General features: G+C 34.7%; 58 protein-coding genes, 2 tRNA genes and 2 rRNA genes (1 of these 62 running past the window's edge). 47 read left to right on the top strand and 15 right to left on the bottom strand.

Annotated features, from left to right (window positions below; all coding sequences use genetic code 11):
• On the top strand, positions 1 to 205 hold the 3' portion of the coding sequence (locus I583_RS11120) for an iron-sulfur cluster biosynthesis family protein (RefSeq protein ID WP_010760381.1). It extends 158 nt beyond the left edge of the window; 205 of the gene's 363 nt are visible here — the last part of the coding sequence; the start codon falls outside the window, past its left edge; its stop codon occupies positions 203 to 205.
• Between the two features lie 81 nt (positions 206 to 286).
• Here the strand turns inward: I583_RS11120 and I583_RS11115 are convergent, their stop codons facing one another.
• On the bottom strand, positions 287 to 907 hold the full coding sequence (locus I583_RS11115) for a flavin reductase family protein (protein WP_010760382.1): 621 nt from the start codon (positions 905 to 907) through the stop codon (positions 287 to 289).
• Positions 908 to 926: 19 nt separating this feature from the next.
• Positions 927 to 1,901, bottom strand: coding sequence for a ring-cleaving dioxygenase (locus I583_RS11110; RefSeq protein WP_010760383.1), 975 nt, complete (start codon positions 1,899 to 1,901; stop codon positions 927 to 929).
• Between the two features lie 167 nt (positions 1,902 to 2,068).
• Between I583_RS11110 and I583_RS11105 the strand changes: the two genes are divergently transcribed.
• Positions 2,069 to 2,938, top strand: coding sequence for an SPFH domain-containing protein (locus tag I583_RS11105; protein ID WP_010760384.1), 870 nt, complete (start codon positions 2,069 to 2,071; stop codon positions 2,936 to 2,938).
• Between the two features lie 18 nt (positions 2,939 to 2,956).
• Entirely contained in the window at positions 2,957 to 3,610 is a 654-nt protein-coding gene (locus I583_RS11100; protein ID WP_010760385.1) for an HAD family hydrolase, read from the top strand.
• 97 nt (positions 3,611 to 3,707) lie between these two features.
• On the opposite strand, the gene I583_RS11095 is transcribed toward I583_RS11100, so the two are convergent.
• On the bottom strand, positions 3,708 to 4,211 hold the full coding sequence (locus I583_RS11095; protein WP_010760386.1) for a cupin domain-containing protein: 504 nt from the start codon (positions 4,209 to 4,211) through the stop codon (positions 3,708 to 3,710).
• A gap of 309 nt (positions 4,212 to 4,520) precedes the next feature.
• Here I583_RS11095 and nox point away from each other — a divergent pair, with 309 nt between their 5' ends.
• From nox to I583_RS11055, 8 genes are all read left to right on the top strand, one after another.
• Positions 4,521 to 5,858 (top strand): H2O-forming NADH oxidase, encoded by a 1,338-nt coding sequence (gene nox, locus I583_RS11090; RefSeq protein ID WP_010760387.1) that lies wholly within the window; start codon positions 4,521 to 4,523, stop codon positions 5,856 to 5,858.
• Between the two features lie 547 nt (positions 5,859 to 6,405).
• On the top strand, positions 6,406 to 7,548 hold the full coding sequence (mltG, locus tag I583_RS11085) for an endolytic transglycosylase MltG (protein WP_425268406.1): 1,143 nt from the start codon (positions 6,406 to 6,408) through the stop codon (positions 7,546 to 7,548).
• Positions 7,549 to 7,811: 263 nt separating this feature from the next.
• Positions 7,812 to 8,285, top strand: a complete 474-nt coding sequence (gene greA / locus I583_RS11080; protein WP_010760389.1) for a transcription elongation factor GreA — start codon at positions 7,812 to 7,814, stop codon at positions 8,283 to 8,285.
• A 198-nt stretch (positions 8,286 to 8,483) separates the two neighbouring features.
• Positions 8,484 to 9,215 (top strand): cell wall-active antibiotics response protein LiaF, encoded by a 732-nt coding sequence (gene liaF, locus I583_RS11075; protein WP_010760390.1) that lies wholly within the window; start codon positions 8,484 to 8,486, stop codon positions 9,213 to 9,215.
• Positions 9,212 to 10,315 carry a sensor histidine kinase gene (locus tag I583_RS11070; RefSeq protein ID WP_010760391.1) on the top strand — a complete coding sequence of 368 codons (1,104 nt, stop codon included), beginning with the start codon at positions 9,212 to 9,214 and terminating at the stop codon, positions 10,313 to 10,315. The genes liaF and I583_RS11070 overlap by 4 nt, the downstream gene beginning before the upstream one ends.
• Positions 10,290 to 10,922, top strand: a complete 633-nt coding sequence (locus I583_RS11065; RefSeq protein WP_010760392.1) for a response regulator — start codon at positions 10,290 to 10,292, stop codon at positions 10,920 to 10,922. The genes I583_RS11070 and I583_RS11065 overlap by 26 nt, the downstream gene beginning before the upstream one ends.
• A gap of 176 nt (positions 10,923 to 11,098) precedes the next feature.
• On the top strand, positions 11,099 to 11,764 hold the full coding sequence (locus tag I583_RS11060; RefSeq protein ID WP_010760393.1) for a potassium channel family protein: 666 nt from the start codon (positions 11,099 to 11,101) through the stop codon (positions 11,762 to 11,764).
• 84 nt (positions 11,765 to 11,848) lie between these two features.
• The gene (locus I583_RS11055; protein ID WP_010760394.1) at positions 11,849 to 12,160 is read left to right on the top strand and encodes a HesB/YadR/YfhF family protein; all 312 of its coding nucleotides are present in this window, start codon (positions 11,849 to 11,851) and stop codon (positions 12,158 to 12,160) included.
• A 105-nt stretch (positions 12,161 to 12,265) separates the two neighbouring features.
• Here I583_RS11055 and I583_RS11050 read toward each other — a convergent pair whose 3' ends face one another.
• Positions 12,266 to 13,753, bottom strand: a complete 1,488-nt coding sequence (locus I583_RS11050; RefSeq protein WP_010760395.1) for a helix-turn-helix domain-containing protein — start codon at positions 13,751 to 13,753, stop codon at positions 12,266 to 12,268.
• A gap of 420 nt (positions 13,754 to 14,173) precedes the next feature.
• On the opposite strand from I583_RS11050, the gene I583_RS11045 reads away from it, so the two are divergent.
• Positions 14,174 to 15,109, top strand: a complete 936-nt coding sequence (locus I583_RS11045; protein ID WP_010760396.1) for a glycosyltransferase family 2 protein — start codon at positions 14,174 to 14,176, stop codon at positions 15,107 to 15,109.
• Between the two features lie 54 nt (positions 15,110 to 15,163).
• On the opposite strand, the gene I583_RS11040 is transcribed toward I583_RS11045, so the two are convergent.
• The 3 genes from I583_RS11040 to I583_RS11030 all read right to left on the bottom strand — a co-directional run bounded on the left by I583_RS11040 (position 15,164) and on the right by I583_RS11030 (position 18,271).
• The gene (locus I583_RS11040) at positions 15,164 to 16,126 is read right to left on the bottom strand and encodes a phosphoglycerate dehydrogenase (protein ID WP_010760397.1); all 963 of its coding nucleotides are present in this window, start codon (positions 16,124 to 16,126) and stop codon (positions 15,164 to 15,166) included.
• Positions 16,127 to 16,226: 100 nt separating this feature from the next.
• Complete coding sequence (ispG, locus tag I583_RS11035) at positions 16,227 to 17,318, bottom strand: flavodoxin-dependent (E)-4-hydroxy-3-methylbut-2-enyl-diphosphate synthase (RefSeq protein ID WP_010760398.1); 1,092 nt, start codon at positions 17,316 to 17,318, stop codon at positions 16,227 to 16,229.
• A 140-nt stretch (positions 17,319 to 17,458) separates the two neighbouring features.
• Positions 17,459 to 18,271, bottom strand: a complete 813-nt coding sequence (locus tag I583_RS11030) for a DUF1189 domain-containing protein (protein ID WP_010760399.1) — start codon at positions 18,269 to 18,271, stop codon at positions 17,459 to 17,461.
• Between the two features lie 167 nt (positions 18,272 to 18,438).
• Between I583_RS11030 and I583_RS11025 the strand changes: the two genes are divergently transcribed.
• The 19 genes from I583_RS11025 (at position 18,439) to I583_RS10935 (ending at position 35,839) form a co-directional block, all read left to right on the top strand.
• The gene (locus I583_RS11025; protein ID WP_010760400.1) at positions 18,439 to 19,047 is read left to right on the top strand and encodes a superoxide dismutase; all 609 of its coding nucleotides are present in this window, start codon (positions 18,439 to 18,441) and stop codon (positions 19,045 to 19,047) included.
• 133 nt (positions 19,048 to 19,180) lie between these two features.
• A complete protein-coding gene (dapF, locus tag I583_RS11020; RefSeq protein ID WP_010760401.1) occupies positions 19,181 to 20,155 on the top strand; it encodes a diaminopimelate epimerase in 975 nt (324 codons plus the stop codon).
• An 86-nt stretch (positions 20,156 to 20,241) separates the two neighbouring features.
• Positions 20,242 to 21,081: a hypothetical protein gene (locus tag I583_RS11015; RefSeq protein WP_010760402.1), complete on the top strand. Its 840-nt coding sequence runs from the start codon at positions 20,242 to 20,244 to the stop codon at positions 21,079 to 21,081.
• Between the two features lie 154 nt (positions 21,082 to 21,235).
• Positions 21,236 to 22,063, top strand: coding sequence for a YveK family protein (locus I583_RS11010; RefSeq protein ID WP_010760403.1), 828 nt, complete (start codon positions 21,236 to 21,238; stop codon positions 22,061 to 22,063).
• Positions 22,064 to 22,074: 11 nt separating this feature from the next.
• Positions 22,075 to 22,776, top strand: a complete 702-nt coding sequence (locus I583_RS11005) for a CpsD/CapB family tyrosine-protein kinase (protein WP_010760404.1) — start codon at positions 22,075 to 22,077, stop codon at positions 22,774 to 22,776.
• A gap of 21 nt (positions 22,777 to 22,797) precedes the next feature.
• Positions 22,798 to 23,562 carry a tyrosine-protein phosphatase gene (locus I583_RS11000; RefSeq protein ID WP_010760405.1) on the top strand — a complete coding sequence of 255 codons (765 nt, stop codon included), beginning with the start codon at positions 22,798 to 22,800 and terminating at the stop codon, positions 23,560 to 23,562.
• A 127-nt stretch (positions 23,563 to 23,689) separates the two neighbouring features.
• Positions 23,690 to 24,409 carry a sugar transferase gene (locus I583_RS10995; protein ID WP_010760406.1) on the top strand — a complete coding sequence of 240 codons (720 nt, stop codon included), beginning with the start codon at positions 23,690 to 23,692 and terminating at the stop codon, positions 24,407 to 24,409.
• A 6-nt stretch (positions 24,410 to 24,415) separates the two neighbouring features.
• Positions 24,416 to 24,889, top strand: coding sequence for a PssD/Cps14F family polysaccharide biosynthesis glycosyltransferase (gene pssD / locus I583_RS10990; protein ID WP_010760407.1), 474 nt, complete (start codon positions 24,416 to 24,418; stop codon positions 24,887 to 24,889).
• Between the two features lie 15 nt (positions 24,890 to 24,904).
• Entirely contained in the window at positions 24,905 to 25,393 is a 489-nt protein-coding gene (gene pssE, locus I583_RS10985) for a PssE/Cps14G family polysaccharide biosynthesis glycosyltransferase (RefSeq protein ID WP_010760408.1), read from the top strand.
• 4 nt (positions 25,394 to 25,397) lie between these two features.
• Positions 25,398 to 26,300, top strand: coding sequence for a glycosyltransferase family 8 protein (locus tag I583_RS10980; RefSeq protein WP_010760409.1), 903 nt, complete (start codon positions 25,398 to 25,400; stop codon positions 26,298 to 26,300).
• 10 nt (positions 26,301 to 26,310) lie between these two features.
• Positions 26,311 to 26,613 (top strand): hypothetical protein, encoded by a 303-nt coding sequence (locus I583_RS10975; RefSeq protein WP_010760410.1) that lies wholly within the window; start codon positions 26,311 to 26,313, stop codon positions 26,611 to 26,613.
• A 163-nt stretch (positions 26,614 to 26,776) separates the two neighbouring features.
• Positions 26,777 to 27,934 carry a hypothetical protein gene (locus I583_RS10970; RefSeq protein ID WP_010760411.1) on the top strand — a complete coding sequence of 386 codons (1,158 nt, stop codon included), beginning with the start codon at positions 26,777 to 26,779 and terminating at the stop codon, positions 27,932 to 27,934.
• A gap of 15 nt (positions 27,935 to 27,949) precedes the next feature.
• Positions 27,950 to 29,095: a glycosyltransferase gene (locus tag I583_RS10965; protein ID WP_010760412.1), complete on the top strand. Its 1,146-nt coding sequence runs from the start codon at positions 27,950 to 27,952 to the stop codon at positions 29,093 to 29,095.
• A gap of 2 nt (positions 29,096 to 29,097) precedes the next feature.
• Positions 29,098 to 30,510, top strand: coding sequence for a lipopolysaccharide biosynthesis protein (locus tag I583_RS10960; protein WP_010760413.1), 1,413 nt, complete (start codon positions 29,098 to 29,100; stop codon positions 30,508 to 30,510).
• 175 nt (positions 30,511 to 30,685) lie between these two features.
• Positions 30,686 to 31,750 carry an acyltransferase family protein gene (locus tag I583_RS10955; RefSeq protein ID WP_034683498.1) on the top strand — a complete coding sequence of 355 codons (1,065 nt, stop codon included), beginning with the start codon at positions 30,686 to 30,688 and terminating at the stop codon, positions 31,748 to 31,750.
• Between the two features lies 1 nt (position 31,751).
• Complete coding sequence (locus I583_RS10950; protein WP_010760415.1) at positions 31,752 to 32,918, top strand: nucleotide sugar dehydrogenase; 1,167 nt, start codon at positions 31,752 to 31,754, stop codon at positions 32,916 to 32,918.
• 138 nt (positions 32,919 to 33,056) lie between these two features.
• Positions 33,057 to 34,169, top strand: coding sequence for an LCP family glycopolymer transferase (locus I583_RS10945; protein ID WP_010760416.1), 1,113 nt, complete (start codon positions 33,057 to 33,059; stop codon positions 34,167 to 34,169).
• Between the two features lie 142 nt (positions 34,170 to 34,311).
• A complete protein-coding gene (gene nagB, locus I583_RS10940; protein WP_010760417.1) occupies positions 34,312 to 35,013 on the top strand; it encodes a glucosamine-6-phosphate deaminase in 702 nt (233 codons plus the stop codon).
• Positions 35,014 to 35,134: 121 nt separating this feature from the next.
• Positions 35,135 to 35,839 carry an MgtC/SapB family protein gene (locus I583_RS10935; RefSeq protein WP_010760418.1) on the top strand — a complete coding sequence of 235 codons (705 nt, stop codon included), beginning with the start codon at positions 35,135 to 35,137 and terminating at the stop codon, positions 35,837 to 35,839.
• Between the two features lie 69 nt (positions 35,840 to 35,908).
• On the opposite strand, the gene I583_RS10930 is transcribed toward I583_RS10935, so the two are convergent.
• The 5 genes from I583_RS10930 to nrdH all read right to left on the bottom strand — a co-directional run bounded on the left by I583_RS10930 (position 35,909) and on the right by nrdH (position 40,651).
• Complete coding sequence (locus I583_RS10930; protein ID WP_010760419.1) at positions 35,909 to 36,733, bottom strand: DUF92 domain-containing protein; 825 nt, start codon at positions 36,731 to 36,733, stop codon at positions 35,909 to 35,911.
• A gap of 116 nt (positions 36,734 to 36,849) precedes the next feature.
• The gene (gene nrdF, locus I583_RS10925; protein ID WP_010760420.1) at positions 36,850 to 37,812 is read right to left on the bottom strand and encodes a class 1b ribonucleoside-diphosphate reductase subunit beta; all 963 of its coding nucleotides are present in this window, start codon (positions 37,810 to 37,812) and stop codon (positions 36,850 to 36,852) included.
• Positions 37,813 to 37,907: 95 nt separating this feature from the next.
• The gene (gene nrdE / locus I583_RS10920; protein WP_010760421.1) at positions 37,908 to 40,067 is read right to left on the bottom strand and encodes a class 1b ribonucleoside-diphosphate reductase subunit alpha; all 2,160 of its coding nucleotides are present in this window, start codon (positions 40,065 to 40,067) and stop codon (positions 37,908 to 37,910) included.
• Positions 40,048 to 40,425, bottom strand: a complete 378-nt coding sequence (nrdI, locus tag I583_RS10915; RefSeq protein ID WP_010760422.1) for a class Ib ribonucleoside-diphosphate reductase assembly flavoprotein NrdI — start codon at positions 40,423 to 40,425, stop codon at positions 40,048 to 40,050. The genes nrdE and nrdI overlap by 20 nt, the downstream gene beginning before the upstream one ends.
• A gap of 1 nt (position 40,426) precedes the next feature.
• Positions 40,427 to 40,651 carry a glutaredoxin-like protein NrdH gene (nrdH, locus tag I583_RS10910; RefSeq protein WP_010760423.1) on the bottom strand — a complete coding sequence of 75 codons (225 nt, stop codon included), beginning with the start codon at positions 40,649 to 40,651 and terminating at the stop codon, positions 40,427 to 40,429.
• 554 nt (positions 40,652 to 41,205) lie between these two features.
• Here nrdH and I583_RS10905 point away from each other — a divergent pair.
• The 8 genes from I583_RS10905 (at position 41,206) to I583_RS10880 (ending at position 47,903) form a co-directional block, all read left to right on the top strand.
• On the top strand, positions 41,206 to 41,673 hold the full coding sequence (locus I583_RS10905; RefSeq protein ID WP_010760424.1) for a FeoA family protein: 468 nt from the start codon (positions 41,206 to 41,208) through the stop codon (positions 41,671 to 41,673).
• A gap of 3 nt (positions 41,674 to 41,676) precedes the next feature.
• Complete coding sequence (gene feoB / locus I583_RS10900; RefSeq protein WP_010760425.1) at positions 41,677 to 43,830, top strand: ferrous iron transport protein B; 2,154 nt, start codon at positions 41,677 to 41,679, stop codon at positions 43,828 to 43,830.
• Between the two features lie 4 nt (positions 43,831 to 43,834).
• On the top strand, positions 43,835 to 43,966 hold the full coding sequence (locus tag I583_RS16535) for a FeoB-associated Cys-rich membrane protein (RefSeq protein WP_010760426.1): 132 nt from the start codon (positions 43,835 to 43,837) through the stop codon (positions 43,964 to 43,966).
• Between the two features lie 111 nt (positions 43,967 to 44,077).
• Positions 44,078 to 44,150: transfer RNA gene (locus I583_RS10895), tRNA-Lys, on the top strand.
• Positions 44,151 to 44,709: 559 nt separating this feature from the next.
• Positions 44,710 to 45,888: a C47 family peptidase gene (locus I583_RS10890; RefSeq protein ID WP_010760427.1), complete on the top strand. Its 1,179-nt coding sequence runs from the start codon at positions 44,710 to 44,712 to the stop codon at positions 45,886 to 45,888.
• Entirely contained in the window at positions 45,858 to 46,274 is a 417-nt protein-coding gene (locus I583_RS10885; RefSeq protein WP_010760428.1) for a hypothetical protein, read from the top strand. The genes I583_RS10890 and I583_RS10885 overlap by 31 nt, the downstream gene beginning before the upstream one ends.
• Before the next feature lie 293 nt (positions 46,275 to 46,567).
• A complete protein-coding gene (locus I583_RS16765) occupies positions 46,568 to 46,711 on the top strand; it encodes a hypothetical protein (protein ID WP_010760429.1) in 144 nt (47 codons plus the stop codon).
• A 319-nt stretch (positions 46,712 to 47,030) separates the two neighbouring features.
• Entirely contained in the window at positions 47,031 to 47,903 is an 873-nt protein-coding gene (locus tag I583_RS10880; RefSeq protein WP_010760430.1) for a hypothetical protein, read from the top strand.
• Between the two features lie 818 nt (positions 47,904 to 48,721).
• Here the strand turns inward: I583_RS10880 and I583_RS10875 are convergent.
• Entirely contained in the window at positions 48,722 to 49,228 is a 507-nt protein-coding gene (locus I583_RS10875) for a phosphatidylglycerophosphatase A family protein (RefSeq protein ID WP_010760431.1), read from the bottom strand.
• Positions 49,229 to 49,313: 85 nt separating this feature from the next.
• On the opposite strand from I583_RS10875, the gene I583_RS10870 reads away from it, so the two are divergent.
• Entirely contained in the window at positions 49,314 to 49,556 is a 243-nt protein-coding gene (locus I583_RS10870) for a DUF1450 domain-containing protein (protein ID WP_010760432.1), read from the top strand.
• A 179-nt stretch (positions 49,557 to 49,735) separates the two neighbouring features.
• Here I583_RS10870 and I583_RS10865 read toward each other — a convergent pair whose 3' ends face one another.
• The gene (locus I583_RS10865) at positions 49,736 to 50,749 is read right to left on the bottom strand and encodes an NAD(P)/FAD-dependent oxidoreductase (protein WP_010760433.1); all 1,014 of its coding nucleotides are present in this window, start codon (positions 50,747 to 50,749) and stop codon (positions 49,736 to 49,738) included.
• A 225-nt stretch (positions 50,750 to 50,974) separates the two neighbouring features.
• On the opposite strand from I583_RS10865, the gene I583_RS10860 reads away from it, so the two are divergent.
• A complete protein-coding gene (locus tag I583_RS10860; RefSeq protein WP_010760434.1) occupies positions 50,975 to 51,562 on the top strand; it encodes a peptidylprolyl isomerase in 588 nt (195 codons plus the stop codon).
• Positions 51,563 to 51,629: 67 nt separating this feature from the next.
• On the opposite strand, the gene I583_RS10855 is transcribed toward I583_RS10860, so the two are convergent.
• The gene (locus I583_RS10855) at positions 51,630 to 52,796 is read right to left on the bottom strand and encodes a MalY/PatB family protein (protein WP_010760435.1); all 1,167 of its coding nucleotides are present in this window, start codon (positions 52,794 to 52,796) and stop codon (positions 51,630 to 51,632) included.
• A gap of 196 nt (positions 52,797 to 52,992) precedes the next feature.
• Here I583_RS10855 and I583_RS10850 point away from each other — a divergent pair, with 196 nt between their 5' ends.
• The 6 genes from I583_RS10850 to I583_RS10825 form a co-directional block, all read left to right on the top strand.
• The gene (locus I583_RS10850) at positions 52,993 to 53,361 is read left to right on the top strand and encodes a CvfD/Ygs/GSP13 family RNA-binding post-transcriptional regulator (protein ID WP_010760436.1); all 369 of its coding nucleotides are present in this window, start codon (positions 52,993 to 52,995) and stop codon (positions 53,359 to 53,361) included.
• 64 nt (positions 53,362 to 53,425) lie between these two features.
• Positions 53,426 to 53,797, top strand: a complete 372-nt coding sequence (locus I583_RS10845; protein ID WP_174270342.1) for a hypothetical protein — start codon at positions 53,426 to 53,428, stop codon at positions 53,795 to 53,797.
• Between the two features lie 165 nt (positions 53,798 to 53,962).
• Positions 53,963 to 54,427 carry a GNAT family N-acetyltransferase gene (locus tag I583_RS10840; protein WP_010760438.1) on the top strand — a complete coding sequence of 155 codons (465 nt, stop codon included), beginning with the start codon at positions 53,963 to 53,965 and terminating at the stop codon, positions 54,425 to 54,427.
• A 677-nt stretch (positions 54,428 to 55,104) separates the two neighbouring features.
• A 16S ribosomal RNA gene (locus tag I583_RS10835) occupies positions 55,105 to 56,665 on the top strand.
• Positions 56,666 to 56,747: 82 nt separating this feature from the next.
• Positions 56,748 to 56,820 (top strand) — tRNA-Ala (locus tag I583_RS10830).
• 187 nt (positions 56,821 to 57,007) lie between these two features.
• Positions 57,008 to 57,671 (top strand): 23S ribosomal RNA (locus tag I583_RS10825); the annotation flags it as partial.

Raw genomic sequence — 57,671 nt, 5'->3', positions numbered from 1 at the left:
GCTCCAGGATAAATCTGATTTTAATTTGACAGTAGATTCAGATATTGGGGGTATTTACATCAAGGATTACTCTAAACGATATTTGGATGAAGAGATGACGTTAGAAGTTGATCCTCGTTTACAAGTATTTAAGTTGAAAAGTCCTAGTGGTATTTTGGACGGAAATGTACCAATTGTAGACTTGCGGCCGGAACGAACAATATAATGACAAAAAAACGAGAAGGAAAATTGTAGTGACCCTAAAAAGTCTAACTTTTTGGGGTCACTACAAATCCCTCTCGTTTTTTTAATCGGGTCTTTTTAAATCAAACAAGTCACGAATATGAGCATACGTATTACCAGCTAAACGTGCAATCGGATTGAATGTTTCAGGTAAAATGTATTCATTTTTCTGATCAAATATGGCTTCATCAAAATAAAAATCGGTTATTTCAACAATAAATAAATCTGTAATGATCTGATCTTCATGATTTTTTACTGGAACATATTGATGTAGTCGCCCTTCCATCCGAATAGGCGCAGCCTTAATTCCAGGAACAGTCACAGATTTACTAACGGTTGTTTCAATTTTATTGAGGATGATTTCACTTTGGTCTGATTTTAAAGAGGCCGCTGTTTGATTCATCGATTCAACGACTTGGTCATTGACTAAATGGATCACGAGTTCATTTGTTTCTATAATGTTTCGAGCAGTATCTTTTATTTCTCCATTTCGTCTGAGTATCGATAAGGTGACTAATGGAATTTCAGAGGCCGCCGCATTAAAAAAGCTGAACGGTGCAGCATTTATAGTTTCGTGTTCTTGATTCAGCGTTGTCACCCACGCAATAGGGCGTGGGATGATACTGCCAGATAGAAATTTATAGGCTTGTTTTGACGATAGATATTTAGTCGGATAATGCAGCATATGTGTCTCCATTTCTTTGTTATGAACGTGCTTTATTTGCATCTGACGTGTCAAAAGGACGAACAAATTCTTCGATTTCTTTTCTTTTTCCTTCTAAAAATGGTGGTAAAGACAATTTTTCTCCTGCAGCTTCATATGTTTCATCTTCCAAGAAACCAGGTCCGTCAGTGGCCAATTCAAACAAAATATGAGGAGCAGCTCTGAAATAATCAGATTTGAAATAAAAACGTTCAACAAAACCAGAGTTAGGGAATTGAAGTTGATTGATTTTATCAATCCAAAAACGCAACGATTCTTGATCTGCTATGCGAAGGGCTAAATGATGAACATTTCCAAAACCTTCTTGTGCATCTGGAAGGTCAGTTCGGTGTTCAACAATAATACTTGCACCATTACCACCTTCACCTACTTCAAATAAGTGGAAACTTCCTTCAGCATCGACTAGCTTAAAGCCTAACACTCCAACTAAAACTCGTTGCATATGTTCAAAATCTGCTACAGTGACAAAGACTGGACCTAGTCCAATCAAAGCATGTTCTGCTGGAACGTCTGTTTTTTTCCAGGGAGTTCCACTAGCTACACCTTGATTCTTTTCATCTGATATCAATTGATATTGCTGTTTGTCAAAATCTTCAAATTCGATATATTTTTTGCCAAAACGTTCTTTAATTTCTCCGTGATTGATTTTATGTTCGTTAAAACGATCAACCCAATAAGCTAAAGAAGCATCGTTTTTAACACGAAAAGAGGTACGAGAAATAGCATTTGTCCCTTTGCTTCCTTTAGGAATCCCAGGGAAATCGAAAAAGGTCATATCAGTACCAGCAGATCCAAGATCGTCAGCAAAAAATAGGTGATAAGTTTGGATATCATCTTGATTGACTGTCTTTTTGATCAAACGTAATCCTAAAGTATCTGTAAAAAAACGATAGATTTTTTCTGCACTTGATGTCATTGCTGTGACATGATGAATTCCGCGAATTTGTGTATCCATAATATAAAACCTCCAAATTGATTAATAATATTATTCACTTACTAAAAGTAAGTTTACATCTAAACTAAGAATTAAGCAACTCTTTTCTCTTTTCCTAACTATTGATGGAAAGAACAAAGAGGAGTACTATAGGGGTACTAAAAGTAAAAAGAAAGTAGGGGGAAATCTTGGAAGAGAAAAAAACGTTTCATGTTAATGGGTATATTGCGTTGGTTGTATTGATTATCTTAATCGTAATTGGAGGATATTGCTTTTATGTTGGTGTTACAAATGAAACGTTTGGGATGATTACGATTGGTTTAGTATTGTGGACAATTTCAGCTTTATTTTTAAGCTCATTAACAATCGTTAGTCCAAATCAAGCAAAAGCCATCTTATTTTTTGGGCAATACTTAGGTACAATCAAAGAGAATGGCTTGTTTGTGACAACACCTTTAACTCAAAAAATCAACGTTTCATTAAAAGTGCGTAACTTTAATAGCTCGTTGTTAAAAGTAAATGATTCAGATGGAAATCCTGTTGAAATTTCTGCAGTTGTTGTATTTAAAGTCGTCGATACAGCTAAAGCCTTGTTCGATGTGGATCGCTATCAAGATTTTATAGAAATCCAAAGTGAAACGGCCATTCGCCACATTGCGACACAATATCCCTATGATACGTTCAATGATGACGATTTGACCTTACGTGGAAATACAACTGAAGTTTCAGAAGAAATGGCAAAAGAATTACAAGAACGTTTAGCTGTTGCTGGAGTTGAAGTCATTGAAACACGCTTAAACCATTTAGCATATGCGACAGAAATCGCTAGTGCTATGCTACAAAGACAACAAGCCAAAGCAATCTTATCTGCACGACAAATCATTGTTGAAGGTGCGGTATCCATGACACAAATGGCTCTGGAACAAATTGAAGACGGACAAGAAATCAACTTTACTGATGATCGCAAAGTTCAGTTGATCAACAATCTTCTAGTATCGATCATTACAGATAAAGGAACCCAACCAGTTATCAATACTGGAGATGTTCACGAAAGATAGAATGAAAGTGAGTCTCTTATGCAATATAAAACAATTTTATTTGACTTAGATGGAACGATTACAGATTCTGGTGAAGGAATCATTAATTCTGTACGTTATGCTCTAAAGAAAATGAATTTAGAAGAGTTAAATCAAACAGAGCTTTATTCATTTATTGGCCCACCTTTAGACGATAGTTTTAAAAAATTAGTTCAGTTGTCTGACCATTCAACTGAACTTGCAGTAAGCTATTATCGTGAATATTATCAAACAAAAGGGATGTATGAAAACCAGGTATATAAAGGGATCGTAGAAGTACTGACCGCCTTAAAACAGGCTGGCTGTAACCTTTATATCGCAACATCTAAACCAGAAATTTATGCGAAACAAATTTTGGCTCATTTTGATCTAGAGAGCTATTTTGTTGGGATATATGGCGCTAGTTTAGATGGTGCTCGTTCGAAAAAAGCGGATGTTATAAGATATGCACTGAAATCAGCCAAAATCACCGATTTAAACGAGTCACTGATGATTGGTGACCGTAGTCATGATATAGTCGGTGCAAAAGAAAATGGCCTGTCTTGTATGGGAGTTCTATACGGATTCGGTGATCGAGCAGAGTTAGAAAGTGCTGGAGCTGATTATATTGCTGTCACTCCTGAAGAGATAGAAGAAATAATTTTAAAAGAATAGTGTGAGATACCCAAAAAAATTGTAAGTTAAAAATACAATTTTTTGGGGTCTTTTCATGTCTTGAGCAGCTATATTTAAACCACATTTAATCTATTAATCACTCCGGTAGCTGATCGTAAGCTAATTGATCAATAATATCCTGGTGATCTGGATAGAGTGTATGCAATTGTTGCTTAGTAAATAATTCAAAATCTTGATAATCAAATCCAGGAGAAACCATACAACTTACTAAAGAAAACTCTCCGTTCTCCTCAACACTTGAACCAAAAATCACATTTTTAGGTACAACTGCCTGTAAGACCTCTCCTTTTACTATATCTGTTCCTAATTGAATCTTTTCATACTGACCATTTGGGTGTAACAAATGAATACTTAAAGCGGAACCAGAATGGTAATACCAGACTTCGTCAGAAGCTAAACGATGAAAATGAGAAGGATTCCCCTGTGTTAATAGAAAATAGATACTTGTATAGTAGGGACGAACTTTCTCGGAAGTTACGTTCAAATAGTGTTCAGATTTTAATACTTGCTTAAAATAACCACCCTCTGGATGTGGCACTAATTTAAGGTGTTTAATCCAGTAATTCTGATTTTTTTTCATAATCATTCCTCCAAAATAATAATAGTTTACAACGCTTAATATTGAAGCAAATGGATAATACTCTTTCGTTACACTATCCAATTTCTTCTATGCATACTTATAAAATGTTTCACATTGCTCAGTACATTCATTTTAACTAAGATTCTATATAGAATGAACCTTTATCATTTAAAAAGAAAATAATTATGGTGATTTAATGAAGAAAATGAGAGTTTCTCAAATATTTTAATGGAAAACTGATAAATTGATAAAAGAAAGCCCTTTCTTGCGTTATAATTAAGTTCAATAAATCACATGAAGGAGAGTCTTATGAGCAAAACAAAAACAGTTATTGTAGGTGCTAATCATGCAGGAATCGCTGCAGCAAACACATTGTTGGATACTTATCCAGATCAAGAAGTTGTAATGATCGATCGAAATACGAACCTTAGTTATTTAGGTTGCGGGACAGCGCTGTGGGTAGGACGTCAAATAGAATCTTACGAAAATTTATTTTATACGAACAAAGAAGCCTTTGAAGCAAAAGGGGCTAAAATTTATATGGAAACAGCGGCGGAAAGTATCGATTTTGCAGAAAAAATCGTTCATTGCAAAAAACATAATGGCGAAGAATTCACGGAAAGTTATGACAAGTTGATTTTAGCTACAGGATCAGCACCGATCAATCCAAATATTCCTGGAAGAGACTTAAAAAATGTTGAATTCTTAAAACTTTTCCAAGATGGTCAAACAGTAGATGCTGCTATGGCAAAAGAAGAAGTAGAGACAGTTGCGGTAATTGGAGCAGGGTATATCGGTGTTGAAATTGCGGAAGCTGCTAAACGCCGTGGTAAGAATGTTCTATTATTCGATGCAGAACAAAGATGTTTACCAAATTATTATGATCAATGGTTTACTGATGATATGGATAAAGTCTTAGCTGATAATGGGATTGAATTACATTACAATGAATTAGCGAAAGAATACAAAGGCACTGAAAAAGTTGAATCTATCGTGACAGATAAAGGTGAATATGCAGTAGACTTAGTTATCAATGCAATTGGATTTAGACCAAATAATAGCCTAGGCAAAGAGCATTTGACGTTATTTGATAATGGTGCTTATCTTGTTAATCTGCACCAACAAACAGGCGATCCGGATGTTTACGCGGTAGGAGATTGCGCAACGATTTTCTCAAATGCCGTACAGCAAACAACGTATATTGCTTTAGCAACAAACGCGGTTCGCTCAGGAATTGTCGCAGCGCATAACGTTGGCGGTACACCTTTGGAATCAATAGGTGTTCAAGGTTCAAACGGAATTTCAATTTTTGGTTATCATATGGTATCTACAGGACTTACCGTTCAAGAATCAGAAAAATTAGGATTGAAAATAAAATATACGGAATTTGAGGACTTACAAAAACCTGGATTCATGAAAGAGAATAATAAAGTAAAAATCAGAATTGTTTATGAAGAAGATTCCCGCCGTATCGTCGGAGCGCAGATGGCTTCTTATGAAGATATTTCCATGGGAATCCATATGTTCTCATTAGCAATCGAAGAAAAAGTGACGATTGACAAATTAAAATTACTCGACATCTTTTTCTTACCACACTTTAATCAACCCTATAATTATATTACGATGGCGGCACTTAGCGCTGAATAATTTGAATAAATGAGGTTGGGATAAGTGTTAAGCTTCATTAAAAAGCGTAGCGTAGCCAGCGCTTTTCCCGCATTTATACGGATTTCATGTGATTGGGATATGACTCGAAGAGTTATGACCCAATCACATTTATTTTAAACGGATAAACAAAACAAATCTTACAAGTTAGTGACGTTTCTCTAAAAAAGTTTAAATTTAAAAAGCTTTCATGTATAATGGTTAAAGTTAAAGAAGATACATAAGAAAGTAAGGAGGATTTGTTTTGGCAGAAGATAACCAAAATAATCAAGATCATTCCAATTCTTCATTCAAAGATCAGGTGTTGCGTTCTTTGCGAGGAGAAGAAATTCAGAATGATGAGTCAGCTTCTTCTGAACACAATGCTCAGAACATATCACAGCATAATGAAGCAGAAAATAATCGGACATACCGTTCTCAGCCTAATAATGAAGATGAAACAGCAAAGCTAGATGAGATGGAATCAGTTGGCTCTCGCAGTGCAGACCATCGTACAAAGCAACCGAGCGAGCAGTTGGATGCTGTTAACATGGAAAGCTATAAAAAAGATGATCCTGATAAACGCTCTAGAAAGAAAGAAGATCGTATCGTTAGTCGAATCGTGTTAATTGTTGCCTCAGTTTTGATACTGGTAATTGCAATTTTTAGTTTTACCTTTTATAAGTACGTCAATGCAGGTTTACAGCCTTTAGATAAAAAGGATACCAAACTGGTACAAGTCCACATTCCAGAGGACTCGTCTAATAAAAAGATTGCGAATATTCTAGAAGACAGCAAAGTAATCAAAAGCGGAATGGTCTTCAATTATTATGCAAAGTTTAAAAATCTGACTGATTTTCAGGCCGGCTACTATCAAATGTCACCTGATATGACACTAGATGAGATTGGAGCACTTTTAAGAGAAGGTGGAACAGCAGAACCAACACAATTAGCTGATGGTAAAGTAACGATACCAGAAGGTTTCGATATTGATAAGATCGGAGATGCAATTGAAAAAAATACCGATTTTAAGAAGGATCAATTTATTGAGTTGATGAAGAATCAAGCATTCTTTGACTCCATGAAGGAAAAATACCCAGAGTTGTTAGGAAGTGCGGCTGAAGCAAGTAATGTTCGTTACCGCTTTGAAGGGTATTTATTCCCTGCAACATATGATTATTACAAAGAGGCAAAATTAGAAGATTTTGTTGATCAAATGATTGCAAAAACCAATAGTGTGGTTGAACCGTTTATTCCAATGGTACACGCTAAAGGCATGACGATCCAACAAGTACTAACACTTGCTTCCTTGGTTGAAAAAGAAGGTGTGAAGGAAGAAGACCGCAAGAAGATTTCTCAAGTTTTCTTTAATCGAATTGCGGCTAATATGCCATTACAATCTGATATTTCTATTCTGTACGCATTAGGCGAACATAAAGAATTAGTGACGTATAAAGATTTAGAAGTGGATTCGCCGTATAATCTTTATAAAAATACTGGTTATGGACCCGGACCTTTTGATAGTCCTAGTGAACAATCAATTAATGCTGTTTTAAATCCAATCCAAAATAACTATCTTTATTTTGTTGCAGACATCTCCACTGGAAATGTTTATTTCGCTGAGACCTATGAACAACATCAAGAATTTGTGGATAAATATGTAAATAATTCAGAAACTGAAAATAGTGAATAACTTTTGAGTTTGCGTATCTTATTACGAGCCAACCTATAATTTAGGCGGCTCGTTTCGCTTTACTCAGAATTCGCGTGGTCAAGCATAAAAGAAATACTGAAAGAGCCGTCTATTAGAAAAAAATTCTAGCAGATTTATAAAAATTAAGTGAATATTATTTACAATTTGCTTAAAGCGTGGTACTCTTTTGTGGATTGAAAGCGGAATTTTTCAACGAAAATAAAAATAAAAACATTGTAGTAAGTTAAGAAGGAGAAATTAACATGGTAGAAAAAGTATTTCCTATGACACTTGAAGGCAAAGAAAAATTGGAACAAGAACTTGAAGAATTAAAAACAGTTAAACGAAAAGAAATCGTTGAACGTATAAAAATCGCAAGAAGCTTTGGTGATTTATCAGAGAACTCAGAGTATGAGTCTGCCAAAGATGAACAAGCTTTTGTAGAAGGAAAAATCACTACTTTAGAAAATATGATTCGTTTTGCACAAATTATTGATAATAATGGCGTTGATACCGATGAAGTTTCAATTGGAAAAACAGTAACATTTATTGAGTTACCAGATGGTGATGAAGAAGAATACACTATTGTAGGTAGTGCTGAAGCAGATCCTTTTTCAGGTAAAATTTCAAATGATTCACCGATTGCACAAGCATTGATCGGTAAAAAATTAAACGATCAAGTTGCTATTGCAACTCCTGGTGGAGACATGCAAGTAAGAATCACAAAAGTTGGTTAACAAAACAGTTAATAAGAACAAAGGGCGGGCCAAAGCTAGTAGTAGCTTTGACTTGCCCTTTAAACCTGATTAATAGCGACTTGACTCATGTTAGCAACAAAAAAATTAGGGCTAAAGTCCTATAGTAAAATGGGGCTTTAGCAACTAACATTAATATGAGAATCAAGGTATACTAATTTCATAGAAAGGGGGATTATAATGAATAACCCATGGCGTTTTTTTATCGTAGTAGAAGCATTACTTTTTATATTAGCCTTATGGCAAATTATACATAACCCAGGCTTAGCAGTCGTATTAGTATTGGGTATCTTGAGTGCTGTTTATGCACTAAAAAAAGTTCATCGTAGCAATTTTAATAATTTTCAATTAGTGCTAGGCGTTATTCTGATTTTGATTGGGGTAATGAATAGTCCAGCATTTTGGTTAATGTTAGTATTTGGCGTTTTATTTATTGGCCTAAAAGGTGTAGAAATCGCAGGCGTTGATATTACTCAGCGCGCACCTTGGAGGAAGAAACAAATGATTATGGTGGAGACGACGAATGTTGAATCCAAAAGCGGACGTCGTTTTAAACGTCCATGGTTTGCTAATGAACGGATTGGTAGTAATGTTTATGAATGGGATGACATCAATATAGATGTTCTATCAGGTGACACGATCGTTGATTTAGGGAATACGTTATTGCCTAAAGATGATAGCATTATTATTATTCGTAAAGGCTTTGGCCGTACAAGAATTCTAGTTCCACTAGGCGTTGCCGTAACCCTAGAACATTCGACTTTTTACGGAAATGTCAATTTTGAAGAAGAGAAATATCATCTGAAAAACGAATCATTAAAAGTCTATAGCAACGACTTTGATACAAACAATCGCCGCTTAAAAATCATTACAAATACATTAGTCGGGGATCTCGAGGTGATTCGTGTATGATGGGTAAGATTTCTCGACAGATGCTTTCTTTATATGCTGCTTGCAGCACGTTTATTGTTGTTTTACTTACACTATTTTCATATTTTCATTCGATTAAACAGAAAAATTGGATGTTGGAATTACTTCAAAGGAAAGTATTTTATATTCCTTTGATTTTCCATATGCTGTTGATTTCCCTTTTAGTGGGCTTATCAACGTTTTTACTCGTATCTATTGTACAAAAAGCACAATATGGTAGAATTGAAGAAAAACTACGGTTATTAGCCAGAGGTAGCTACGAAAATCCAGTCTTGGCTAAGAGTGTAGCACATGCTAGTAATGATCAGTATATTGGAGAAGTCGACCAAGATATTTCAAAAATCAGAACAAAATTATTAGAAATGTCGAAAGAATTGCAATTATTGAATAGTCGTCCGCAACTGATGGACGGAGAAACCAAAGAAGAGATTTTAGAAGAAGAACGTCATAGACTTGCCAGAGAGCTTCATGATTCAGTCAGCCAACAACTATTTGCTGCAATGATGATGTTATCGGCATTAAATGAGCAAGCACAACGAAGTGAGACGCCAGAAATGTTTCGCAAACAATTGGTGACAGTAACAGACATCATCAATGCATCTCAATCTGAGATGCGTGCGTTGTTACTGCATCTACGTCCAGTAAGTTTGGAAGGTAAAAGTTTACGTAAAGGAATCGAGCAGTTGTTAAAAGAACTGCAAACAAAAATAAAAATCGAGTTAACTTGGGATGTTGAAGATGTACATTTAAATAACAGTATTGAAGATCATCTTTTTAGGATCGTCCAAGAGCTACTCTCCAACACGCTGCGGCATGCCAAAGCACAAGAACTAGAGGTTTATCTGCATCAAGTAGATAAAAATGTATTATTGCGTTTGGTGGACGACGGTGTTGGTTTTGATATGAGTGAAAATGATAATAAAGCCGGTAGTTATGGCTTAAAAAATATCCGTGAACGCGTAGCGGGCATGGGCGGTATTGTTAAGATAATCAGCTTTAAAGGACAAGGAACAAGCGTAGAGATCAAAGTGCCTGTGATAAAGGAGGAAATAACAAGTGATCAAAGTAATGTTAGTGGATGACCATGAAATGGTACGATTAGGTGTATCCTCTTATCTATCTATTCAAGAAGATATAGAAGTAGTTGGAGAAGCAGAGAACGGTCAAATAGGTTATGAAAAAGCTTTAGAATTACGACCTGATGTGATTTTAATGGACCTCGTTATGGATGTGATGGATGGAATCGAGTCAACGAAGGCTATTTTAAAAGATTGGCCACAAGCACGAATCATAATTGTTACTAGTTTTATTGACGATGAAAAAGTGTATCCTGCAATTGAAGCTGGAGCTGCTGGTTATCTATTGAAAACGTCGACTGCTCATGAAATTGCGAATGCTATTCGAGCAATATCGAGAGGAGAACGTGTCTTAGAACCAGAAGTAACGACTAAAATGATGGAACGTTTGACGAAAAAACAAGAACCAGTACTACATGAGGATTTAACGAATCGCGAACATGAAATTTTGATGTTGATAGCCAAAGGTCGTAGTAATCAGGAAATTGCAGATGAACTATTTATCACCCTTAAAACGGTTAAAACACATGTCTCAAATATCTTAGCAAAATTAGATGTCGAAGACCGCACACAAGCAGCTATTTATGCGTTTCAACATGGATTGGCAAAATAACAAGAGCTGTAATTTGCTCTATTGTGAATAAGATGAACTGTCATAGTTTGTCTTGTTCACTTTTTTTTAATGATAAGATAGAGATAAGAATTGCAGTGAAATACAATCACTGTTTCTGTTCAATTGCCTGTCCGTTTGTTATACTTAATTTAAAATTAATACTAGGAGAAGTAACTATGAAGCAAAATTTTGCAATTATCGGTCTAGGGAGATTCGGTGGAAGCATTTGTCAGACATTGATAGAATCTGGTCAAGAAGTTTTAGCTATTGATAGTAACGAAGATCGAGTGAATGAATACATGAATATAGCAACACATGCAGTTGTAGCGAATGCACAAGATGAGGCAACTTTGCGTTCATTAGGTATTCGTAACTTTGACCATGTCGTTGTTGCTATCGGTGAGGATATTCAAGCAAGTATTTTGGTCACTTTGATGGTTAAAGAAATGGGTGTGCCAAATGTTTTAGCTAAAGCTGTAAATGAATATCATGCAAGAGTTTTAGAAAAGATTGGTGCTGACCTAGTTGTCCATCCAGAACGAGATATGGGGATCAGGGTTGCACATAAATTAGTCTCTAGAAATATTTTAGATTACATTGAACTATCTAGTGAAGTATCTTTAGCAGAAATTCGTGTCTCTAATCCAAAATTTTATGGAAAAACATTAGGGGAGCTAAATTTTCGTCAACGCTTTGGATTAACGGTTGTTGCTATACGCCGTTCAAAATCTGAAGTAATCGCATCTCCAGCAGCCGAAGAGATGGTTAGAGAAAATGACAACTTGTTAGTTGTTGGTGAAACAGATGATGTCGATTTGTTGGATGAAAAAATGAACGAGTAAACTCAAGCACTTTATTCTCTGAAAATTAGACTCTATGCTAAAATGACAAGTGTGCTATGCTTTTATGTTAGGAGGAAACTAAAAATGAAATTAACAATTACGCCGCGCGCGCAACAATGGTTCAAAGATGAGATAGGGGTTACTTCTGATAGTGGTATTCGCTTTTATGGCAAAATTTACGGCAAAACAGATGTCCATGAAGGTTTTTCTATCGCAATGTCTGTTGAAGCACCGGATCAGCCATTGGTCAAAGAAGAGATTGATGGAATTACTTATTTCATTGAAGAAACGGACGATTGGTTTTTTAAAGGGTACGATTTATTTGTAGATTATGATGAAGAAACAGACGAACCAAAATATAAATTCGCTGAAAATAAAGAAGACTTACAACAGTAGCTTGATCAGTTTTTCAACTAGATTACAAGGTAAAAAGAAGTGAGGCAAAACTAAAAAATAGTTTTGTCTCACTTCTTAAATAAGAGGATACATTTAGTAGGTGAATCAATCAGCTAAAGAAAAAGATTTTGCTGTATATTGTTTATGTAACGTATCAATCAACCCCACTTGATAATCTAATGCAGGAGATAATGGGATGACTTGGAAATTCCCATTATGTATTATTCTATCAGGTATTAAAAGTTTTGACGTTGCTATGTAAAAATCGTAGTCTTCCTCAGAAGTTGAAGAAACAAACGAGACAGTGAGAAATGAAATTTGTTCTAAAAAATCGAAAAGAGACTGCAGAAAAATAGCATTTGGTGATAAGATAATGCCCACATTCAATTGATATTTAGGATTGCTCCGTTCATAAAAAGGGAGTAGTAAAAATGAACAAATGTAGACTAGGTCTTCTAAACAGTTTTTTATCCAAATAAATTCAGGTTTTAAAATAATCTCTTTCAAGAAAGCTCTAACTTTTTCAGAAAGAGGGGTATATAAAGGATTTTGTTCTTTTATACAAGTCTCCATAAAGTTGATAGTAAGCGGTAGTGAGTCTTCTAATACAGAGTGATTTAAGCATGTCGTAAAAATATTAGTATTCAGTAACTCTCTCTCATCATTAGATAGTTTTTTTTCTGAGAACAATGGTAGATAAAATTCTTCAAATCGCTCAATTAAATCACCTAAAGGCTGTTGCTCACTATTCATATACTCTTTTACATAGACAATTCTTGGATCATCTGCATAAAAATAAATATTCCAATAAAACATCATAAAAGAAAGAAAAGTAGATTCTCGTTCTATGAATTCTTGAGGCAAATTTAATTTTTTTAGTTTTTTAATAAAGGATATATTTACAGTAGGAAAAGCCAATTGTTTAAATGGCGGTTCAATGATAACATGTTTCTTCTGAATCCGTAATTGAGAGATTGTCGTCAGCAAATACCACTCTCTAGGTTCTGTATAGGTCATCCATTGATGGTCGGCTTCATCGAATAAATCAAAGCCTCTTTTTGTTTCATCTAACGCTAAAAAAAGATCTTCTCCATAAGATGCAATCCAAAAGAAGTTTAAATAAACAATGCGAATCAAATTTTCTTTTCCAGTAAGCTGAAGTTTGGAACAGTTTAATTGGATATCAAAATCCTTTAAATAATTAATTAGAGGTTGAAGTCTTCTAATAACAGAAGCTCGACTAATGAAATGGTCCCTACAAAAATCTTCTATTGTGTAATTGTTCTCTAAAATTGTTGCAAGTAAAAATTTATAAGGTAAACTTTTTCGAAATAAAAATTGCGAATATGGAATGTCACGTAGCTTTGATACATCGATATGTACTTTTCCTTGGTCATTCAGTAACTCAAGTCCTTGCTTTTCTTTGAGGTCATCATGTATTTCAGAAAATAAAGAGTTTAATCGAGCGTATGAAAAATCTGTGAATTGCTCAAAATAATGAATGCTATATGTACCGTTTGTGCTGCCTAATAATTGGTTAAAAACGCTGAGTTTGCGTTGGGCAACATCGTCAAGCAAAATGTTTTCAAGCATATTTAGTCTCCCTTTTATAAATAATTATGATTTTTATATCAATTGAAAAGTTATATATTTCACAAAAGTAAATATATTATAGATAATAAAATCATTTACTCTATCTATAATAACCATTTATCGAATAGATTTCAATTAGAAATTAAACATAAAATAAAAATGTAATGATTATTTAAAGTTGCGTTAATATAATTTTAGAGTTTTTAAAGTCTTTATTTATCAAGGTTTTTTCATGTTTCGTTTAGGTTTAATTAAAAAATATCTGTTATTTATATTTTGTAAATTTGTTTTTCGAAGCAACTCCGTTTTTTGATTTGCTGTCTGTACATGAGAAAGTAAGATGAGTCATAATCTTTTTGTTAGTTTGTTATAGGATATATGCTATAATCGACAAAGAATACTTTTTTTGGAGGAAATTTCATGCTATCAATTATCGTTCCTTGTTACAATGAAGAGGAATCTATCCCGTTGTTTTTTGAAGAAGTGGAGAAAGTGAGTTCACAAATTCAACATGACATAGAATATATATTTATTAATGACGGATCTAAAGATCAAACGTTAAATACGCTTAGAAAGTTATACAAAGAACATCCTGAAAAAGTACGTTTTATTTCTTTTTCCAGAAATTTTGGGAAAGAAGCTGGGCTATATGCAGGCCTTAAAGAAGCAAGAGGAAGTCTAGTGACCGTGATGGATGTGGACTTACAAGATCCTCCGGAATTATTGCCTAAAATGATTCAAATGCTAGAGGGAAATAAAGAACTCGATTGCATCGGTACAAGGCGAGGCGATCGTGAGGGAGAACCGCCTATTCGTAGTTTTTTTGCTAAGATGTTTTATCGTCTAGTCAATAAGATTGGTGAGACAGAAATGGTCGATGGTGCTAGAGACTTTCGCCTGATGACACGTCAGATGGTGGATGCTATTTTAGAACTGACTGAGTATAACCGTTTTTCAAAAGGTATTTTCAGTTGGGTAGGTTTTAATACGGAGTATCTTTCTTACGAGAATCGTGAAAGAGTTGCTGGCTCTACTTCTTGGTCGTTTTGGAGTTTGTTGAGTTATTCAATTGATGGGATCGTTAATTTTTCGGAAGCACCATTAAACTTAGCTTCTTATGTAGGGGCCTTTTCGTGTGTGGGTTCAGTTCTTGCGATGTTTGTTATTTTCTTTAGAACGATTATCAAAGGGGACCCTACAAGTGGTTGGCCGTCTATGGTATGTATTATTTTGTTTGTTGGCGGTTTGCAGTTGCTTTGTCTAGGCATTATCGGTAAATATATTGGGAAAATCTTTTTGGAAACAAAAAAACGGCCAATTTACCTTGTTAAAGAAACTGAAAAAGATCAAAAATAATAAAAATGGTGGCTCGAAGGTTTGCGCTTCGAACCACCATTTTTATAGATTTCATTAATAGCCTTGGTGTAAGGCTATTTCATTTTTAGCTAAAGACTTATCTTTCAAGAATTGTCTAAGGTTCGGAATGAATATATTCAACAATTTTTCCTTGAATTGAGGAGTTAAACCAGAAATATGTGGCGTAATCAAAACGTTCTCCATTGACCATAATGGGCTATTTTCAGGCAAAGGTTCCTCTTCAAAAACATCCAAAGCAGCAAAACTCAGTTGCCCTGTATTTAATGCTTGAACCAAATCGTTTGTGTTGATAGAAGGACCTCGACCGACATTAATAAAAACAGTTCCCGGTTTCATTGCAAGAAACATTCGTTCATTATACATTTGATAAGTATCGTCAGTCAGAGGAAGGATATTCACAACGATGTCCATTTCTTTAACAATACGACTCATGTTTTTATGGGAATAACACTCGATAAAACCATTTGTTACGTGACCAGAAGTGTTTACTCCGTAGGTTTGAATACCTAAGCCTTGTGCAAAAACTGCAAGCTGTTGTCCGATGTGTCCCGTGCCAACAATTAGCATTTTTTGCATAGAAAGTTGTCGATAGGAAACATTGTCTCTTGTCCATTGTTTATTTGCTTGATTAATGATACTGGTACGAATACCTCTAAATTCAGCTAATAAAACACCTAAAACATGTTCAGAAATTGAAATACTATGAATCCCGCTAGCATTAGATAGTAAAATTCCTTTTTCAGCGAAACGTTCTAAATCATATGTGTCCACACCTGCAGAAATAGATTGGACCCATGCTAGTCGGCTAGTATCGGAATCTAACAAGCGTTGCCCTAATTCTTTATCCCAGCCTAACATAATTTCAATATCATCCTCAATCAATTCCGGTGATTCTCTTTTAGCATCAATAATAATATAATCAGGAGCAGTTTGTCTGATTGTTTCAACTTGTTCTTCTTTCATTTGCTCATAAAGATAGATTAGTGGTTGTCCCATGGTGATTCCCCCTCGCTAATCCATTGTAACAAAAAAGTACCGCAAACAAAAAAAGATTGAACTATTGAAAAGTCTCAATCTTTTTTTGAACGTTATTACACTATATTTTTTCTCCACGAGCGTATGCAGCTGCTAGAATATCGACTTCTTTTTTTAACTCATTGACCATGATCTCTTCTGGAACCGTACGAATGATTTTCCCCTTTTTGAAAAGCATCCCTTTGCCGTTTCCACCAGCAATGCCAATATCTGCTTCACGTGCTTCGCCAGGTCCATTAACAGCACAACCTAAAACGGCAACTTTGATAGGAGCCTTGATTTTTTCGATGTATTCTTCAATTTCATTAGCAATCGGAATCAAGTCGATTTCAATTCGTCCACAAGTAGGGCACGAAATCAACGTAGCAGCATTACTTGCTAAACCAAAGGCTTTTAAAACTTCTTTAGCAACTTTTATTTCTTCTACTGGGTCTGCAGATAATGAAACACGGCATGTATTTCCAATGCCTTTGGAAAGCAATGCCCCAAGACCAGCTGCAGATTTTATTCCGCCTGAAAATTTAGTTCCAGCTTCCGTTATCCCTAAATGTAAAGGATAATCAAAGGTTTGAGCTGCTAAAGTATATGCTTCGATAGCTAAATTAACATCACTGGCTTTTAATGAGACAATAATATCGTAAAAATCTAAATCTTCAAGTATTTTAATATGCTCAACAGCGCTAGCCACCATCGCTTCAGCAGTTGGATAACCATATTGTTGCAAGAATTTTTTTTCTAATGAACCAGCATTAACGCCGATTCTAATAGGAATACCTTTCTCTTTACAAGCAGTGACAACTTTTTCTACACGGTCCTTACGTCCGATATTTCCAGGATTGATTCTGATTTTATCAACACCTTGTTCGATCGCTTTTAAAGCCAAACGATAGTCAAAATGAATATCAGCGACTAAGGGAATCGAAATCTGACTTTTGATAGCACCTATTGCTTCAGCTGCGGCTTCATCAGGAACGGCTACACGGACAATTTGGCATCCAGCTTCTTCTAAACGTTTTATTTGGGCTACAGTACCTTCAACATCATGCGTTTTTGTTGTACACATGCTTTGGATAAAAAGCTCATCATTTCCGCCGATTGTTAAATCTCCAATTCTAACCTGACGTGTATTTTTACGATGGGTCAATTTTCCCATAATTATTTCTCTCCTTATTACACTATTATTTTATTTTGGTGATGACATCTTAATGCGAACATGTTTATCTTAACACATAAGTATAAACCAGAGAATGTAAGAAAAGTTTAAGCTTTGATTGAAACAATTAGTTTTTAAGATTAAGCTAACGGCGGTTCTTTTCTCTCTTCTTTACGAATAGCAATGAAGAAAATCAATAGAGAAACAAAGACAATTAAAAAGCTATCATCAAATGACCGATTGATAAAATGAAGTATACTACTAAAAATCACTGGAAGTGTGGCGCAATAAGTTGAGATCTTTAGACAATCCAAAAAACGCAAGTTGTACAGACGAATTTTACTATAAAGATTTGCGCCAATCGTAATCATAAGTAAGTTGATAATAAGATTAATGAATGTGGGATATAAAGTAAACACAAAAATGACTAATTTGATCCAAAATGGAACACTAGCTTCATCTAATGATTCTTTTAGATCCTTACTGTTTAAACCATCCAATGAACCTTTAGAATAAGGGATTTCAAATTGATTAGCACCTAGCAACGAGTCAGCGGCACCCGAATTTGGTAAAGCTACCACAAATTCATCTTGTAAAAAACCTAAACCAACAGCATTTCCAACCAAATCGGTCGTAACGTCGCTAAGTGATCGCTTTCCCTCGGGATCAAAAGTGAAAATAATAGAGTTTGTTTGATAAATGAATCCTTCAACGTTAGTTGCTGTGTCTAGTTTTCCGTCAATAATTTTAAAGTCTGGCAATTTTGCTGCAATTTTTTGACCATCATTCTTGATATCTTGCATAATAGAAAATATTTGTTTTGTTATTGGTAAAGCAAGAATGATGCTTAGGAAAATAACGTATAAAATGACCTTCCAAAAAGACATTTTTTTAGCCTGATGGAGATCAGTAAACTGAAATAGTGAGTGTTTAAAAAGCGTAAATGAGTTCATATATTCTCTCCTGACTTGAAATTGAGTACACACGTCATTTTAAAGGAGTTAGCAGGGAAAAACAAGTTTTGCCCGAACTTTGTAAGCAATTACTTTGAAGGTTACCATAAAATCTGTTATGCTAAGAATGTATGAAACGCTATACTTAATTAATGGAGGGATTTTTTATGACTTACACTTTACCAGATTTACCTTATGCTTATGATGCATTAGAACCTTATATTGATGTAGAAACAATGCATCTACACCATGACAAACATCACAACACTTACGTGACGAACTTAAATGCAGCAATCGACAAACACCCTGAACTAGGAACAAAATCAGTAGAAGACTTGATTGCTGACATGGATAGTATTCCTGAAGATATTCGTACAGCAGTACGTAATAATGGTGGCGGACACGCAAATCACTCTTTCTTTTGGGAAATTATGGCTCCTAACGCAGGTGGAGCACCAACAGGTGACATCAAAGACGCTATTGATGCTACTTTTGGCAGTTTTGATAAATTAAAAGAAGAATTTAAAGCAGCAGCAACTGGACGTTTTGGTTCAGGTTGGGCATGGTTGGTCTTAAATAACGGCAAATTAGAAATTACTTCAACACCTAACCAAGATTCTCCTTTGATGGATGGTAAAACACCCGTTTTAGGTTTAGATGTTTGGGAACATGCTTACTACCTAAATTACAAAAATGTACGTCCTGATTATATAGATGCTTTTTGGAATCTTGTAAACTGGGATGAAGTTAATAAACGCTTTGCAGCGGCTAAATAAGCAGAAAAAATTATAAAAATTAGAAACTTTTTGAGGAAAACAGTAAATTACACTGTTTTCCTCTTTTTATTTGTGGCATACTAATAGTTAGGAATATAAAAAAAGGAAGGCAAAAGAGTAAAGGAGATTTAGAATGAATATAACTATGCAAAAAGTTCATGGGTCAGAAAATGATTTTTTTTTAATTGATGAGACCGAATTAGAACGCCCTTTTACTGATAAGGAAATTGATGATTTGCGCACTAGTTTGTGTGATAGAAAGACTGGTTTACTCGGTGGTGCTGATGGTCTTTTGCTAGTTGAGAAAGTGTTGAATGGTGAAGCAATAGCTAAGATGCGAGTTATCAATAGCGATGGAAGTGAAGCGAGTATGTGCGGTAATGGCTTGCGTACTGTTGCTAGGTATTTAGCAGAAAAATATGAGAAAGAATCCTTCACAGTAGAAACAATGTTTGCTGATCTTAAAGTACGACAAGCACCAAACCTAGGGGAACATGTTGCTACGTATCAAGTAGAGATCTCACCTGTTAGTTTTGAAGCTGATGCGATTCCGATGCAAGCTAAAAATAATACGATTATAGACGAAGTAATTCCAGAATTGTCCAGTGATTTGAAATTTTCGGTTGTAGCTGTTCCAAATCCCCATTTGATCACATTTGTGGATCATCAAACACTTATGGGAGATGAATTTGAGCGAATAGCCGCATATGTAAATGGAGAGAATCCAATTTTTACAGATGGAGTCAATGTCAGTTTTGTAGAAATAATAGGAAAAAATAAAATATTTGTGCGAACATTCGAACGTGGCGTTGGTTTTACCAATGCTTGTGGAACCGCAATGTGTGCCAGCAGCTTAATGTATGTATTGTTGAGTGGTGGTAAGTTTAATGAGACTATTACTGTTAGAAATATGGGCGGTATGGTAAAAACGGTTGTACATGAAGATGATTCGGATGGGTATTGGATGGAATTAATCGGGAATGCGACTATTACATATCTAATCGCAGGCTCCCTTACGGATTTTACTGAAGGCAACTTTGAAAAATCAATTATTAAAGAAACAACTGAACAAGCAGATTATGTAGCTTTTTTGAATGCTATCAAATAATTTGTGAGTGATTAAAAATAGAATTGTTGTGAAAAAATAAAAAGAGGTTGGTTACAAAAAGGTAGGTATGTTAAAGGAGTGTAAGAGTGATAAAAAGTTGGTTGGTAAATCGAGATAGAGTAAAAATAATCATTTATTTGATTGTGATTAGTTGCTCAATAGGTATTTGTTTATTAGGAATCAGAATAAATGCTAAACAGCAACATCAACGAAAAATTGAATATGCTGAAGCAACAGTAGAGAATGAGGCTGTAAAGATCAAACAGCTGAACAAACAAGTTCGTCAATTCTATAGAAATGATGAACAAGAGTTTTTAACCGATTCGATCAAAGAATCTTCAATCAAGGAAGTTGAAGGACAGATAGCTGCAGTAAAGTATGAGGCAGAAGATTTTGGCTTGAACAGTAAAGAGTTCTCTACAGGTCATACTGAAATAGGCCAAAGAAAAATAGAATTGACTAATAGTATCAAGAACGTGAGAAAGAAATACACTATACAAAATGAGATAACGAAGCTACTTGTCCAAGGGCCAACTGACTGGTCAGTTAAAGATGAGACCCTTGTCATTAGCGAAGAAGCAACTGCTGAAAAAATAACGCGCATAAGAGAGAAGCTATCTGGAAATACAGGTGCTTGGCATGATGCAATTACACTATTACTGGATGAAATAGATACTCAAGTTACGCAATATAGTGAATTGGAAAAATCGATCAATCTGATGAGAGAAGGCGAAGAATTAACAAGTAATGCAAATTCTGAAAATTATATTCTTAACTACAATCAGCTTGAGCTCATTAAAAATGAGACGTTAAGAAATCGCTTGTCTGATAAGCTGGATATAATTGGAAAACTTCTAGATAATATTCCGGTTAACGTAGGACCAAATGTCATAGAAGAAGAAGTACTACTTCCGGAGAGCGGATAACGTGCTGACAAAAAAGTCTTAACGAAATAAGTAGAGCTTGTCTCTAAATTCGTTTATTTTTTAATCGTTAGCGTATGCTTGTTATTTTATAATTAGTTTTACGCCTAGTTTATCTAGTGTTTATATTATTTGTACGTAGTTAATGGAGGAAAAGATGGAAGAGACAATCAGTTTACAAGAGTTAATTGGAGTATTAAAGAAACGTGTAGGTTTGATTATTGTTAGTATGTTTTTAGGACTAGGAATTGCAGGGGTTTTGACTTACTTTGTGATCACCCCTAAGTATAGTTCTCAGGCACAGTTGATCGTTCGATTACCGCAAAATGAAACAACGAATGTCAACGATATCAATGGTAATCTGCAAATGATCAACACGTATAAAGATTTGATCAAAAGTGACACGGTAATGAGTGAAGTGCAACAAAGAATGAAGGAAAAACATGAAAATGATTTGTCCGTTGAAGAATTAGGCGCAAGTGTTTCTGTTAATCAGTCACAAAATTCACAAATGTTTTCGATTGTATCAAAAGTGACTGATCCAGTTGTCGCTCAAAATATTGCGAATCAGACAGCTTCGGTTTTCCAAGAGAAAGCAAAAGATATGTTAAATGTAGACAAAATCACGATCATATCAGCAGCTACAGCTAATATCAAACCAGTTTCGCCAAATGATAAGTTGAATTTAATAATTGGTTTAGCCTTGGGTATAATGTGTGGAATCGCAGCAGCCTTTATTTTAGAACTATTTGATAAAACAATTAAAGATGACCGTTTTGTGGAAGAAGATCTTGGTTTTACTATCTTAGGAGTGGTTCCTAATATGACAGCAAAAGAGCTGAGTGCAAAAGTTGTTAGAACACCACCGAATTCGTCTGTTACTGAATCAAGAAATTTAAATACAGAGATTCCAAGACCTGTGTTAAAAGAAAAATCGAATTCAGATGAGTCTACGCCAGCGCGTAGAAGTCGTCCAAGAGTCTAAAGGAGTAAGAAATGGCAAATAAAATAAGACATCAAAAGAAACAAAAAACAAGAGCAGTCAGTTTGATTACTCTAGCGGATAAATCTTCACCTATATCAGAACAATTTCGAACGATTCGAACAAATATTCAGTATGCTATGGTAGATCGAGATTTAAAGACATTGGTTATTACATCTTCTGGACCAAGCGAAGGGAAATCTACTACTTCTGCTAATCTAGCTGTTGTTTTTGCTAATTCTGGTAAACGTGTATTACTGGTGGATGCAGATATGAGAAAGCCAACTGTTGCTAAGACTTTTTCTTTGGATAATACCCGTGGATTAAGTACGTTGTTGGGAAGTCGAGAAATAGCATTACATCAAGTGGTCCAATCATCTGGAGTAGACAATTTGTTCTTGATGACTAGCGGACCTAAACCGCCAAATCCATCTGAATTATTGGATTCTAGAAGGATGGGTGAGCTATTGCAAGAATTGAAACAGCAATATGATTTGATTATCTTTGATATGCCACCGGTTGTTGCTGTAACGGATGCGCAGATTGTTTCTTCTAAATCAGATGGAACGATCATAGTTGTTCGTGAAAATGTCTCAAAAAGAGATTCCCTTTTGAAGGCAAAAAATTTACTAGAGATGGTAGATGCAAATATCCTTGGTGTTGTGTATAACGGATCTAAAAACATTTCAGATCAGGGCTATTATTATGGTTCATAGAAAATAGAAAGGAACAAGCGAATGATTGATTTACATTGTCACATACTACCTGGAATAGACGATGGAGCTCAATCGATCGATGATTCAATTGATATGGCGGAAATGGCTGTCAAACAAGGAATTACTCATATCTTATGTACGCCTCACCATAATAATGGTAAGTATGATAATTCAGCTGGTAAAGTTATTTCTTGTGTCTCAGCATTGCAAGAAGAATTGGATCGTCGAAAGGTTCCGCTTACGTTATTTGAAGGGCAAGAAGTACGTATTGGAGGTGAATTGTTAGAACAAATTCAAACGAATGATATTTTATTTGCGGATTTGAATAATCGCTATCTATTGATTGAATTTCCGACAAATGAGATACCCGCGTATTCAAAACAGATGTTTTACAAATTATTGGAGGCAGGGCACGTTCCAATAATTGTGCATCCGGAAAGAAACAGTAAGTTTATTGAAGATCCTAATCGTCTGTTGCCTTTTTTAGAAATGGGTGTGTTAACTCAATTAACAGCTCCTAGTTATGTTGGTATTTTTGGGAGCAAAATTGAAAAAATAGCAAAACAAATGGTTGCGCATAGTATGGTGTACATGATGGCATCTGATGCGCATAATATTGACAAACGTGGTTTTTTTATGAAAAAAGCTTACGATGCTATTGCAGCAGATATGGGATCAGACTATGTTGAAGCAATGCAGCAAATGGCTAAGGATATCTTGAATGGAGATGATATCCAACGGCCAGAATTTAAGGAGATTAAAAAGAAAAAATTTGGTTTGTTTTAGGAATGGTATAAAAGTAACACATATAGTTGTTGGTATGCATTGATTACATAATAGTTGTTGTTATATAAAACGTGCATAACTTTGTTGTTGGTGTTATGGGATTTGTTTTTTTAAAGGAGTGTTAAATTTGGAGGGAAAGTTTGCAAACACAGGTAGAAATACAGTGCAAAAAGAATTATATATAAAAATAGGGGATAACGTGGATGATCCAGATTTTGGCAAAAACTTTGGGAGGAAAACGTTATATTTTCGTGTGTTCAAAAGAGGAATAGACATTTTAGGTAGTTTATTGGGGCTTATTCTCTTGAGTCCAGTATTTGTCATAGTTGCTTTTTTGATAAAGCAAGAAGATTCAAAAGGTCCAATCGTTTTTTCTCAAAAAAGGGTTGGAAAGAATGGGAATTTATTCACTATGTATAAATTTCGTTCCATGTGTGCCGATGCAGAAGAGCAATTGGAGGAACTACTTGAATTTAATGAAATCGAAGGAGCTATGTTCAAAATAAAGGAAGATCCTAGAGTAACAAAGATAGGGAAAAAGATTCGTAAAACTAGTATTGATGAGCTCCCTCAACTTTTTAATGTTTTAAAAGGAGAGATGTCATTAGTTGGGCCTAGACCTCCATTAAAAAGAGAGGTTGATGAGTACAGTCAACGTGATATGTTACGTCTGTGTGTTAAACCTGGCTGCACAGGGTTATGGCAGATTCGAGGGCGAAATGACGTTCATTTTGATGATATGGTGGAATTTGATTTGGAATATATTGAAACCCAGTCGGTGTGGAATGATTTGAAGATTATTTCCCAGACGATTAAAGTAATGTTTTTATCTAGAGGAGCATATTAAAAATTGATGAAAAATATAGATAATGAAACCAAGAAAATATGCTTAATTGCTTCCTCTGGAGGGCATTATGATGAATTACTAATGCTAAATAAATTAGGTGAAACGTTTGAACTTTATATAGTTACTGAAAAAACTATGTATAATTATTCGTCAACAGATACTTACTTTTTAAAACAACTAAATCGGAAAGAGTTATTTTTTATAATAAAATTTTTGTGGAATTCGATATTGTCTATTAGAATATTTTTCAAAGAAAAACCTGACATTATTATTTCTACAGGAGCATTATCAGTTATACCAACATATCTGATAGGTAAGATTTTTGGGAAAAAACTAATTTTTATTGAATCTTTTGCAAAGGTTTCTTCACCCACTTTAACTGGAAAGCTACTGTATAAATTTTGTGATATTTTTATTATCCAGTGGGAGGAATTAAAAAAATTTTATCCGAATGCAATTTGTTTAGGAAACATATATTAAGGGGGAGGAGCGGAAATGATTTTTGTAACTGTTGGTTCACAAAAATTCCAATTTAATCGACTTATTAAAATGGTTGATAAATTTATTGAGGATGGAAAAATTTCTGATAATGAAGTAATTGGGCAAATTGGTTCATGTTCGTATGAACCTAAAAATTTTAAGACAAAAAAATTTTATGAGAAAATATTTATAAATGAACTTTATGATAAGGCTGATATAATAATTACTCATGGAGGTACGGGATCGATAATTTCTGCATTGGAGAGAAATAAAAAAGTTATCGTGATTCCAAGAGAGTCTAAATATGGGGAGCATGTTGATGACCATCAATTTCAAATTACTAAATTATTTGTTGAACTTAATTATTGTTTTGAAGCAACGGATGAGGAAAGCTTTTCCAGATGCTTAGCTAGAATTAGCGAGCATAAGTTTAGTAAATTTAAATCTAACAATGATTTTTTCTTTTCAAACTTATTAAATTTGATTAATAGTGAGAGTGTGTAAAATTATGAGTAAAAATGATATTAATGTTGCGCTGATTACTGATAAAAATTACTTTATTCCAGCAGTAGTAACAATAAAAAGTATGTTAGCAAATACCAATAGAAAAATTAATATAAAGTGTGTTTTAACAGAAAAAGTTGTAAATGACTTGAAGAAGTTAGGCGATGAACTCGAAAATGAATATCAAAATTGTGCAATTGAATTTTTGTATTTTGACGATTCTATTCTAAGTCATGTTCAACCAAAATGGCATATTTCTAGAGCTGCGTATGTAAAAATTTATCTGCCGTCAATTTTATTAGAATGGGAAACTTGTATTTTCTTAGACAGTGATTTGTTAGTGAAAGAAGATATTGGGGGATTATGGGATGAATTCATAAACGATAATTCAAAACCAGAGATTGCAGCTGTTTGGAATCCTGGATATAACAAGGATAATAAGTTTATGGGGCTTCGTGAAGATGAAAAAACTTTTAACAGTGGAATTATGGTTATGAATTTAAAGAGTATGAGAGAAAATGAGGCAACGAAAAAATTAGAAAAATTTATCAAAGAATTTAATCACTTAACAATGCTAAATGATCAGGCTGCTTTTAATGCGGTGTATAAAAGAGATTGGCTTGAGTTACCTTTAAAATGGAATGTACAATTTCTATTTTTTGCCAAAAGAAGAACAGTCATCGGAATTGAGAAAGAAAGTTTAGCAAATTTGAAAAAGAAACCAGCAATAGTACACTTTACGACGTCTTCAAAACCATGGAAGTTTAGAAGTGTCCATCCATTTAAAAAAGAATATCTGACTTATTATCTTGATATTGAAAATTCAATATATCAAGGGAAAATTTCCATTATAGATATAATAAAAAGATTTAGAGAAATTCTTTTATTCTCAATAGGGAAAGTTTGAGAGGAAATTTATGAAAGCTACAAAATTATTGAGATTTGCAATTTATTTAAGTTGTAAAAGATTAAAAATTTTTTCACATTTAATTATCCTTATTTTGAGGTATCTGTTTGCTTTCGAAGCGTATGTGAATGAGAATACTAAAATAGGAAATGATATACAATTTAAACACAACGGCTTAGGCTGTGTGAGTCATCCCAGAGTTACTATTGGTGCAAATACAAGGTATATGAATGGTAAATTAAATAATACTGGTACACCTATTATCGGAAAAAATACAGTGATATATTCTGGAGCTGTCGTAGTGGTCCAATAAATATCGGTGAAAACTGTGTAATCGGTGCTAATACTGTTATCTCAAAAGATATTCCACCGAATTCCATTGCTTATGGAAATCCAGCAATAATAAAAGAAAGACATGAGAAAGTTGATTATATCACTCCAAAAGAGTACACAGTAAGTTAAGAACTGGAGGTAGTATGAATAAAAAATTACAATTTAAAAACCTACTAATAATAAGCTCATTTTCAGTATATTTAATGACAATTTTTTTAATACAAAATTCAACATTAAATTTAGTTCATAGTTTAGCTAATTTTGCTCAAATAATTAAAAGTGGCTATATCATACTGTCACTTCTATTTATCTTATTATTTAATAAATATAGTGTAAAACAAATAGTTGTATTGGCTACGATCGTTATTCCGTTATTTGTAACGAGAGTTATTGTTGGAGTTTCTCCATTATTAGATTTAATGATTGTCATTACAGGATTAAAATGTTTGTCACTAAAAAAAATACTAAACACATTTTTTGTAACACAAGCCATAAGTTTTATATTAATATTATCTCTTTTTTTCCTATCAGTCATTCCTGACAGGGTTGTAATAAGAGATGGAATTGTTAGAAGTTCATTAGGATTTTGGCATCCAAATACTGTTGGAATGATGTTGCTGAGTTTATTCATGCTATCTACTTTTTCAGAAAAAAAAATGACTAAGTTATTATTTAAAATCGGTGTTTTCAATATTATTAGTATTATCTTTTATGGTCTGACCAACTCTAGAACGTCGTTTTTCCTTATATTAGTAGTGTCATGTTTAACCCTACTACAATATTTTTTTAAGAATAGAAATTTTTTGTTTATTAATTCAAGATGGTTTATTCCAATCATATTTATAATTTTATTTGTTGTTTCTTACGTCTCTTCAATATTATATTTGCATGGTAATAGCCTAATTATTAAACTTAGTATTCTGTTGTCTAATCGAATTTCTATAGGAAGTAGATTCATAAATGAGTATAGACTTACCTTTTTTGGACAACAAGTTGAATACAGTAGTCTAAATTATTCAGTCCAAGAAGTTGTAGGCTTTCAATATAAGGTTTTAGACAATGTCTACTTGAAATACTTATTAAATTATGGTGCATTCTCTATAGGCTTACTTAGTTTGTACTTATATCGAATATCAAAAACTTTAAATAATTACTACCTAAAATATTGGAATATATATCTATTAATTTTTTTGATTTTTGGTTTGATGGAGCAAAGTGTTTTTAACGTGAGTACAAATTTCTTGTTACTTTTTGGAGTTATCTTGCTAAATAATAAAGACAATGAAGAGTTTCTCGGATGAGAAAGGAATTAGTAAATGAATATCTGTTTAGTTAATACTGATTTTAAACTTGGTGGACAACAAAAAATTGTTTTGAATCTAGGTAAACAACTTTCTCTTAAAGAAAATAAAGTATCATTTTACTCATTTCGACCAGAAGAGCCATTTTTTAATATCGATGAACTAGAAATGAAAATAGATAAAACCCAAGATGAGTTAACTCTATTTTCTAAATTGAAGAGAAAAGTACTTAGAAAAACTATCTTTTCTAATGGAAAAGCCAATCCGGTAGTAGAATTTAAGAGAAGGCATGGACGATTACTAAATTATCTCAAAGAACAAAAAATTGATTTAGTAATTTTAAGTGGTGGATTTCTAACAACATTTAGTCAGTCTATAAAGGAGTACATTCCAGAAATTAAAGTAATTGCTTGGCAACATAGCACTGCTGAAGTATATTTGGAAAACTATTATAGTGAAATTAAAGATAAATATTTAGAAGGATTAATATGCAGTGACTCTGTTGTTTGTCTAACTGAAGCAGATAGACGGGCTTTTGCTAGGTACAACCATAATACAGTAAGCATTTCTAATAGTGTTACGATGAATTCAAAAGTAAATAGTGTCTCAAGTAATAGAAATGATATTGTTTTTGTGTCAAGATTTGATGTTAAATCTAAAGGAATTGATTTTTTAATTGAGTTAGTTAACTTATTACCAAGAGATGTAATAGTGAAATTTGCTGGTTCAGGAACCAAAAAACAAGAAAAAATAATAAAAGAGATGATAGTTAAGAATGACTTGAATGATAGGATAATTTTATTAGGAGCATTGAATGAAAATGAATTAGCAGAGCTATATAAAAACGGAAAAATCTTTCTGTCTACTTCTAGATGGGAAGGATTTGGTCTGTCTATAGTAGAAGCAATGACCTTTGGATTACCAGTGATTTCATTCGATACAACCGGTCCTAGAGAAATTATAGGTGACGATGAGTTTGGTATCGTAATAGAGTCTTTTGATATTCTTAAAATGTCTGAGGCAGTCAAAAAGCTTTTAAGCGATGATGTTTTTTATAAAGACCTTAGTCATCTAGCTAAAAAACGGTCAAAAGATTTTACACCAGAAATAATCAAAGGAAAATGGGAGTCACATATTCAAGATTTATTTAAGGGAGGTTGACTATGAAAAAATTTATTTCCAAACTAATAGGATTTTCTTTAGGGCCCATTTTGGGAGCTGCGATTTCATTTTTAACGATCCCTGTTACAACTTACTATATAAATCCGGCAGAATTCGGGAAAGCGAGCATGTTTTCAGTTATTCAATATTTTTTGTTATCAATTATTTATTTGGGAATAGACCAATCATACACAAGAGAGTATCACAGAGATGACAATAAAATTAAAATTTTTCAAAATGCTTTATTAATTCCTGTATTAGCTGCTGTTTTGTTATGTACTATAACTATTCTATTTAAAAAACAATTTTCTATCTTATTTTTCTCTAATCCAAATTATACGCAAATAAGTATCCTATTTGGAATAATGATTATCTTTTCAGTTATTGAGAGGTTTATCTTATTGTCAATTAGAATGGCCGAAAAAGCTGTAGAATACTCAATTTTTTCAATATTTTTAAAAATTGTAATATTTGTTTTTACATTGGTGCTAGTTTTGGTTGGAAAAAGAACATTTTTAACAATCGTATATGCAACGATATTTGGGCAATTTTTTGGAGATATATTTTTGATTTTAAAATATAGACATCTTTTTAAAATAAATGTAGATATATTTGATAGTAACTTAATGAAAAAGATGCTTATTTTTGGTATACCTTTAATAATCGCTGCATCTTTAAGTAATCTTTTGAATACTTCGAGTAGATTCTTTTTAAGAGGATATAGTACTTTTTATGAATTAGGTATTTACACGGCGGCCTTGAAGATTTCAAATATTTTACAAATTATTCAAAGTGCGTTTACTAGCTTTTGGGTTCCAACTGCGTATAGGTGGGATAAAGAAAAAAAAGATATCAAACATTTTTCTTTTATAAGTGATATGTTGCTTTTAATCATGACTATAGGTTTCTTTTTTGTCTTGTTTTTTAAAAAATATATTGTTTTGATATTGTCTAATGACTATGCTGAAGCACAATATATAGCTGGATTGTTGGCTTTGACGCCTATATTATATACATTGAGTGAAACTACTACTCTAGGAATCGTTTTTTCAGGTAGAAGTTATTATAATATTTGGATTAGTATTCTATCGATTATTCCTAATATTATTTTGAATTATCTTTTGGTTCCTAAGTTTGGTACTGTAGGAGCCGCAATCTCTACGGCGTTTTCTTATATAATTTTCTGTATTGCTAGAACATATTTTTCTAGAAAATGTAACTTTAAGATTAGTTTCTTTAAGCAAATTATTTGTATAATCTTGTTTTTTATCGCAGCTTGCATGAATACATTCCCATATGAATATTCTAGTCTCGTCACGTTGCTTCTATTTTTGGCTACATTATTAGTGCAGGCTTCAACGTTCAGTAAAATTCTTGAAATTAGAAACAATTCGAAACTTTGGAATTTTGAATAGTTTTAGTATAGATTCTTTAGCTAAAACTAGTAAAGAAGTTATTCTATATATGGAATGGGTCTTGCAAGTATAAAAATGTTGTTTTAGAGGCTGAGGTTGTTATAATTCAGCCAGTAGTCAAGAGAATTCAATATAATAGATTGAAGATTGAATTTGGAAATCTATAATAATTGAAATGAGTGTGAAGAATGATACTTGTTTACTAGTTATTAAAAATGTACATGAGAAGACTGTTTATTTTCATAATAAGATTAATAATGAAAAAGGTGATAACTTGTCAAGTAGGGTTCAGTGGATTGATTATGCTAAGGGAGTGGGCATACTTTCTATTATTTTAGGTCATTCAGGATTTCCACAAATGAAGTATCTGTTTTGGTTCCATGTTCCGTTGTTTTTTATAATAAGTGGATTTTTGAACAAAAGGGGATATGAACAAAAATTTACAGATTTTTTTCGCAAAAAAATTATTTCATTGTGGATCCCATACTATGTATATGGAATTTTATGTATTTTACTTTTTCAAGTATTAGTTTGGGAATTTGACGCATCTTTTATATGTAAAGAACTCCTCAAGCTTATTTATAGTGGTACGAAAGTTACAGGAATTATAGGTGCTTTTTGGTTTATCCCAGTGCTTTTTTTTACTGAAATTATATTTTATTTTTACCAAAAAATAAACAAAAAGGCTATTAAAATTGCTTTTTTGTTTACATGCTATTTTACATTTCAGCTCGTTTTTCAGTATATAACTTTACCTATGGACATTAACGTGATTCCTATAGCTATAGTTTTCTTTTCCATAGGTGTATATATGAAAGAGAATTGGCAACGGAGAGTGATAATTAGTAAATTAGCAATAGTTATTTTGCTAGTATTCATGTTTTTCTTTCATTTAAAATTAGTAGACTTGAATATTGATTTGAAAAATGCTGTGGCATCACCATTAATTATAAATATAATAGTTCCAGTGGCAATATGTCAGCTTATTTTTGTCATATCAATATTTTTAGAAAAAAAGAAAGGCCTTCCGCTGAATATGTTAGCTTTTTTTGGAAAAGAAAGTCTATATTTTATGTTAACACATAATTTGATAATTAATTTTTTAGAAGTAAAAGGTGTACATAGTTGGTATATAGTTTTTATAATAACTATCATTGTATCTCTGTTACTCTATTACCCGATTATATTAATAACACAGTATATTATAAAAATAATAAATGTTTCCAATTGGAGGAGTTAAAATGAAAATATCAATCTTTGGTCTTGGTTATGTTGGTTTAGCAAATGCATTATTATTGTCACAAAGAGAAGAAGTGATTGCGTATGATATTGATGATGAAAAAATTAATATGCTTAATGAACAAATCTCTCCTTTGGATGATGCAGAGATCCATCATTTTTTAGAAAGATCTGATTTGAATCTCAAATTTACAAAAGACTTCATAAACGCAGTTGAGTTTGGGGACTTTCTAATCATTGCGACACCAACAGACTATGATGAAAAGAAAAATTATTTCGATACTACAACTGTTGAGTTTGTCATAGAAAAAAGCTTAGAAATCAGACCTGATGCGTGTTTTATTATTAAATCAACTGTTCCTGTAGGATATACAGAATCTTTAAAGAAAAAATACAATACTAACAACATCATATTCTCACCGGAATTCCTTCGTGAAGGAAAAGCTCTCTACGATAATCTCTATCCGTCTAGAATCATAATAGGTGAATGCTCAGAGCGAGCTCAAGAAATCGCAAATATGTTTTTAGAAAATACAGTCGAAAAAAATAGTGAGATTCTATTAACTAATTCTGCTGAAGCAGAGGCAATCAAGTTATTTTCTAACACATATTTAGCTTTGAGAGTTGCCTATTTTAATGAGTTGGACACTTATGCTGAAGTTCGTAATTTAAATGCAAAACAGATTATTGAAGGCGTTGGTCTAGATCCTAGAATCGGCACGCATTATAATAATCCTTCATTTGGTTACGGAGGCTATTGTCTTCCAAAAGATACAAAACAATTAAGAGCAAATTATGATCAAGTCCCCAATAATATTATTGGAGCAATCGTAGAAGCAAACACAACAAGAAAAGATTTTATTGCTGATCAGATTTTAGCAAAAAATCCTAAAGTTGTAGGAATATATAGACTGACAATGAAAGCAAACTCTGATAATTTTAGATATTCTTCAATTCAAGGAATAATGAAACGATTAAAAGCAAAAGGAATAGATGTAATTATATTTGAACCCACATTAAAAGAAGATTCTTTCTATCATTCAAATGTTATCAGAGATCTTAAAGAATTTAAAAAATTGTCTGATATAATTGTTTCCAATCGATTCGAAGATGATTTGAGTGATTGTGAAGAGAAAGTTTATACTCGAGACATATTTAGGAGAGATTGATAATTCTCTTCCTTAACTGTTATTATTTTACAAATACATTAAGATATCATGCCAATTCCCAAAAAAAGTTGCGGCATGGTTCAAATTGTGAGAAAATAGGTTTCATGAATTATTCTTGCAAAAATGAGGAAGTGTCTTATGAAGTTATGGAAAAAAGTAATATTAACTGCTTTAGGATTAGTTCTTGTTTCCGTTGCGGGTTTCTGTGCATATGGGATTAAAATGTATTCAGATGCAACTGGTACAGTAAAAGGTGTGTATGAATCGATCGACCGGACTTCTAAAAGAAGAGATACGGCTGTAAATATTGATGCGCAAGAACCTTTTTCAGTTTTACTGATGGGAATTGATACTGGTGACTTGGGACGGACAGAGCAAGGTCGTTCTGATACAACAATGGTAGTTACAATTAATCCTAAAGAAAAAAAATCTACAATGATTAGTTTAGATAGAGATATCCTAACTGAGATTGTTGGATATGGTACAGAAGATAAATTGAATCATGCTTATGCTTTTGGTGGAGCTAAAGGTGGAGCTAAGATGGCGATTGATACAGTAGAGAATTTATTGGATATCCCAATAGATAACTATGTATCGATTAATATGAAAGGTTTAAAAGATTTAATTGACGCTGTAGGCGGCATTGAAGTTGATAATCCTTTTGAATTTACACTAGATGGTATTACAGTTCCAAAGGGTCATATCAAGCTTGATAGTGAGACTGGATTGGCATATGCAAGGATGCGTGAAGAAGATCCAGAAGGCGATATAGGACGTCAAAGAAGACAGCGAGAAGTTGTCGAAAAAATTGTGAATAAGATCATCAGTTTAGATGGTATTTCAAAATACAGAAAAATTTTGGACGCAGTAAAAGATAATGTAAGAACGGATTTAACTTGGGATAATATGGTAGATATTCAGAAGAAGTATATGCCAGCCTTTAAAAATATTGACTCTCTACAGCTAGAGGGGGAAGGTACAATGATTGGTGGTATCTATTACCAAATCTTAGATCCAACTAAACTCTACGAAGTGCAAACAAAATTACGGTCTCAATTAGGGTTACCAGAAAATAAAGACATGCAGGCAAAAGATAGCAGTAATTACAGTAATCAGATTAGTGGGAATGAGACGGGTTCTTATGATGGAGCGTCTGATGCAGCTACTAATTATGATTATAGTCAAGATGGTACGAATGTTGATCCCAATTCCTATACAGATCAAAATGTAGCGGATGAGGGCCAATATTAGGATGGATATTAATTGATAAACTTCAATTCTCGAAAGAGGATTGAAGTTTTTTTTATTTTATCTCTACTTTAGACTAGAAATCTGTTTTATAGGGTGTTATAATTGGACTATACCAAATCTGGATATAAGGGAGCAATTTTCGATGAAAATTATCAAAGTAGCAAACGCAGAAGAAGGCGGAAAAAAAGCATTTGAACTAATCAAAGAAGGTATGGATAAGGGTGCAAAAGTTTTGGGGCTTGCGACAGGAAGTACACCTGAAACATTGTATAAAGAAATGACTGCAAGTGATTTAGATTTTACAGACATGACTTCTGTAAATTTAGATGAATATGTTGGCTTAGGTGGAGACGATGATCAAAGTTATCGTTATTTCATGAATGATCAATTATTCAATAAAAAACCATTTAAAAACACATACGTACCAAACGGAAAAGCGGACGATTTAGCGACTGAATGCAAGCACTACGAAAGCATTATCGATAGTAACCCGATCGATATTCAAATTCTAGGTATTGGTCAAAATGGACATATTGGTTTTAATGAACCAGGAACTCCGTTAGATAGTTTAACGCATGTCGTTGAATTGACAGAATCTACAATCAATGCGAATAAACGTAATTTTGAAAAAGTAGAAGATGTACCAACAAGAGCTGTTTCAATGGGAATCGGTTCAATCATGAAAGGTAAAAAAATGATTTTAATGGCTTATGGTGAAGCGAAAGCCGATGCGATCAAAGGAATGATCGATGGACCTGTTTCTGTTGATTTACCTGCAAGTGCTTTACAAAATCATTCAGATGTTGTTGTCATCATCGATGAGGCGGCAGCAAGTAAATTATAAGAACGAAAGGCTGTGATTGAAGGAACCTCTTCAGTCACGCTTTTTTTCTGGAAATGATCCTCACTCCCTCAATTTGAATTAGTGCTATAATGAAATAGAATAGGTAGGAGGAATGAATAGGATGGATATAAATTTAACAGTTCCTGAGATTATTATTCGACTATGTTTAGCTATGCTGATTGGCGGAGTGATTGGATTCGAACGGCAATATAAAAACCGGCCTGCTGGTATGAGGACGCATATTTTGGTTTGTATGGGTGCTACTATCATTGCACTGATTCAAGTTGAAATAGCTGCGAGTACTTTGCAAGATGCTGTTAATCATCCTGAATTGACTGGTGTGATCCGTTCTGACCAAGCACGGTTGATTGCTCAAGTAGTGAGTGGAATCGGTTTTTTAGGTGCTGGAACAATTATTGTGACTAAACAATCTGTAACAGGTTTAACAACAGCCGCTTCACTTTGGGCTGTGGCAGGCTTAGGTATTGCAATTGGTATGGGGTATTATGCGATTGCAATCACTAGTTTCATTGGTGTTTTTGTTGCATTGACTGTTGTGAGAAAAGTGATTCATGTACCTACTACAAAAAAATTAGAAATCCGCTATATACACAAACAGGAAACAAAAGAATTTATCAATCAGTATTTTGAAGAACATAAAATCGAAATCGAAGATGTAAACTTCAATGTAGTATTAGTTGATGATACACAAATTTACACGAATATTTATACGATTGATTTACCTAAAGGAATGACGTATGCAGAAGTTATAGAAGATTTATCAATCTATAAAAATATAACGAAGCTTCGTTTGGTAAGCATTTAAACTATTTTTTATGAGCATAACAAAAAGAAGGTAACCTTGAATTTCTTGAGGATACCTTTTTTGTAACTATTAGTACATATAAAAAATAATGACCCAACTTAATAAGACCGTCAAAGAACCGCTAAAAAAATTCACCCAATCATTAGAAAACCATGAGATACCGTTAACTAGCTTACTTGGTTGTAAATGATGTTTTTTTTGTTCAGTGAGTTGTTCACAGATAACACAGCGATATTTTGCTTGAAGGGTTGCTCCTAATAAACTATCCACAATAGAATTAACAATGCCACAAATACATGGCAGAATAATCATGACGCTTGTTGGGAGTTGAGAAAAGTGATTCCACCCGAAAAATAGCCAAAATGCAAATGAAATTAATAGGCTTCCGAAGATTGAGGCAACACTTCCAAGGATAGAAACACCACCAGAAAGACCTGGTTCAATTGGTTTAAGTGTAATAATCGAACGTGGTACTTGTGTACTTAAAATACCTATCTCAGATCCTAAAGTATCGGCTGTCGCACCCGCGATGGCACTAACATAACCAATCATAAATAATTGATTTTCTGTATAGTAGAAAAGAACTAAGGAAATAATTGCTGGAAGACTGTTAGCAAGCACTTGCCAAGCATCTCTAGTATGACCTTTTTCAGCAATAGAGTCAATTTTAGCTATCTTCATCACTTTTTTTGCTAGATGTACACATCCAGAACTACCAAAAAATAAAATCAGTAACAACCAAGTAAACCACGGGCCAAATCCACAAACGACACCAGCAATAAAAATCACAGCAAAAGCCCCAGACTTTGTGAGTAAATTTGTAGTATAGGAGAATGTGGCGATTAGACTTCCTACAATAAATCCTAGCAATAATTTATATAAAAATATAGTCATAAGGCACCTCTTGAAATGATTGTTAAATGTATAGGGAATGACTTGTTCTATAAAAAAATAAGCCTAAGATCAAAACTACTTGAGTTTTATCTTATACTTATTTTTTATAGTAATAATTATTCCATACCAATCAGATAATCATCATCTTTCATAGCTTCAACGGTTCCTAATAAATAACCATTACCGACTTGTGAGAAGAAATCATGATTACTTGTACCAGTAGAAATACCGTTCATCACGATTGGGTTGACATCATTCGCTGTATCAGCAAACAGTGGATCCATACCAAGGTTCATCAATGCTTTATTGGCATTGTAACGTAGGAATGTTTTTACTTCTTCAGTCCAGCCTAATCCGTCATATAGTTCTTCTGTATAACGTTCTTCATTTTCATATAACTCGTAAAGAAGATTATACATCCAATCTTTCATATCATTTTGTTCTGCTTCAGTTAATTCGTTAAACCCTAATTGGAATTTGTATCCAATATAAGTACCATGAACAGATTCATCACGAATGATTAATTTGATGATTTCAGCGACATTTGCTAGTTTGTTATTTCCTAAGTAGTACAAAGGCGTATAAAAACCAGAGTAGAATAAGAAAGTTTCTAAAAACACACTAGCAACTTTCTTTTCTAACGGTGTACCATTTTTATAAATCTCGTTGATTTTCTCAGCTTTAGTTTGCAAATACACATTGGTATTTGTCCATTCGAAGATATCATCGATTTCTTTTTTAGTATTTAATGTACTAAAGATTGATGAATAGCTTTTTGCATGAACAGATTCCATAAACTGGATATTGTTTAAAACAGCTTCTTCATGTGGTGTACGGACATCATTTCTTAACTGTTCCATCCCACTTTCAGACTGAACAGTATCTAATAGTGTCAAACCGCCAAAGACATAGCCTACAGTTGTTTTTTCGAGGTCTGAAAGAGTTCTCCAGTCATCTAGATCATTTGATAGAGGGATACGAGTATCTAACCAAAATTGTTCCGTTAGCTTTTCCCAAGTTGATTTATCGATTACATCTTCGATAGCATTCCAGTTAATTGCTTCATAATACGTTGCCATGTATTTTCCTCCTCATTACCAATACAATAAATCATGGAACAAGGCGACCAGAGGGCGCCTTGTTTGTTTTTTTACGAGTTTGTTGGTTTCAATTTTTAGATGACACAACTCTCACATTGGTTACTTCCAATTTCTTCGGCATCATCAGTAAATGTTCGTACATAATAAATTGATTTAACACCTTTATGGAAAGCATAGTGGCGTAAAATATTCAGATCACGAGTTGTTTGTTTTGGTGAATCTTTCCATTCATATAAACCTTCTGGAATTTCAGAACGCATAAACAATGTTAAACTCATACCTTGATCCACATGTTGTTGCGCTGTTGCATAAACATCGATCACTTTACGCATATCCATATCATAAGCAGATGTGTAATAAGGAATTGTGTCATTTGCTAAATGAGGAGCTGGGTAATAAATTTTACCGATTTTCTTTTCTTGGCGCTCTTCAATCATGCGAGTGATTGGGTGGATACTAGCACTTGTATCATTGATATAAGAAATAGAACCATTCGGAGCGACAGCTAACCGATTTTGGTGATATAGACCGTCTTTTTTCACTGCATCACGTAAGTTTGCCCAGTCTTCAGAAGTTGGAACAAAAATGTCTTTAAAAATTTCTTTGACTTTATCTGATTGTGGAGTGAAATCTCCTTCAATATATTTATCAAAATAGGAACCATTAGCATAATCGGATTTTTCAAAATTATGGAAGGTTTCATTGTATTGTTTAGCAATGTTATTGCTTTCTACTAAAGTCCAGTAGTTCAATAAAGTAAAGTAAACATTGGTGAAATCTAGTGAATCTTTAGAACCATATTCCATATGATTTTTAGCAAAGAACGTATGCAGGCCCATCGCACCAAGTCCGATTGTATGACTTAATCTGTTTCCGTTTTGAATAGAAGGAACCACATCGATATCTGACGCGTCCGTAACAAATGTTAAGGCACGTGTCATAGCACGAACTGATTTACCAAAGTCAGGACTGTCCATCAAATTGACGATGTTGGTTGAACCTAAGTTACAGCTGATATCTGTACCAAGTGTTTCATATTCTTGTTTGCCATTTAAAACTGATGGTGTTTGAACTTGTAAGATTTCTGAACATAAGTTACTCATGATGATTTTGCCATAAGCTGGATTGCTTCTGTTCGCTGTATCAATGTTGATGATATATGGATAGCCGGATTCCTGTTGTAATTTAGAAATTTCATTTTCTAGATCACGGGCTTTGATTTTACGTTTACGAATCTTAGGGTTAGCCACAAGATTATCGTATTCTTTTGTAATATCAACATAAGAGAATGGCACACCATACTCACGTTCAACACTGTATGGGCTAAATAGATACATATCTTCATTATTACGTGCTAATTCGTAAAATTTATCAGGAACCACAACGCCTAAAGATAAAGTCTTCACACGAACTTTTTCATCCGCATTTTCTTTCTTCGTTGAAAGGAACATTTCGATATCTGGATGGAAGACGTTTAGATACACTACTCCAGCACCTTGACGTTGGCCTAATTGATTAGAATAGCTAAAGCTATCTTCGAACAATTTCATGACAGGAACTACGCCGCTGGCAGCTCCTTCGTATCCTTTAATGGGTGCACCTGCCTCACGTAAGTTTGCTAATGTGATACCCACACCGCCACCGATACGTGATAACTGTAAAGCTGAGTTGATTGAACGACCAATGCTGTTCATATCATCTGTTACTTGAATCAAGAAACAAGAAACAAGCTCGCCACGGCGTTTACGTCCAGCATTCAAGAAAGAAGGTGTAGCAGGTTGATAACGTTGGTGGATCATTTCGTCGGCTAGAATTAAAGCTAATTCTTCATTTCCGTCAGCGAAATACAAGGCATTAAAAGCCACACGGTCTTCATAACTTTCTAAGTATTCAGTTCCTTCATTGTTTTTAAGCGCATATTGTGAATAAAACTTGTAAGCTGCCATAAATGATTTAAATTCAAAATGTTGTTCAGCAAGAAATGTGTATAATTGTTCAATAAAAGCCATAGAATATTTTTCAATAAATGCTGTTTCTAAATAATCATTGTCGATCAAGTAATTAATTTTTTCTTCTATAGTATTGAAGGTTCTTGTATTAGGAAGGACATTTTCTTTGAAGAAAGCTTCCAATGCTTCTTTATCCTTATGTAAAGGAATTTGTCCATCAACAGGACGATTGATCTCATTATTCAGCTTAAAATAGCTAACATCTTTAATTTCTTTTAGACTCAAGTTCATTCACTACTTTCTTAAAGGATTCCACGTCTTCGTTCGTGCCGCTAAATTCAAAAGCAAAAAGCATTGGAACGTTGTAATCACGTGCTATGTCTTTGGCTGTATATACATATAATTCTGCGAAATTGAGGTTTCCGCCTCCAGCAACGCCCTGCAGGTTTTTTCGATTACTTTTAAAATCAAGAAAATCGTTCACTACTTCAGTGATTTCTTGGTCATAAGTAGGAACGACTAGGACAAAAGGCTCATTTATCTCAAAAAAAGGATTCGCAGGCTCAATTTCGTAAGCTGCTAAATCCAATTTTTTAATGAAGCGTCTAGTTTGTCCGGTGACTGAAAAATAAACAATTTTCATTTTAGCTAGCCAATTGTTTTAATTGATCAGGACGGAATCCGACAACTGTTGTAGCATCAGAAGTGATAACCGGAACACTTTGGAAACCTTGTTCTTTTAACCAGTCGATTGCGTCTGGTTGGATATCAATATTTACTTCTTCAAATGCTATATTATTCTCGCTCAAAAAGCGTTTTGCCATTTTACATTGGATACAATTATTTTTAGAAAAGATTTTTACGTTCATTTTTAATTCCCCCTCAATTAGTTTACTTCACTAGTATAAATCTCTCACGAAAAAAGTCAACAGTTAGGCACTACATATTGTGGTTGTTTTTCACCTGAATACCAAGTTTTGTGTTTTTGAAAGAAATATGAAAACACGTATTCTCTAGATTTGAGCGACTATTGTGGTTATTTTTGTGTTTAAAAAAGAAATTTATTAAATTTTGAATTGGAAATTTTAATTCTTGGGGCACAAGATATAGTGGTCAATCGTAGTGAGGCACACTAGGAAGAGTTAACCTATGTATCCAATAAATATTTTCTTACTCTAGGTTGAAAGAACATTGATTTAAGTATCACAAACAGGTATACTTAATGAGAACGATTATCAATATCAATGACGATAATAATGAAACTTTTTCACAAGTCTTTATAAGTACATTTAGCTTTTTAGGTTAGCCTTTGGGTGAAAAGATAAAATCTGTTAGTGACTAAAAACGTCACCACCATATTTTCCTATTTTTCAGTCAAGGCTAAATGAGCCTACTACGCTTTTAAAATAGGGAGGACCAGCAAATGTTGACATTAGCACAGGCAAAGTTGAATAAGGTTTATACAATTGAAGAGATTCAGGCAGAAGGTTTTGCGAAGAAGCATTTGAATAATCTTGGTCTTGTCCCAGGTGGGAAAGTTGTACTAGTGAATTATTCTAGTGAGAATGGGATTGTTTTGCTGCACAATAGCCGAATTGCCATTAATCTATCGGTGTTACAACAGATTACAATAGTAGAAAAAAATATCGATGAGGAAAATTGGTTATCTTTAGATCAATTAACAGTAGGCGAAAAAGCCCGTGTAATTGGGATTCATGGACAAGGTGCAGTTAAAAGACGTTTGATGGATATGGGGCTAACAAAAGGTGTGGATCTTCTCGTCAGAAAAATGGCTCCTTTAGGAGATCCAATCGAAATCAATCTTCGTGGATACGAACTGACGTTAAGAAAAAATGAAGCAGAATTAGTCTTGGTACAGAAAGAAGGGTAAGAAATGAAAGAACAGCATATTGCTCTGACGGGAAATCCAAATAGTGGGAAGACAACAGCATTCAATGCACTGACAGGTGCAAATCAATATGTAGGAAATTGGCCAGGGGTTACTGTTGAGAGAAAAGAAGGGAAGCTGAAAAAAAACAAACAAATAACGATTCAGGATTTACCAGGTATTTATTCTCTTTCACCATATACTCCAGAAGAGGTGGTTGCCAGAGATTATTTGCTTAGCGGGGGCCCTGATGTCATTGTCAATATCGTGGATGCCACAAATTTAGAACGAAACTTGTATTTGACCACTCAATTGATGGAGACTGGTATTCCGGTTGTTGTTGGATTGAATATGATGGATATTTTGGATAAAACGGGAAGAAAGATTAATACTGAAAAGCTATCTTATGGTTTAGGTATAGATGTGCTAGGGGTTAGTACCTTAAAAAATCGTGGACTTGATGAGTTAGTAAAAAAAGCAGTTAAAGCAACCGAAATCTTTCCATCAGAATGTAACTATCCAACCTATGATAATCGTTTAGAAGCAGCGTTAAATGAAATCATGGATGTTTTAGGGAATAGTGTATTGGAAAAACAAGCTCGTTGGTACAGTATCAAACTGTTTGAAAGAGATGCTAGAGTCCATGCGGAACTAAGTTTGAGCACTCTACAGCAAAACGAAATAGAAGAAATCATTAAAATCACAGAACAAATATTTGGTGATGATAGTGAAGCGATCGTTATTAATGAACGATATGAATTTATTACTCGTTTAACAGCTCTTTGTTCAATTGAGAAAAATGAAATCACCTTCAGTACCAGTGATAAAATCGATCGAATCGTAACGAATCGCTGGTTGGCGTTACCAATTTTTGCTGTGATCATGTGGTTTGTTTATTATTTAGCGATTCAAACAGTCGGAACTATGGGAACAGACTGGATCAATGATGAATTATTTGGAAATCTTGTACCGAATACTGTTGAAGGTCTATTGGTTAGTTGGCAGGTAGCGCCTTGGATGCAAAGTTTAATTTTAGATGGGATTACTGCGGGTGTTGGCGCCGTGTTAGGTTTCTTACCACAGTTAGCAGTATTGTTCTTGTGTTTGGGATTCTTGGAAGATTGTGGTTATATGTCAAGAATTGCTTTTGTCATGGACCGTTTGTTTAGAAAATTTGGATTGTCGGGTAAATCCTTTATTCCGATGTTGATTGCAACAGGTTGCGGTGTCCCTGGTGTCATGGCTAGCCGTACAATTGAAAACGAAAAAGACCGTAAGATGACGATCATGGTTACAACTTTTATGCCGTGTTCTGCAAAATTGCCGATTATTGCATTAATTGCTGGCGCTTTTTTTCCAAGAAGTAGTTGGGTTTCACCATCCGCTTATTTTATCGGGATTGCAGCTATTGTATTATCAGGTATCGCGTTGAAAAAAACACGCTCCTTTTCAGGTGATCCAGCACCGTTCATTATGGAATTACCAGCATATCATATGCCTCAATTACGAGGTGTTCTTCGTCATGCGTATGATCGGAGTAAATCATTTGTGAAGAAAGCAGGAACGATTATTTTTGTAATGAGTATTGTTATTTGGTTTACATCTACCTATTCATTTACATTCCAAGAAGCAGGTGCTGACCAAAGTATTCTAGCAAACTTAGGTAAAGTGATTGCGCCAATATTTGCACCACTTGGCTGGGGAACGTGGCAAGGAGCAGTTGCTACGATTACAGGTTTGGTTGCGAAAGAGAATGTCATCGGCACATTTGGTATTTTGTTTGGACATTTAGGGGAAGTATCGGAAGATGGTGTAGAAGTTTGGTCTGCATTGCAAGGTGCATTCACACCAGTTGCAGCCTATTCATTTTTAGTTTTTAATTTATTGTGCGCTCCGTGCTTTGCAGCAATTGGTGCGATTCGCAGAGAAATGGGCGATTGGAAATGGACCTGGGGAGCGATCGGTTATCAATGTGGGTTAGCATATGTAGTAAGTTTCATCATTTACCAATTTGGACACGTTATCTTTGAAAACGGCCAAGTAGGTGTCGGCGTGTTTGTTGCAGCTCTACTAGTTGTTATTATGGGTTATTATTTAGTTAGAAAACCAAAAACAGAAGCAGAAACAGTTGTCACGATGGCAACTTTAGAAAGAGGGTAAGAATATGGCAACTTTAATTTTAGCAGTATTGATTTTTGGTGGAGCTGGATACGTTGTCTATTCTCGATTTAAAAAAGGCAAGAGTTGTGACGATTGTCATACAACATGCCCTGTAAAGAAAGAACAAGGAGAGTAAAAAAGGTCAGATACAATGAGATAAAACGCTCGCAATTTATTTCGTTGTCTCTGACGTTTCCTCTTGAATTAAGGCTCTTCAAGTGCTACAATATTTAAGTACTAATTATTTGGGTCGTTAGCTCAGTTGGTAGAGCAGCTGACTCTTAATCAGCGGGTCATGGGTTCGAGCCCCTTACGACCCATTTGGTGCCAAACCCACGAGAATGGTATTCTGTCGGCGTTTTAGGACGTTTAGAAGATGGAATATGCATTCTCTTTTTTTGTGCTCTAAAAATGTTATTGCCTAAAAATGACTACTTATAAAAAAGTTAGTTTAAATTTATTGTTATTTTAAAGTAAATCATCTAGTTTATCGCTCATTGATTTTTGTTTGGGTATAAATGTCCATATATATCAATTGTTGTTGTAATTGAGGCATGACCTAGCCTGTTCTTGATTGCTGTGGGTTCTCCTCTGTTATGTATAAGTAAGGCAACATGAGAGTGTCAAAAATCATGTAATCGTATACGTATGAAATGTTGACTAGATAAAACACGTTGTTTATAATAATGATTATATTGACATGTTTAATTTTTAAAAAGAAAAATTTGGTAAATTATTATTTTAGATTAATGGTTTAGTAGGGAAAAATATCGGAACTAATCACCTTCAAAGAAACATTTTCACTAATGGAAACTATACTATTCATAATTTTAACACTTGTTATGAATATTAAGTATAAAAAAGAAAGAAGGCGTTAAAATGAAAAAATGGATGGTTACATTGTTAGGGATTTGCTGGGTTACTTTATTTGGTTTTTCTGCTGCTGAAGCACAAGAAATAGCTGATAATGTTTTAGCTGTTGAAAGTGGTGAAATAAGTTCTGAAATGGAGTTGTATGCAAAAAATAATGTATCTAATAAGATAGTTTCAATGTTACTTCCGGAAGGAAAAGGTCAAGCAGATCTAGAAGATTATACTTTAGGTTCGGGAATTAGTATGTTGAATACTTATGAGAAAATTGAGGAGAGAACAGCAGTATATCCAATATACTATGATGGAAAGATTGTATATACTTACATGGTAAAAAAAGATGAGGAACAATATATAGACACGATAGGAGTTTCTCTTGTTAAAGAATTAAACGAATTAGCCGTGCAAGAAAAAGGCTCTCAAACGCCGATAACATTGTTTAATAAAGGATATGATATTTATTATACAAATGGAAATGAAGAAAACGTATTGTTATATCAAGCACCGATACAAAGTGATTTGCAAAATGAAACCACAGTTGAAGAAGTTGTGGATGCTATCTCTAATGAACATACCGAAACAGTTGATATGAGTGAAGAAAATGAATATATTAAACCTAAAAAAATGGTGAGAGGCTATTCTAGTGGCTCAAATTATTCTATGATAGATTTAAAAATTTATGAGAATCAATTACAAGTGAATGGTGGGAAAAATGAGTGGTGTATGGGCTATGCGCTAAGTGCAATAGCTAATACCAAGCGATCTTCATTTTATTTGAAAGCAGAAACAGTCATGAGACATTTTTTCCCAAAAGCGACAGGGCAAAGTTTCTATATGAACGGTGGAATAAATATGCAGCAAGCTATGGATTATTCAAAATCAAAATTAGGAATGAATCCCTATTATGTTAATCGTCCTTTAACTTTAGCCGAGAATAGAAACGAGTTGAACAAAGGAAATCCTGTATTTGTATTTGCCAAAGTAGAATATGATACGAATGCAAAATATGCTTACCATGCATTGGTTCTTCATGGATGGGTAAATCCTGATAAAGGGTTAAATGTGTATTATATTTGGAATCCTTGGTATCCTCATACAAACTGTATTGATGGCGGCGTTAAATCACCAACATTACCGTTTCCAGGAGGGAAATTTACATGGGAACACTCACTAAGAAATTTCCAATAATTATCTCTTTATTTGTTTTATTCATTGTGGTGGGTGTTTATTTGTATTCTAAACAATCAAATCCTGTGGAAGAAAAATTATCAAGTAGAGAGTATATTTTCCGTTTTTTACTGGATAAAGAGTGGAAAAATAGTAATCAGGATACAACCATTGTCTTCAAAAGTAGTGATATGAATACTTTGGAAATTATTGAAAATGGAGAGAGTAACGATACACTATTGTATAAATATGATGTACGGTCAAAAGAGGACAGTTTTGTCTTCACCAGTAATAAAAGTAGCTGTTACATTGATATTAAGGGAGAAAATAAAATCATATGTCAGTTTGCTTCAAATGTTGAAGGGAACGGAGGACTTTCTGTTCCAATAGAACTTACTCTTCAATAGGTCTTTTTGTCAATGTTAACTATCTGAAAAATTAGGTATAGGGAATAATAAAGGGGTTATATGATTGATTAGATGTAATAAAAAAAAACTAATCTGCCAGAAGAATATCGCCCAAGGTATAGTCGGTGCTATAGTAAAACATTCTGTGAAATGTATGATTTTACTTTAGCATATCAGGAGATACTAAGTAAATTTAAACCTAAAACTAGTATTCTGAAAAAAAGGCTAAAGATGAACAAATTAAGTACGCTGTAGTATTATCAATAGATTGTTATGATGGAGATTTTCCTGCAATGGTTGTAGATTCACCAATGGTTCATTTCTTAAGTGAAATTGATGCTGAAATCAGTTTTGACATTATTACTTACGAAGAAGATGAGGAAGAGTATTTAAGAGTGTTATCAAATGAACTAAAAAACTTCAAAAACGATGACTAATTATTGTCTAAAACAGAGTTAAAAACTAATAATAATGATGAAACCAATAAAAAGAACACTGATTTAATAAGGTTTACAAGGATAATATATGATTTAATCGACTCTTAATCAGCGGGTCATGGGTTCGAGCCCCTTACGACCTATTGGGTGCCAAACCCACGAGAATGGTATTTTGTCGGCGTTTTAGGACGTTTAGAAGATGGAATATGCATTCTCTTTTTTTATTTATTTTGATTTGTTCTTCATAATAATCATATGAAGTGAGTATTCCATTATTTAATGATAAACTAAAGAAAAGAAACATCTAGGAGGGGAAAAAATGAAAAAGAGATTCATCTATTCATTTATATTACTAGCAGGATTATCGCTAGCCGCTTGTGGCGGAAAAGGCAAGACTACTGAAAGTTCTACTACAGCTAAAAGTACTGAAAAAACAAGTCAAACCACCACAGCAACAAGTAAAACGACTACAAAATCTAGTACAAGTCAAAGCTCAACAAAATCGTCTTCATCTGAAACAAAAACCAGTGAAAGCCAATCTACTGTAAAATCAGAAAAAAATACACCAGCAAAACAAGCTGACACTGTTTTAAATCAGTTAAAAAATGATTTTTCAAATGATCAATTGCCACAAGCAATCTTAACAAGTCAAACCGCTGTCTATTTGACTGCAGCAACGACAGGTGCTGTTGATCAAGGAAATTTTAGAATTTTGTATTATGCTGAAGATCATGGGATTGAGGTTAATGATCCTGCAGTCAATGACTTACAACCAATTGCTTCATTTGAGAAAAAAACCTATGATTCAAATGAAGCTGCTGCCAGTGCTGTCAATCAAATCATTGATAACGGTGGAAGTCAGATCAATTTAGGGTATGGAATTACAGGATACCAACAAGGTGCCGCAGGTTCTAGTTTTTTATCATGGCAAGAAGGAAATTGGAGCCTGGTTGTTAGGGCATCAAATATTGGTGGGGAAGTTGCTGAGCCGTTAGCCAAAGAAGCTGTTGCTTACTTAGAAACAGCGATGCTACCCGCTCCTCAAAATGTTGGACAGATTTCTTTAACAGCTAGCATAAGTGATAGCTACCAAAATAATTCAGTCGTGTGGCAAAAAGGAACAACGGTCTATACTATTCAACACTTTGATGCATTACAAGCACTGAAGATGGCTGTATCGACAAATCAATAATCGTAATTACTATTTCCTAACGATTCTAAGTGAAGTATTAGTCAGTTAATAAGAATTTCTACTAAACAGAAAATAATAAGGAAAGCCTTGTAACTAGCATTTGTTTAAAGAAAGATTGATTTTCAAGGAAAAAATAAAGCTGAATCAGCATTGACGAAACATTCACTCATCTTGTACAATGAGTACATGATAGAAGCAAAAGAATAAAATAAAAAAGGCACTTCACAGTTTGGTGGCCGCCAAACTACGAAGCCCTGATGAGTCAATACGCTGACCAATCAAGTTGCCCTCGTCAATGCAAAAGCACTGACATGATTCATTGTACTCAATTTTTAGGAAAATATCTACCCCTAAAAATACATGAGATGATGAACATGCCAGGGTTTACTTATTGAACGATACAACGGTATTGGAAGGAATTCTGATACCGTTTTTTTATTTTTTGCTTCTATCTCTTGTTTCAAGTATCCGTGTTGAACGTGCATATATATTGGAGGTATGTATGATTTAACGATTTGGGGTGTGTTGAATAAAGTTTACCACTATAGGCATTTGATTTATCTATTGGGGAAGAAAATCAACGACTGAAAAAAATGTGCTCATTTAAAATCAGAAGAAACTCTTTTTACCTATAGTGGTAGCTTTAATCATAAGTATATAGTATGTCATATACTTTAAACTTATTATAATAGAAGAATTACTATTGATGCAATTGAAAAGCCGTTAAAAACATAAAAAAGAGTAGTAACCTTTCTTTAAGTAACCAATAGTATTGGTATAGTAAGGTTCTACTCCAATTTTTTATCTGAAAAAACTAATCACTGTGTGATCATACTTTTATCTGGTTGAGAATGAGCTAAACGACTAGCAGCGGCTGCAGCAATTGCGCCCACGATATCATCTAAAAAAGTATGAACTTGCGGTCCTTCATGAGAATTCAACTTAGCTAAAATACCAGGTTTTACTTTATCGATATAGCCGTAATTTGTAAAGCCAATCGAACCATAGACATTAACGATTGAGAGCGCTAAAATTTCATCGATACCGTAAAGACCTTCATCTTCTTCTAAAATCTCTTGTAAAGGATGAAGTAATTTTTTTTCCTCAGCTAAAATATCTAATTGAATACCCGTAATAATCGTGTTATGCACTTCACGCTTTGATAAAACACTATCAATATGTTCAATACAAGTTGCCACATCAAGATCTTCTATATAAGGTTGTTGTAAGAATAAAACCAATTCTACCAAATCCTCCATCTCAACACCACGCTCTTTTAATAATTGTCGCGCTTTCTGTTCCAATGTTTCACCTTTTATTACCAAAATAAAAACCTCCAATGCTTCATTTCTAAACTTAGAATATATTAATGGTATACTATCTACAGATAAAAATGCAAGGAGAAGATCAATGAATCCACTAATAGAATGTTGCGAACAAAATTTGGCTAAGGGCGCAGAGCTGTTGTTAAGTGATCCTTTTATTGAAGAAAATGGCGATGTAATCTCTTATTCTTGTATGAATGAATGTGTTCTTTGCGCTCAAACTTACTTTGTATTGTTTGAAGGAGAACGAATCACTGGAGAAACACCAGAAGAACTGGTGCTTAACATAAAAAAAGCGATTGTACTTTGGCAAGAAGAAATGGGATAAAAATAGGCCGAGACAAAAGCGTTTAACTCCGAGAAATAAGAGGGAATTCACGAAAATTGCTTTTCGAATTTTTGTGAATTTCAGCTTATTTCCGAAGTATCTGCTCTTTTCTCGCCGTTTATTCGGATTTAGAGCGCGAAACAAAACTGTTTTTTAGTTTTGTCTCATGCTCTTTCTTATTAAAGCATATTCGCTTCTTTTCCTTCAAATAAACTAGTACTATGCATCGGTTGAGTTCGAGTATCTGGTTTAACAAAATGTAGAGCGTTGTTGACAGCAGTCGGTGCCTCACCAAAACCAGTTGCAATCAATTTGACTTTGCCATCGTAGTTGCAAATATCACCAACTGCATAAACACCAGGGATATTGGTTGACATATCCGAGTTGACTTCGATTGCGTTTCGGCTAACATCCAAGCCCCAGTCTTTTAAATGACTTAAGGATGAAGTAAATCCATAATTGATGATTAAAGAATCTAAATCAAGCTTTTCAAAATTATCCGCTTTTGTTTCTTTCAATTGAATACCTTTGAATGAATTATTTTCTACTAAAAGTTGGTCAATAACATAAGGTGTATAAATAGATACCTCAGAATTTTTCAAGTTGTCCACGCTGTGTTCGTGTCCACGAAACTCAGGACGACGATGAATGATCGAAACTTCTTCTGCGATAGGTTCCAACATTAAGGCCCAATCAATAGCAGAATCACCACCACCAGCGATAGCAACTTTCTTTCCAGAAAATTTATTCATATCAGTAACATAATAATGAACATGGTTTCCTTCAAGTTCAGCTGCACCATCAATCGTTAAACGTCTAGGTTGGAACGAACCATTTCCAATGGCAAAGATAACGGCTTTAGAGTAGTGAACACCTTTTGATGTTTCAATCCGCAAGTAACCATCTTCTTGCACCAAATTTCTCACTTCTTCTTCTAAACAAGTTTCATGTGCAAAAGGAGCAATTTGTTTTTCTAAATTCTCGATTAGTTCACTCGCTTTGATTGCAGGAAAACCAGGAACATCATAAATATATTTTTCAGGGTAAAGCGTTGAGAGCTGTCCGCCAAGTTGAGGCAAGCTATCGATAATTTTAGTTTTCGCTTTACGAATTCCTGCATAAAAAGCGGCGAAAAGACCGACAGGACCAGCGCCAACAATCGTTAAATCATATATATTTTTTGAGTCAGACATCAAAATTTCCTCCAGTTTCTATAATAAAAAAGTTTTCATCTATATAAAATGAAAGCAAAAATGTAGTATATCGTTTTTCACAAAATATCACTTGTAACCGAAAAAAGCAAGTAGCAGTTTGTGAAAAAAAGATTCTCTTAAAAGAATAACAAAGATAATGGAATTTTCAAGTGAAGTTGTTTATGATATTATAAGTAAGTAAAAATTAACGAGGAGGAAATAACGATGTCAGAATTTCCACAATTAGATTTAGCAAATGAAAAAGGACCTAAAGCCGTGATAAAAACCAACCGCGGAGATATCACTGTTCAACTTTTTCCAGAACATGCTCCAAAAACAGTTGAAAACTTTGTTCAACTAGCGAAAAAAGGTTATTACGATGGTGTGATTTTTCACCGTGTTATCCCTGACTTCATGATCCAAGGTGGCGATCCTACTGGAACAGGTATGGGTGGTGAAAGTATTTACGGCGAAAAATTTGAAGATGAATTTTCTAAAGATGTTTTCAATTTGCGTGGTGCATTATCAATGGCAAATGCTGGACCAAACACTAATGGCAGCCAATTTTTCATCGTCAATAACCAAAATGTTCCAGCAAACATGATGGGGCAATTAGAAGGTGCAGGTTTCCCTACAGAAGTTATCGAAGCTTATAAAAAAGGCGGAACACCATGGTTAGATTTCCGTCATACGGTTTTTGGTCATGTAGTGGAAGGTATGGATGTTGTGGATGAAATCGGTGGAGTGCAAAGAGACTCTCAAGATCGTCCGACATTTGATGTAGTCATCGACAAAGTAGAAATCAGCGAATAAATACTCTTTAGTCAACATTAAAGCCCCAAACAAAACTGTTTTTTCGTTTTGTTTGGGGCTTTTTATTCTATTTAAAAGATTGTTTTATTCTGTTTAAACCTTCTAAGAGTGTTTCTTTTGGACAAGCAACATTTAAGCGCATATGTTGTGTCCCCTTAGGCCCGAAAGAAATCCCGGGATTTAAAACGACTTTCCCTTTATGAATCAGTTGTTTTTGTAATTGTGCATCGGTCAGATTAAAAGCAGAAAAATCTAACCAGATTAGATAAGTTCCTTCAGGATGCATCATTTTAACTTCAGAAAGTTCAGTTTTTAAGAACTCGCTAACTGTATCAATATTTTCTTTTAAGTAAACAAGTAGCTCCTCTAACCAAATATCACCATGCTGATATGCAGCTTGTGTTCCTACATAACCAAAGACATTAATTTCGTTCTGGAAATTTCGTTCTTGTGCAGCAACAAATTTTTTCCGTAAATCAGGATTTTCAATGAAAATCATAGAGTTTTTAATACCAGCTAGATTAAACGTTTTAGTTGCAGCGGTCAAAGTAATCGAGAACTCTTTGAATGTTGGGTGAACATTTGTGAATGTCGTGAATACATGAGGAGCAAAAATCAAATCTTGATGGATTTCATCGCTAATAACAAGCACGTCATATTTTGCACATAGTTTACCAAAAGCCTCAAGCTCACTTTTTGTCCAAACACGTCCACCTGGATTATGAGGATTACAAAGAATAAACAGCCGGACATTTTCAGCAATGATTTGTTTTTCCATCTTTTCCAAATCCATAACAAAGTGCTCGTGGTCTATTAATAACTGACTGCGAACCAGTTTACGATTGTTTTGCTCAACAACTTTTGCAAATGGAGGATAAACAGGATCATGAATCAAAATAGCATCCCCAGGTTCAGTGTATGCTTGAATAGCTAAAGATAGACTTGGCACAACGCCACTATTAAAAAGAATCGCTTCTTTACTGATTAAATAATCATGATGTCGTTTTTGCCAGCTCTGAATTGCTTCATATAATGAATCAGGAGCAGGAGAGTAGCCCAGAATACCTTGTTCCGCTGTTTTCTTTAGTGCATCTAACACAGGCAGATTCGCTTTGAAATCCATGTCGGCTATCCACATCGGTAATAAGTCGTCTTCTCCATAGGTATCTTTAACGGAGTCCCACTTGGAACTATTTGTATTGCAACGGTTATAGACTGTATCAAATTCTACCATTCAATTCTTCCTTTCTATAGTAAATAATTCTCGTTAAACAAGACTTAACTATAGTATAATGGACTTTGAATAAAATATGAACAAAAAGAACCAATAATATAATAGTAGAAATAAATTCATGCACTTTTTAATGGAACATGATATCATTTTAAATGAGATAATCATTTTGTTTGGATAACGAAAAGAGGATAATAGAATGGAATACAAAATAGGGATGATTCTTAATGGAACAATTACAGGTCTGCAGCCTTATGGTGCATTTGTTTCATTAAGTGATACAGTTCAAGGTTTGATACACGTTTCAGAAGTACAGGCGGGGTACACTAAAAACATTCACAGTTTATTGGTCATTGGACAAAAAGTAGAAGTTCAAGTGATTGATATCGATGAATATTCAAAAAAAATCAGCTTGTCTTTAAGAACGTTAGAACCTCAAATACAACAACCGAATCATAGACGCAAAAAATACTTCACGAATAAAAATAAGAAAATCGGCTTTGAGACTTTAGAAAAAGAGCTTCCTATATGGACTGATGAAGCAATGGATAAATTACTTGAGAAATAATTCTGTTTTTTTTCAGAAAATATGGTACAATTTTCCTAGTTTCTGAAAACAAAAATTAATTGAGGTGGATGTTTTGTCTAACAAAAAAGTCGCTGGTACTATTATGCTGAACCTAAATGATGGTTCGAAAAAGTTTCTTGTTCATCCAGTGGGTGAGTCAATGACCTTTGTTACAACAAAAGTTTCGGAAGATATGACGGGATTAGCGAGTATGTTGCAAGTTTTCAAAGAAGAAATTCAACTAGATGTTACTTCAATTAATTTAGTCGAGTTAACGAATGCTCATACAGATGCTGAGAATATGCCTTTATTCGTATTTGAAATGAATGAAGAACATGTTATTCCAATGATCGATGATAGATATGTATGGGAAAAGCCGTCTGAATTAAAAAATTTGTTAGCTTCGTATGATATACAAGGAGTACCGATGTTTTAAAACTAAACAGATACATAAAAAATAAGAGATTGTATTGTAAATCTCTTATTTCAGATTTAGATGGGCGAAGCAAAGCTAAAGTTTAGTTTTGTTTCGTCTCTTTTTATATAGGAGGGAAATACCATAAAATTAAAACAAGCAACAATTACAGAGACTCAAATAGTCATGTCTTTATTGAAAGAAAGTGCTGAATGGTTGAAAGAGCAAGGCAGTGATCAATGGTCAGATGTTTTACAGGGAGAAGACAAGCATGGATTGGCAACAGCTGTGTCCAAAGGAGAAGTCTTTTTCTTCTATAATAGTATGAATCAATTAGTCGGAATGGCAGCAGCTTGGAAAACACCAACAGAATGGGATAAATTACTTTGGAAAGATTTTGGGTTTGATCAAAAGGCGTACTACCTTCATCGTGTGATTATCCGTCCTGCTTACAGAGGGAAATCTTATGGAAAAGAGTTACTGAACGAATTAAAACGAAAGTTTAGTGGTGAAGTATCAGATTTACGTCTAGATTGTTTAGCTAGTAATGAGAAGTTAATGCAGTTTTATCAAGAGAATGAATTTATTAATGTTGGAAGTTCAAATGATTGGAATGGGAATGAATTCGAACTATTTTCATACGAAATATAAAAAACAATCGTACTTAAATGATATTTAAGTAGAAAATATGATAAAAAGTTTGGTTTCAAACGTAAAGGCGAAAGCTTGAGTCTAAGCAGTAGAATAGAATAAAACTCTTTTTTATTTTTTTCAAAAAAAGAGTTGACCAATAAAGAAAAACTTGTTATATTATATCTTGTCGCAAGGCACTGATGTAACACGCCAAACGATCACATAACATAACAAACCAAGTTTGAAAAAAACTTTGGGAATCAGCGAGAAAGTTGTTGACAAACGACGAATGACCTGATAAACTAGTGAAGTTGTCGCAGAAACGAGTGGCAACCAACTAAAATAGAATAACAATTCAAGTTTGAAAAAACTTGAAAAATCAGCGAGAAAGTTATTGACAAACAACGAGTAACCTGATAAACTAATGAAGTTGTCACGAAATATTCGATAACATCAAGCAGAAAAAAACTTTGAAACTTTTTTTAAAAAAGTGTTGACATCGAATCGAAGATTTGATATGATATAAAAGTTGCTGCGAGGTAACACGGTAGACCTTTGAAAACTGAACAAAGTAAGACGAACCAAATGTGTAGGTTGTTTTTACAACGGTAAAAACAAACAACAATTTTTAACGAAGCGAAGCAATATGCTAGCAAACAAATGAGCTTAACAATCTTCGGATTGTGTTCAACTTTTATTATGAGAGTTTGATCCTGGCTCAGGACGAACGCTGGCGGCGTGCCTAATACATGCAAGTCGAACGCTTCTTTTCTACCGAGTGCTTGCACTCAATTGAAAAGAGGAGTGGCGGACGGGTGAGTAACACGTGGGTAACCTACCCATCAGAGGGGGATAACACTTGGAAACAGGTGCTAATACCGCATAATAGTCGACACCGCATGGTGTTGATTTGAAAGACGCTTTCGGGTGTCACTGATGGATGGACCCGCGGTGCATTAGCTAGTTGGTGAGGTAACGGCTCACCAAGGCCATGATGCATAGCCGACCTGAGAGGGTGATCGGCCACACTGGGACTGAGACACGGCCCAGACTCCTACGGGAGGCAGCAGTAGGGAATCTTCGGCAATGGACGAAAGTCTGACCGAGCAACGCCGCGTGAGTGAAGAAGGTTTTCGGATCGTAAAACTCTGTTGTTAGAGAAGAACAAGTAGGAGAGTAACTGCTCTTACCTTGACGGTATCTAACCAGAAAGCCACGGCTAACTACGTGCCAGCAGCCGCGGTAATACGTAGGTGGCAAGCGTTGTCCGGATTTATTGGGCGTAAAGCGAGCGCAGGCGGTTTCTTAAGTCTGATGTGAAAGCCCCCGGCTCAACCGGGGAGGGTCATTGGAAACTGGGAGACTTGAGTGCAGAAGAGGAGAGTGGAATTCCATGTGTAGCGGTGAAATGCGTAGATATATGGAGGAACACCAGTGGCGAAGGCGACTCTCTGGTCTGCAACTGACGCTGAGGCTCGAAAGCGTGGGGAGCAAACAGGATTAGATACCCTGGTAGTCCACGCCGTAAACGATGAGTGCTAAGTGTTGGAGGGTTTCCGCCCTTCAGTGCTGCAGCTAACGCATTAAGCACTCCGCCTGGGGAGTACGACCGCAAGGTTGAAACTCAAAGGAATTGACGGGGGCCCGCACAAGCGGTGGAGCATGTGGTTTAATTCGAAGCAACGCGAAGAACCTTACCAGGTCTTGACATCCTTTGACCACTCTAGAGATAGAGCTTTCCCTTCGGGGACAAAGTGACAGGTGGTGCATGGTTGTCGTCAGCTCGTGTCGTGAGATGTTGGGTTAAGTCCCGCAACGAGCGCAACCCTTATTGTTAGTTGCCATCATTCAGTTGGGCACTCTAGCGAGACTGCCGGTGACAAACCGGAGGAAGGTGGGGATGACGTCAAATCATCATGCCCCTTATGACCTGGGCTACACACGTGCTACAATGGGAAGTACAACGAGTCGCTAGGCCGCGAGGTCATGCAAATCTCTTAAAGCTTCTCTCAGTTCGGATTGTAGGCTGCAACTCGCCTACATGAAGCCGGAATCGCTAGTAATCGCGGATCAGCACGCCGCGGTGAATACGTTCCCGGGCCTTGTACACACCGCCCGTCACACCACGAAAGTTTGTAACACCCGAAGTCGGTGAGGTAACCCTTGTGGAGCCAGCCGCCTAAGGTGGGATAGATGATTGGGGTGAAGTCGTAACAAGGTAGCCGTATCGGAAGGTGCGGCTGGATCACCTCCTTTCTAAGGAATATTACGGAAACTTACACATTCGTCTACACTTTGTTCAGTTTTGAGAGGTTTACTCTCAAATTAATAGTACCACGGGGCCTTAGCTCAGCTGGGAGAGCGCCTGCTTTGCACGCAGGAGGTCAGCGGTTCGATCCCGCTAGGCTCCATTAGTAACCAATGGGTTACTAATATTGTTCATTGAAAACTGGATATTGAAGTAAAAAAGTAATCAAAACAAACCGAGAACACCGCGTTGAATGAGTTTTTTAATTAAAATAGTTCGAAGCTTATTTTATTGGTCACGCCTCTATCGCTAGAGAAACGAACCAAACAAAACCGATCGTAAGATCGTAAGGTTAAGTGAATAAGGGCGCACGGTGGATGCCTTGGCATTAGGAGCCGATGAAGGACGGGACTAACACCGATATGCTTTGGGGAGCTGTAAGTGAGCTATGATCCAGAGATTTCCGAATGGGGAAACCCAGCATCTTTTATAGGATGTTACTTTCCAGTGAATACATAGCTGGTTAGAGGTAGACGCAGAGAACTGAAACATCTAAGTACCTGCAGGAAGAGAAAGAAAATTCGATTCCCTGAGTAGCGGCGAGCGAAACGGGAAGAGCCCAAACCAACAAGCTTGCTTGTTGGGGTTGTAGGACTCCGTTGTGGTAGTCTGTCAAGATAGTCGAAGAACCTGGAAAGGTTCGCCAAAGTGGGTAATAGCCCCGTAGACGAAATGTTGGCAACACCTAGGAGGATCCTGAGTACGGCGGAACACGAGAAATTCCGTCGGAATCCGCGGGGACCATCCCGCAAGGCTAAATACTCCCTAATGACCGATAGTGAACCAGTACCGTGAGGGAAAGGTGAAAAGCACCCCGGAAGGGGAGTGAAATAGATCCTGAAACCGTGTGCCTACAACAAGTCAAAGCCCGTTAATGGGTAATGGCGTGCCTTTTGTAGAATGAACCGGCGAGTTACGATTGCATGCGAGGTTAAGGTGAAGAGCCGGAGCCGT

The sequence above is a fragment of the Enterococcus haemoperoxidus ATCC BAA-382 genome (assembly GCF_000407165.1).
GTDB lineage: Bacteria > Bacillota > Bacilli > Lactobacillales > Enterococcaceae > Enterococcus_L > Enterococcus_L haemoperoxidus.
This window is presented reverse-complemented; position numbering and strand designations above follow the sequence as displayed.

What these genes read in the sequence shown, in the direction of transcription:
- I583_RS10935 (WP_010760418.1), top strand. Translation starts at nt 35,135, where the DNA reads ATGGATATAAATTTAACAGTTCCTGAGATTATTATTCGACTATGTTTA.
- feoB (WP_010760425.1), top strand. Translation starts at nt 41,677, where the DNA reads ATGAAAGAACAGCATATTGCTCTGACGGGAAATCCAAATAGTGGGAAG.
- I583_RS11030 (WP_010760399.1), bottom strand. Translation starts at nt 18,271, where the DNA reads ATGAACTCATTTACGCTTTTTAAACACTCACTATTTCAGTTTACTGAT.
- I583_RS10855 (WP_010760435.1), bottom strand. Translation starts at nt 52,796, where the DNA reads ATGGTAGAATTTGATACAGTCTATAACCGTTGCAATACAAATAGTTCC.
- I583_RS10980 (WP_010760409.1), top strand. Translation starts at nt 25,398, where the DNA reads ATGAGTAAAAATGATATTAATGTTGCGCTGATTACTGATAAAAATTAC.
- pssD (WP_010760407.1), top strand. Translation starts at nt 24,416, where the DNA reads ATGAAAAATATAGATAATGAAACCAAGAAAATATGCTTAATTGCTTCC.
- I583_RS11040 (WP_010760397.1), bottom strand. Translation starts at nt 16,126, where the DNA reads ATGGGACAACCACTAATCTATCTTTATGAGCAAATGAAAGAAGAACAA.
- I583_RS16765 (WP_010760429.1), top strand. Translation starts at nt 46,568, where the DNA reads ATGGTTGTAGATTCACCAATGGTTCATTTCTTAAGTGAAATTGATGCT.
- I583_RS10975 (WP_010760410.1), top strand. Translation starts at nt 26,311, where the DNA reads ATGAAAGCTACAAAATTATTGAGATTTGCAATTTATTTAAGTTGTAAA.
- nox (WP_010760387.1), top strand. Translation starts at nt 4,521, where the DNA reads ATGAGCAAAACAAAAACAGTTATTGTAGGTGCTAATCATGCAGGAATC.
- I583_RS11070 (WP_010760391.1), top strand. Translation starts at nt 9,212, where the DNA reads ATGATGGGTAAGATTTCTCGACAGATGCTTTCTTTATATGCTGCTTGC.
- I583_RS11005 (WP_010760404.1), top strand. Translation starts at nt 22,075, where the DNA reads ATGGCAAATAAAATAAGACATCAAAAGAAACAAAAAACAAGAGCAGTC.
- I583_RS11055 (WP_010760394.1), top strand. Translation starts at nt 11,849, where the DNA reads ATGAAATTAACAATTACGCCGCGCGCGCAACAATGGTTCAAAGATGAG.
- I583_RS11025 (WP_010760400.1), top strand. Translation starts at nt 18,439, where the DNA reads ATGACTTACACTTTACCAGATTTACCTTATGCTTATGATGCATTAGAA.
- I583_RS10970 (WP_010760411.1), top strand. Translation starts at nt 26,777, where the DNA reads ATGAATAAAAAATTACAATTTAAAAACCTACTAATAATAAGCTCATTT.
- I583_RS10840 (WP_010760438.1), top strand. Translation starts at nt 53,963, where the DNA reads ATGTCTTTATTGAAAGAAAGTGCTGAATGGTTGAAAGAGCAAGGCAGT.
- I583_RS10950 (WP_010760415.1), top strand. Translation starts at nt 31,752, where the DNA reads ATGAAAATATCAATCTTTGGTCTTGGTTATGTTGGTTTAGCAAATGCA.
- I583_RS10965 (WP_010760412.1), top strand. Translation starts at nt 27,950, where the DNA reads ATGAATATCTGTTTAGTTAATACTGATTTTAAACTTGGTGGACAACAA.
- I583_RS11050 (WP_010760395.1), bottom strand. Translation starts at nt 13,753, where the DNA reads ATGCTTGAAAACATTTTGCTTGACGATGTTGCCCAACGCAAACTCAGC.
- I583_RS10960 (WP_010760413.1), top strand. Translation starts at nt 29,098, where the DNA reads ATGAAAAAATTTATTTCCAAACTAATAGGATTTTCTTTAGGGCCCATT.
- I583_RS10870 (WP_010760432.1), top strand. Translation starts at nt 49,314, where the DNA reads ATGAATCCACTAATAGAATGTTGCGAACAAAATTTGGCTAAGGGCGCA.
- I583_RS10880 (WP_010760430.1), top strand. Translation starts at nt 47,031, where the DNA reads ATGAAAAAGAGATTCATCTATTCATTTATATTACTAGCAGGATTATCG.
- nagB (WP_010760417.1), top strand. Translation starts at nt 34,312, where the DNA reads ATGAAAATTATCAAAGTAGCAAACGCAGAAGAAGGCGGAAAAAAAGCA.
- I583_RS10890 (WP_010760427.1), top strand. Translation starts at nt 44,710, where the DNA reads ATGAAAAAATGGATGGTTACATTGTTAGGGATTTGCTGGGTTACTTTA.
- mltG (WP_425268406.1), top strand. Translation starts at nt 6,406, where the DNA reads ATGGAAAGCTATAAAAAAGATGATCCTGATAAACGCTCTAGAAAGAAA.
- I583_RS11045 (WP_010760396.1), top strand. Translation starts at nt 14,174, where the DNA reads ATGCTATCAATTATCGTTCCTTGTTACAATGAAGAGGAATCTATCCCG.
- I583_RS10945 (WP_010760416.1), top strand. Translation starts at nt 33,057, where the DNA reads ATGAAGTTATGGAAAAAAGTAATATTAACTGCTTTAGGATTAGTTCTT.
- I583_RS10955 (WP_034683498.1), top strand. Translation starts at nt 30,686, where the DNA reads ATGAGTGTGAAGAATGATACTTGTTTACTAGTTATTAAAAATGTACAT.
- liaF (WP_010760390.1), top strand. Translation starts at nt 8,484, where the DNA reads ATGAATAACCCATGGCGTTTTTTTATCGTAGTAGAAGCATTACTTTTT.
- I583_RS10850 (WP_010760436.1), top strand. Translation starts at nt 52,993, where the DNA reads ATGGAATACAAAATAGGGATGATTCTTAATGGAACAATTACAGGTCTG.
- I583_RS11115 (WP_010760382.1), bottom strand. Translation starts at nt 907, where the DNA reads ATGCTGCATTATCCGACTAAATATCTATCGTCAAAACAAGCCTATAAA.
- greA (WP_010760389.1), top strand. Translation starts at nt 7,812, where the DNA reads ATGGTAGAAAAAGTATTTCCTATGACACTTGAAGGCAAAGAAAAATTG.
- nrdI (WP_010760422.1), bottom strand. Translation starts at nt 40,425, where the DNA reads ATGAAAATTGTTTATTTTTCAGTCACCGGACAAACTAGACGCTTCATT.
- I583_RS16535 (WP_010760426.1), top strand. Translation starts at nt 43,835, where the DNA reads ATGGCAACTTTAATTTTAGCAGTATTGATTTTTGGTGGAGCTGGATAC.
- nrdH (WP_010760423.1), bottom strand. Translation starts at nt 40,651, where the DNA reads ATGAACGTAAAAATCTTTTCTAAAAATAATTGTATCCAATGTAAAATG.
- dapF (WP_010760401.1), top strand. Translation starts at nt 19,181, where the DNA reads ATGAATATAACTATGCAAAAAGTTCATGGGTCAGAAAATGATTTTTTT.
- I583_RS10930 (WP_010760419.1), bottom strand. Translation starts at nt 36,733, where the DNA reads ATGACTATATTTTTATATAAATTATTGCTAGGATTTATTGTAGGAAGT.
- I583_RS10905 (WP_010760424.1), top strand. Translation starts at nt 41,206, where the DNA reads ATGTTGACATTAGCACAGGCAAAGTTGAATAAGGTTTATACAATTGAA.
- I583_RS10865 (WP_010760433.1), bottom strand. Translation starts at nt 50,749, where the DNA reads ATGTCTGACTCAAAAAATATATATGATTTAACGATTGTTGGCGCTGGT.
- I583_RS11110 (WP_010760383.1), bottom strand. Translation starts at nt 1,901, where the DNA reads ATGGATACACAAATTCGCGGAATTCATCATGTCACAGCAATGACATCA.
- I583_RS11060 (WP_010760393.1), top strand. Translation starts at nt 11,099, where the DNA reads ATGAAGCAAAATTTTGCAATTATCGGTCTAGGGAGATTCGGTGGAAGC.
- I583_RS10885 (WP_010760428.1), top strand. Translation starts at nt 45,858, where the DNA reads ATGGGAACACTCACTAAGAAATTTCCAATAATTATCTCTTTATTTGTT.
- I583_RS11095 (WP_010760386.1), bottom strand. Translation starts at nt 4,211, where the DNA reads ATGAAAAAAAATCAGAATTACTGGATTAAACACCTTAAATTAGTGCCA.
- I583_RS11100 (WP_010760385.1), top strand. Translation starts at nt 2,957, where the DNA reads ATGCAATATAAAACAATTTTATTTGACTTAGATGGAACGATTACAGAT.
- pssE (WP_010760408.1), top strand. Translation starts at nt 24,905, where the DNA reads ATGATTTTTGTAACTGTTGGTTCACAAAAATTCCAATTTAATCGACTT.
- I583_RS11000 (WP_010760405.1), top strand. Translation starts at nt 22,798, where the DNA reads ATGATTGATTTACATTGTCACATACTACCTGGAATAGACGATGGAGCT.
- ispG (WP_010760398.1), bottom strand. Translation starts at nt 17,318, where the DNA reads ATGGGAAAATTGACCCATCGTAAAAATACACGTCAGGTTAGAATTGGA.
- I583_RS10860 (WP_010760434.1), top strand. Translation starts at nt 50,975, where the DNA reads ATGTCAGAATTTCCACAATTAGATTTAGCAAATGAAAAAGGACCTAAA.
- I583_RS11010 (WP_010760403.1), top strand. Translation starts at nt 21,236, where the DNA reads ATGGAAGAGACAATCAGTTTACAAGAGTTAATTGGAGTATTAAAGAAA.
- nrdF (WP_010760420.1), bottom strand. Translation starts at nt 37,812, where the DNA reads ATGGCAACGTATTATGAAGCAATTAACTGGAATGCTATCGAAGATGTA.